Raw genomic sequence first — 53,930 nt, forward strand, 5'->3', positions numbered from 1 at the left:
GGCCCCGTTCGGGCCGACCAGGCCCACCACCCGCCCGGCCGGCACCTCGACCGTGCAGTCCTTCAGGGCGACGGTCCGCCCATATCGTTTCGTCAGGCCCACCGCCGTGACCGCATTCGTTGACATGGCTTCGAGCCTGCGGTTCCGGTCACCCGCCGGCATCTGCCGGACGGCCCGGCCGACCTACCTTTTGACCGGTACTTCCGGCCGCCCCGATCGCCTACCGTCGGCGCATGGCCTCGCGACGCGCACTGAACGACGCCCTGCTCGGCATGGTTCTCGCCGCGACGCTGCTCGGCACCGCGGTGGCGCTGGCCGGCAGCTGGGGCGGAATGTCGTGGCTTCTCGACCTGGCCACCGGCAGCGCGGCCGGGCTGCTCGCACTGCGCAGGCACCATCACCCGGCGACCGGTGCGGTCGCCGCTTCCGGGGTCGCCGCCGCAGCGGCCGTCGGGGCGCGGCTGGCCCACCTGCCGCACGAGCCCGGGCCGGCGACCGTTCTCGCGCTGGCCGTGCTCGTCGCGTCGGCGATCCGGCGGGACGGGCCGCGGCGGTCGGCGGTCCCGGCCGGTGCCGGCCTCGTCGTGGTCGTCGTGGCGGGACTGTGCTCACGCCCGTACGGCTCGGGCCTCCACGCGATCACCGTGCTCGCCGCACTCGGCTGGCTCGCCGCGGTGGCCGCGGGTCTCGGGCTGCGGCTGGGCGATGCCCAGCGGCGGGCCGCGCTGGACGAGGTACGCCGCGACGAGCGCCTCGACCTGGCCCGCGAGCTGCACGATCTCGCCGCCCACCACCTGACCGGCCTGGTCCTGCAGGCGCAGGCGGCCCGCATCGTCGCCCGCAAGGACGCCTCGCGGATCGACCACGAGCTGGCCGGCATCGAGACCGCCGGCGCGGACGCCCTCACCGCCGTGCGCGGCGTCGTCGGCCTGCTCCGCGACGTCGCGCCGGCCGGTCCGCCCGCCCTGACGGAGCTGATCCACAACTTCGCGTCCCGCCCGGGCGCCCCGGCCGTGCACAGCGACGTCGTGGAGAGCGACCTGTCTCCGGCGGTCCGCGGCACGGTCTACCGGATCGTCCAGGAGGGGCTGACCAACGTGGCGCTGCACGCCCCGCGCGCCCGGATCGTCGACGTGTCGATCCGGCGAAGCGGGGACGAACTGACCGTCACGATCGCCGACGACGGCCCGGACCAGGGTTATGAAGGTGGTTACGGGCTGGTCGGGATGGCCGAGCGGGTACACGCCCTCGGCGGCGAGGTCGAGGCCGGACCCCGGCCCGGCGGCGGCTGGCAGACCAGAGCGCACATGAGGGTGGCACCAGCCGGGCCGCCCTGGCCAGGGCGAAGCTGTCCGGCACGAGGGCGCGGGTGAGCAGCACCATGACGATCCGCGTGCTGGTCGCCGACGACCAGGCCCTGATCCGCCACAGCATCCGGCTCATCCTCGACGACCAGGACGACATCGAGGTCGTCGCCGAGGCCGAGGACGGCGTGGCCGCCATCGAGGCGGCCCGGCGGCTGCGCCCCGACGTCAGCCTCGTCGACGTCCGGATGCCCCGCCTGAACGGCCTCGACGTGACCCGCGCGCTGGCCGGCCCGGGAGTCGCCGATCCGCTCAAGGTCGTCGTCGTGACCACTTTCGACCAGGACGACTACGTCTACGGCGCCCTGCACGGCGGAGCGGCCGGCTTCCTCCTCAAAGACGCCGGCGCCGCCCTGCTCGTCGAGGCGGTCCGGGCCGCCCACGCCGGCGACGCACTGATCTCACCGGCGCTGACCGCACGCCTGTTCCACGACATGCCCTTCCGTCGAGTGCACATCCGGCTCTCCGACCGTGAACGCGACGTGATCAGAAGCCTCGCCCGTGGCCGCTCCAATCAGGAGATCGCGGCCGACCTCTTCATCTCGTTGAGTACGGTCAAGGGCCATCTAGCCAACGTCCAATCGAAGCTCGGCGTCCGCAACCGCGTCGAGATCGCCGCCTGGGCCTGGGCCACCGGAGAAGCCCAATGAGACGTGCCGCCTCCGAGGCACCCACTGGACCCTTCCCGGCGGGCGGGTCGAACACGCCGAAACCACCGAATCCGTCTGGATGCCTCTCGCCGACTTCACGACGGAACCGCGGGCCGGCCTGGTCGACGTCGGCCTAACGCTCGCCCGCAGCCGTCCCGCGACCGGCCACGTCCCCGCCGTTTCGCCCGGCGGCCTGCTCAAGCACCGACTCGATCGCCGCGACGAGGCTGGAAACCGCCGTTGCCGACCCGAAATGCGATCGATGGTGCAGCGCATCGGCCCCGGCGTGATAGACGATGCAGCGCACACCGCATTCCTCCGCGGCCGCGACGTCGTCGACGCTGTCCCCGATCAGCACGGTTCGAGCCGGGTCGATGCCCTGCACTTGGAGATGGCGGGCCAGAAACGGTGCTTTCCGCGCCACGTCACGCCCGGCCGAACCGTCCACCCGGGTAAAGAAGGAACCGATGCCGAAACTCCGGACCAGCGGCATCAGCAGATCGTGCGGATACATCGACAGCAGCGACTGACGCCCGCCTGCGGCGGCCCATTTTCTCAGCGCGGGAAGAGCATCGGCGGTCAGGGTCACGGCGGTGCGCCTTTTCTCGTACGCGTTCTGGAAGCCGGCCGCCACACGTCTCTGCTCGGCGTCGGTCAGAACCCGGCCGGCCAGCCTCGAATAGAACAGCGGAATCGGCTGCACATGATGCCGCTGATAGGACTCCCGGGTGACCGCCGGCAGCCCACACGCCTGGAACGCCTCAATGGTCGACTCGATAAGCGCCGGCCCGTCCCCGAGCAGTGTCCCGTTCCAGTCCCACACCACGTGCTCAACCGTCATCCCGCCACCCGCCCCGCCGTTTTCCCGGCCCGTCATTTCCGGGCCGCCGCGGTCATCAGCAGGACGGCGAGCAGGCCGGCCAGCGGGGCGACGCCGAAACCGAGCCGCAGCCCGTCGTCGACCAGCGGGCCGGTCAGCGCCGACCCGGCCGCGCTCCCGATCGCGAAGGCCGTCGCGATCCACGCGAACGCCTCCACCACCGTCCCGGCGGGTGCCAGCCCGTCGGCGGTCAGGAACACCACGGTCAGCAGCGGCGGCAGCGCCACCCCGCACAGTGCGGTCAGCGGCGCCATCGCCACCGCGCCCGGCATCAGCAGCAACGGCAGGTAGCCGGCCGCGAAGACGACCGTGACCAGCGGCAACCGGCGCCGGCCACCGGGTCGCGCCCGCGTGTAGAGCAGGCCGCCGATCAGCGCCCCGACCGCCTGGCAGGCCAGCAGCCACCCGGAGAGCGACCGGTTGGACGCGGCCTCGGCATAGCCGGTCAGCGCCACCGGGAGGCTGCCGACCGCCGCGCCGACGCAGGCGATGCCGCCGATGAGCAGCACGAACTGCGGCACCCGCAACGGGCCCGACCAGTGCCGCGGCGCCGCCTCCCCGCGCCATCCGCGGACCGCGGGCGTGCGGGCGTAGACCGCCGACCCGGCCAGCTGCAGCACCGCCGCGGCGATCAGGCCGGCCGCCGGATCGCCGAGTGCGACCGCGGCCAGCGTCACCAGCGGGCCGACGACGAAAATCACTTCCTGGACGGCGATGTCCAGGGCGTAGGCCGCGCTCACCGCCTCCGGCGGGACCATCGCCGGCCACAGGGCGCGCAGGCACGCTTCCAGCGGCGGTGTGCCGAGGCCGGCGACGACGGCGCCGGCCAGGAGTACGCCCGTACCCCCGGCACCCGTGGCGACCAGCAGGAAGCCGGCCGCCGACAGCAGCGACGCGAACAGCACGACCGGCGGCTGGCTGCGCCGGTCGACGGCGCGCGCGAGCAGCGGGGTGCCGGCTGCCATCCCGGCCGTGTAGCCGGCGACCAGCAGGCCGGCCGTGGCGAGGCTGAGGGTCTGGCGGCCGAACAGCAGCAGGGCCAGGGGCGCCGAGGCCTGCGGGATGCGTCCGAGTTGAGTGGCTAACAGGACCGTTCGCACGTGCGGTGCGCGCAGCACCGCCCGCGCACCGACCGGCGCAGCGGAAATGGACATGAGAGAAGGGCTCCCAGGCGAGAGAAGGGGCGGAAAGGGAAACCGGCCCTACTCAGGGAGCGAAGTCAGCCCGCTCGTGGTCGTTGCCGTAGAGGGGGAGCGCAGGGGTGATCCACGCGGCGAAGGCGGCGGCCGGGATCACGCGGTCAGCCTAACCGACCCGGCTCACCGGCGGGGGACGCTGGACGGCCCCCGGACCTCGGCTCCGACCGCAAGCACACGTTGACGAAGACCACGATCGGCGGTGACGACGATCGTGCGTCTGGTGGCGGCGACCCCGCGTACGAGATCGAAGATGGCGTCGTCGCCGGAGCCGGCGGCGCGTTCGATGCGCACCCCGTTCCCGGCTTGCGGAACGTCTTTGGCCCTGCCCTCGAGGACCAGCGTGACCTCGACCGGTCCGGGCAGGTCGGGCAGCCCTTCGGTGAGGACGGCGGCCAGTGCGTCGCGGAGCCGGGCGGCCGCCGCGGGCCGGTCCCGCCACCATCCGTCGGGCACCGAGCCCACGACGTTGGCCCCGTCGACGATCACCAGAGGTACGGTCATGGAGTTGAGCCTACCCGTGTCAAGTCTCGGTGAAATCGGGGAATCAATCGATCCGGGGTGTTGCTGTTAGGGGAGCACCAGTCACGTACCAGGAGAGAGACGACTTATGAGCATCGGACCGATCGGGCCGGGTGGCCCCGGCCAGTGGGACGACTTCTTCTCGCGCTTCTTCGGTGCGGCCGAGCCGCGCCGGTCGGCGCGCATCGATATCACGAAGTACATGAGCGGCGACGCCCGTGAGGTGCTTTCCGCGGCCGCCCGGCGGGCCGCCGAACTGGCCGACCCGGACCGTGCGGTGGCCGACCTCGACACCGACCACCTGCTGTGGGGTGCACTCCAGCAGGACCAGCTCAAGCAGACCGTGCGCCGCGCCGGCGCCGACCCCGACCAGCTGCTGGCCGCCCTCGGCCGCCCGGCCGGAGTGCGCGAGGAGATGCCCGAGCAGGTCGCCCTCACCCCGGCCGCCAAGCGCGCGCTGCTCGACAGCCTGCAGATCTCCCGGGCCCTCGGCGCCTCGTACGTCGGGCCGGAACACATCCTGATGGCGCTGGGTCTCAACCCCGACTCGGCGGCCGGACGGCTGCTCGCCGGCAAGCTCGACCCGCAGGCGTTGCAGGCCTCGGAGCCGCAGGCGACTCCCCAGCGCGGCGGTGGGAACACCCCCACCCTCGAGCAGTACGGCGTGGACCTGACCGAGCTGGCCCGCCGCGGCGAGATCGACCCGGTCATCGGCCGTGCGGACGAGATCGAGCAGGCGGTGGAGATCCTTTCCCGCCGCACCAAGAACAACCCGGTCCTGATCGGTGAGGCCGGCGTCGGCAAGACCGCGATCGTCGAGGGCCTGGCCCAGCGCATCGTGGACGGCGACGTCCCGCTGACCCTGGAGGGCAAGCGGGTCATCCAGCTCGACCTGGCCGGCCTGGTGGCGGGCACCCGCTACCGCGGCGACTTCGAGGAGCGCCTGCGCAAGGTCATCGACGAGATCCAGCAGTCCGGTGACGGCCTGATCGTCTTCCTCGACGAGATCCACACGCTGGTCGGTGCCGGCGGTGGCGGCGGCGAGGGTGGCGGCATGGACGCGTCCAACATGCTGAAGCCCGCCCTGGCCCGCGGCCAGCTCCGGGTGGTCGGCGCGACCACGCTGGACGAATACCGCAAGCACATCGAGAAGGACGCGGCTCTGGCCCGGCGCTTCCAGCCGGTCCTGGTCGGCGAGCCGAGCGTCGAGGACACGGTGGCGATCCTGCGCGGTCTGCGGGACAACTACGAGGCGCACCACCAGGTGCGGATCACCGACGAGGCGCTGGACGCCGCGGCGGAGCTGTCCGACCGTTACGTCACCGACCGCTTCCTGCCGGACAAGGCGATCGACCTGATCGACCAGGCCGGTGCGCGGGTGCGGCTGCGGGTGAAGACCCCGTCGGCCGACACACGGGAGGACGAGCGGCGTCTCGAGCAGCTCAACCGGGACCGCGACCAGGCGGTGGCGGCCGAGTACTACGAGAAGGCGTCCCAGCTGCGCGACGAGATCAACGCGATCAAGGCGAAGCTCTCCGCGGCCACCGAGACCCCGGACGGCGTACCGCAGGTGACCGGGGCCGACATCGCCGAGGTCGTGTCGCGGGCCACCGGCATCCCGGTCGCTCAGCTGACCGAGGAGGAGCGGGAGCGCCTGCTGCGCCTCGAGGGGCACCTGCACGACCACGTGGTCGGTCAGGACGACGCCGTCGAGGCGGTTGCCGAGGCGGTACGCCGTTCCCGCGCCGGCCTGGGCGACCCGGACCGTCCGGTGGGCAGCTTCCTGTTCCTCGGGCCGACCGGCGTCGGCAAGACCGAGCTGGCGCGTTCGCTGGCCGAGGCGCTGTTCGGCGACTCGGACCGGATGATCCGGCTCGACATGAGCGAGTACCAGGAGCGGCACACCGTGTCGCGGCTGGTCGGGGCGCCTCCCGGCTACGTCGGCTACGACGAGGCCGGGCAGCTGACCGAGGCGGTGCGCCGCCGGCCGTACAGCGTGGTGCTGCTCGACGAGATCGAGAAGGCCCACCCGGACGTCTTCAACATCCTGCTGCAGGTGCTGGACGACGGGCGGCTGACCGACGCGCAGGGTCGCACGGTGAGCTTCAAGAACACCGTGCTGATCATGACCAGCAACATCGGCTCGGACATCATCCAGGGCACCCGGCGCAGCGTCGGGTTCGGTGCGGCGGACAACGGCCGCAGCGCCGACGAGGAGCTGAAGGACAAGCTCGACCGCCAGCTGCGGGAGCAGCTGCGGCCCGAGTTCATCAACCGGATCGACGAGATCATCGTCTTCCGGCAGCTCGAGACCGACCAGCTGCGGAAGATCACCGAGCTGATGCTGCAGGAGACGCACCGGCGCCTGAAGGCGCAGGACGTCACCATGGAGATCAGCACGGCGGCGATCGACTGGCTCGCCGACAAGGGCTTCCAGCCCGAGTTCGGTGCCCGGCCGCTGCGCCGCACGATCCAGCGCGAGCTGGACAACCGGTTGTCGAAGCTGCTGCTCGCGGCCGACCTGGCCCCCGGCCAGACCGTGCATGTGGACGTGGCCGACGGCCGGCTGGCCTTCAAGGTCGCCGCGCTGGTCTGACCGGGATCTGAACTACTGGGCGGCTGCCATCTGGTGGCCGCCCAGTTGCGTGTGGTCGGCCATCCATTCGACGTACGACGTGTTGCGGGCGACGACCTCCTGGTAGGCCTCCTCGGCCATCCGCATCAGCTTGGACGCGCTGCGGGCGGCGGGGGAGTCGGGATGCCACCCGAGCACCAGGCGCCAGCGCAGCGGGGCGCCACGCAACGGCCGGTGGGTCAGGCCGGGCGGGGGCCGGAAGGTCGGCTGGCACAGGCCCACCGCCTGGCCCGACTCGACCATGTCGACGGCGCTGCGGAGGTCGGTCTCGAGCACCCGCCGGGGCGTGAAACCGGCCCGGGCGCAGGCGGCGGCGAAGCAGTCGCCCAGGCATCCGTCGCCGGTGCTGCCCACCCACTGCTCCTCGGCGAGCTCGGCCAGGTCGACGTCGACGTCCTTGGTGCACGGGTGGTCGTCGGGCATCAGCACGCAGACCGCGTCGACCGCGATCGTCTGCCAGACCAGCCCGTGGTCTCCCGACGGCATGGCGTCGCCGCACACCCCCACCTGGGCGTAGTCGAGCTTGCCCGAAGCGACCATGGTGGCCAGCTCCTCCACCCAGTACGACGCGTGGGTCGTGATCTGCGCGTCGGGCTGGGCCGTCGAGAGCCGCCCGACCATGCCGCCCATGATCGGACCGCCGATCGCGCCGATGCGGTAACGCGACAGCGTGTCGTCGGTCGCCGCCCCGGCCAGGCGTGCCGCCTCGTCCTGCAGGCCCTTCATGGCCGGCAGGAGCACCCGGGCCCGGGAGAGCACCAGCTCACCGAGGGCGGTCGGCCGCGCACCACGACGGTCGCGGTCGAACAGGGGGCCGCCGAGGGTGCGCTCGATGCGCTGCAGCTGAGCGGTCAGGGCCGGCTGGGCCAGCCCGAGTTGAGAGGCGGCTTTGGTGACGCTGCCGGTCTCCGCGATGGCGCAGACCACCTTGAGATGCCGGAGCTCCAGGTTCATAGCGTGACGTTAGGACTATTACGGCATGAGGGCTAGTCCTGGGGGGAAGTGAAAGATCCTCCACTGCGGAAGGATCGTTACAAATCGGTTGGGTAGGTCGTACGGTTGGTGACCACGTCGCGCACCTTGTCGACCACCGCGACGACCGGATCCACCACCTTGTTCCAGGGCGGATTCGACGGCGTGCCCGGGTGCGGACGGGTCGGGGCGGCCTCCTCGGCGACCTCGATGCGGTTGCCGACCCGGATCAGGTCCTCGATCGGCACCATCTGAGTCAGCACCGGGAGCAGCTCCTCGGAGTCGGCCGCGACGTGCCGCCGGACCGCGGCCGCGAGCTCGGCGAAGTCCTGATCCTTCTGCACCCGCTGCAGCAGGATGAGCAGAGCCTTGTCCTCGGCCAGCTCGCGGGCGGCCAGGTCCTCGCCGCCGGGAACGACCTTGCGGATCGCGGGATAGAGGTACTGCTCCTCGGCCGACAGGTGCCGGGACAGCGTGGCCACGACGACGTCGCGCAGCTTGCGGCTCGGCTCGGTGGTCAGGCGGTCGCACAGCTCGACCAGTTGACGGTGCTGCTCGCCCAGCACGTCGATCGCACTGCGGCCGGTGATTTCGCCGCCGGTCGGCGGAAGCGGGGGAAGATCCAGCGCGGACATGGCCCGGCCAATACCCAGGGCGCCTCTCCCGGCAAACCCTCGCAACGCGGTGCTGGTAAGAAGGTCAAATGGAGACCACCGCCGTCACCGAGGTCGTCGGCATCTGCCGCGACCTGCTGCGCATCGACACCACCAACACCGGCGACCAGCGCACCACGGTCGGCGAACGGGTCGCCGCCGAATACGTCGCCGAGAAGCTCGGCGAGGTCGGCGTCTCGACCGAGATCTACGAGTCGGCCCCCACGCGGGCCAACCTGGTCGCGCGCATCCCCGGCGCCGACCGCTCGCGGGGTGCGCTGCTCATGCACGGCCACCTCGACGTCGTACCGGCCGACGCGAGCGAGTGGTCGGTGCCGCCGTTCGCGGGCGAGATCAAGGACGGCTACCTCTGGGGCCGCGGCGCGATCGACATGAAAGACATGGACGCGATGATGCTCGCCGTCGTCCGGGACTGGAAGCGCACCGGCTACGTCCCGCCCCGCGACGTCGTGCTGTGCTACACCGCCGACGAAGAGGCCGGCATGGAGTACGGCTCGCAGTGGCTGGTGCACAACCACCCCGAGGAGTTCGAGGGCTGCACCGAGGCGATCGGCGAGGTCGGCGGCTACTCCTACACGGTCTCCGACGATCTCCGGCTCTACCTGGTGCAGACCGCCGAGAAGGGCCTCGACTGGCTCCAGCTGCACGCCACCGGGCGGCCCGGACACGGCTCGTTCATGCACGACGACAACGCGGTCACCGCGCTCGCCGAGGCGGTCGCCGCGGTCGGCCGGCACCGGTTCCCGATCGTGGTCACGCCGACCGTGCGGCGCTTCCTCGAAGAGGTCGGCGCCGCGCTGGGCATCGAGATCGACCCCGACGACCCGGAGATCGCGGTGGCCAAACTGGGCCCGATCGCCAACCTGATCGGCGCGACGATCCGCAACACGGCCAACCCGACCCGCCTCGAGGCCGGCTACAAGGACAACGTGATCCCCGGCAAGGCGTCGGCCACGATCGACTGCCGGCTGCTGCCCGGCCAGGAGGACAACTTCCTCGCCGAGCTGCGCGGGCTGATCGGGCCCGACATCGAGATCGACCACAACCACCGGCAGCCGCCGGTCGAGACCGCTTTCGAGGGATCCCTGGTCGACGCCATGGCGGCGGCGTTGCGGGCCGAGGACCCGGCGGCGCGCACCATTCCGTACATGATGTCCGGTGGCACCGACGCGAAGGCGTTCGCCACGCTCGGCATCCGCTGTTTCGGCTTCGCGCCGCTGCGGCTACCGCCCGACCTCAACTTCAGCTCGCTGTTCCACGGCATCGACGAGCGCGTTCCGGTGGAGGGACTAGAGTTCGGCGTGCGTGTGCTCGACCGTCTGCTTCGCACCAGCTGAACCCGGAAGGACCCTTTTCAATGACCGACCAGAACGCCGAGCTCGACGCCGCTCTCGAGCGGGTCGTGGAGGCTGCCCGGGCACACCTCGCGGCGGTCAAGACGGCTGCCGGCCGCATTGACGACGACGACGTCTGGCAGGCGTACGTCGATCTGAACAACGCCTCGTTCGCGTACGACGAGAAGCTGCTCGACGCGTTCGGCGAGGTCACGCCGTGGGACGTCGAGTCGATCGACCCCGACGAGGCCGACCAGCGCTTCGGTCTGGGCGGCGGCGACTTCGGCCCGGACGGCGCGACCGACCCCTACCCCCAGGTGATCTCGGTGCGCCAGCGGCGCGACTACCGCGTGCCCAGCGTCGGCGCCCTGCTGCGGGTGGCCGAGGCGGCCCGGCGCAGCTCGGTGCCCGAGGACGAGGACCCGGGACCGGTCGAGTCGGTCGGCGAGGCCGTGCTCGAACTGCTGCAGGCCGGCGACGGCTCGCTGTCGTCCCTCGACGTGCCCGAGCTGGAGCCGCTCGACGGCCTGCTCACGGTCACCGAGGTGCCCGAGCCGCTCGACCTGGAAGCTTTCGAGGACTCGGACGGCAGCGGCCCGTTCGCGCCCCGCGAGGGCGAACTCCTGGTCGGCCGGCTCGACGAGCACCCGTTCCTGCCGGACGAGGAAGAAGACCACGCCGGGCATAATCATGCCTGATGGCTGTGTCTGACGGCTGTGTCTAATGGCCTCGCTCCGCTCGGCGCGGATTTCGCCCCTTGAGGTCGGTGACTTGAGCACCAGAACGACGCCGGCTTCGCCTTGTCGTTTCGGCACTCAAGTCATCGACGGGCGAAATCCGGTGGCCCCAGGGCGCTTCGGGCTCACTTCGCGGCTCTATATGACGAAGGTCCGCCCGCTTCAGCGGACGGACCTCGTTTTTATATGCTCAACCCGGGCTGGGGGGTGGGCTGGACGCGGCGGCGCAACATCACCTTGCGCGTCCCGTCCCGGAAGAGCTGGACTCGTGCCAGCTCCCATCCCGAGAACTCCGCCTGGATCGCCAGCTGCGCCGCAGCGGTCAGCCGATCGACATTCGAAGGCAACCGGAGCGGCGCGTATTCGTAGTCCATGGCCACTAGACTGCACCTTTTCGTGGGGGCTCGACAAGCGCTGACCAGCGCGTATTCGCTCGGCGTGGCCGTCGCGGTGAAGCGCTCACCTGCGTACTGCCGGATCTGGCCTGGTCAAGCCAGCGGGCACGCCGCCGAGGCGAAGGCGGCGGCAGTGATCATACGAACACTCCGGGGCGACGGGCGTGGGCGTTGGGCGACGTGCGCCGGCTACCAAAATCAACGCTGACCGTCGGCGGCATGCTGAGGGAATGCCTCGGTTTCTCGCCGCCGGCTTTCGATCTCCTTGATAACCACGCCGAGTGCGCCGCTGTCTGTGGCGGCCCGCGGTGATCCACTCGTGACCGCCTCGGGCCTCACCATCGTGGTGGCAATCCTCGGCATCCTCGGAACCCTCGGACAACCCTCAGCCGTCGGCGTCGGGGTAGCCCACGCCTTCGCGTTCCGGGTAGCCGACGTCGATCGCCGACACGTCGTCCAGAGCGTTCGCAATTTCGGTCGGCAGCGTCAGGTCTTCGCTGGCCAGCGCGCCCTGCAACTGGCCCGCCGTGCGGGCGCCCAGGATCGGCGCGGCCACTCCGGGCCGGTCGCGGATCCAGGCCAGCGCGACCTCGAGCGGCGACACGCCCAGGCCGCCCGCCGCGGTCACCACCGCCTCGACGATGCTCGAGCTGCGCGGCTCCAGATAGGTCTGCACGAACGGCGCCAGGTGCTCCGAGGCGGCGCGTGAGTCGAGCGGCCGGCCGTTGCGGTATTTGCCGGTCAGCACGCCCCGGCCCAGCGGCGACCAGGCCAGCAGCCCGAAACCCAGAGCCGCGGCCGCCGGCAGCAGCTCCCGCTCGATGCCCCGCTCGAGCAGCGAATATTCCATCTGGGTGGCCACGATCGGGGCCCGGCCGGGGTACGCCGCCTGCCAGGTCGCGGCCCGCACGGTCTGCCAGGCCGCGAAGTTGGAGACGCCGACGTAGCGGACCCGGCCGCTGCTCACCGCGTGGTCGAGCGCGCCCAGAGTCTCCTCCAGCGGGGTGTGCGGGTCGTAGCCGTGCACCTGCCACAGGTCGACGTAGTCGGTGCCGAGCCGGCGCAGCGAGCTGTCGAGTGACCGCAGCAGGTTGCCACGCGAGCCGTCCCGCCGCCGCCAGCCGCGCGGGGTGAGCCCGGCCTTGGTCGCGATCACCACCTCGTCGCGGGGCACCAGATGATCGAGCAGCGAGCCGATCACCGATTCGGCGTCGCCGTCGCCGTAGACGTCGGCGGTGTCGAGCAGGGTGCCGCCGGCGTCGAGGAAGAGCTTGAGCTGCGAAGCCGCGTCGTCGGGGTCGGTGTCGCGTCCCCAGGTCATGGTGCCGAGCGCGAGCCGCGAGACCGCCAGCCCGCTTCGGCCGAGCGGTCGCTGTTGCATGAGATGAACCTTATTCAGACCATGCTCGCGGCGAAATGCTCAGCCGCTGGTCAAACCCGTCGGTTACCGGACCGAGATCGGAAGAGGAAAGTCAGTAGGCTTCCTGGTGATCCGTTTCGGTGGTTCAGGTGTTTCGGTGGTTCAGCGGGAGGACAACGTGCGGCTCGGACTCAATCTCGGCTATCAGACGGCGTGGAGCACGCCGGCCGATCATCTGGCGATGGCGCAGGAGGCGGACCGGCTCGGCTACGCGGTGGTCTGGGCCGCCGAGGCGTACGGGTCCGACACCGTCTCGACCCTGGCCTGGCTGGCCGGCCAGACCCAGCAGATCGACCTCGGCGCCGCGGTGCTGCAGATCCCGGCCCGCACCCCCGCGATGACCGCGATGACCGCCGCCACCATCGACGCGCTCTCGGGCGGCCGGTTCCGGCTCGGCCTGGGCGTCTCCGGCCCGCAGGTCTCCGAGGGCTGGCACGGCGTGCGGTTCGCGAAGCCGCTGGCCCGCACCCGGGAATACGTCGAGATCGTCAAGATGGCGATCGCGCGGCAGCCGGTGTCCTATCAGGGCGAGCACTATCAGCTTCCGCTGCCCGGCGGCGCGGGCAAGGCCCTCAAGCTCGGCTTCCACCCGCCGCGCGAGGCCGTCCCGATCTACCTGGCCGCGGTCGGCCCGAAAAACCTCGAGCTGGCCGGCGAGATCGCCGACGGCTGGCTGGGGGTCTTCTTCGCACCCGACGCGGCCGGCGAGGCCTTGCAGCACATCGCGCGCGGGCGGGCGCGGCGCTCATCCAAGGACGGGGGCGGCCTCGGCCTGACCGGCTTCGACGTGGCACCGACGGTGCCGGTGTCGGTCGGCGACAACCTGGCCTGGTGCGCCGACGTGATCCGGCCCTACGCGGCGCTCTACGTCGGCGGCATGGGCAGCCGCGAGACCAACTTCTACAACCAGATCGCGGTCCGCATGGGTTACGCCGACGAAGCGGCCAGGATTCAGGACCTCTATCTTGCGGGCCAGAAGGCGGAAGCGGCCGAGGCCGTACCGCAGGACTTCATCGAGCGCACCTCGCTGATCGGCAACAAGATCCAGATCAAGGAACGCATCAAGCAGTACGCCGCGGCCGGCGTCGGCACGCTCTCGGTCAGCCCGTACGTGGGGGACCTGAAGAGCGGCATCGACACCCTCCGGCTCGTGGCCGAGGCCTACGAGGAAGCGGGCGTGGCATAGCGGTGGCAACAGTTCTCCTGCTCCGGCACGGGCGTACGACGTCCAACGCCACCGGCGAACTGGCCGGCCGGCGCCCGGCCGAGCTCGACGAGACCGGCCGGGCCCAGGCGGCCCGGGCCGGCGAACGCCTGCGTGCGCTGCCGCTGGCCGGGGTCGTCACCAGCCCGCTCGTCCGGTGCCGGCAGACGGTCGAGCTGGCGTTGCCGGGCGTCGAGCCGACGGTCGACGACGGGCTTATCGAGTGCGGCTACGGCGACTGGGAAGGCCGGCCGCTGAACGAACTGGCCAAGGAGCCGCTCTGGAAGGTGGTGCAGCAGCACCCGAGCGCGGCGATCTTCCCCAACGGCGAGGCGATGGCCGAGATGTCGGCCCGCGCGGTCGCCACGATCCGCCGCTGGGACGCGAAGGTGACCGCCGAGCACGGCCCGGAAGCGGTCTGGCTGGCCTGCAGCCACGGCGATGTGATCAAGGCCATCGTGGCCGACGCGCTGGGCCTGCACCTGGACGAGTTCCAGCGCATCGTCGCCGACCCGGCCTCGGTCAGCGCCATCACCTACACCCCGACACGGCCGTTCGTGGTGCGGGTCAACGACACCGGCGACCTGTCCCACCTCGTACCGGAAAAGCCGAAGGCCGGCGCGGAGGTCTCCTCCGATGCGGCGGTCGGCGGCGGAGCCGGCGCCTGAACAACCCAGGGTGACCCTGGTGTTACCGCAGCCGGTGTCCCGGTTGCGCCCTCGGCGAACCCGGCCGCCTGCGGTGAGCGATCCCGCGCGGGGATCGCTAGGGTTGCTCTCATGACCCACCAGGTGCATGCTTTCGAGCCGCCGGAGCGGTTCGTCGCCGGGACGGTGGGAGAGCCCGGTGATCGGACGTTCTTCCTGCAGGCGCGCGGCGAAGGCCGGGTGGTCAGCGTCGCCCTGGAGAAGGTCCAGGTGTCGCTGCTGGCCGAGAAGCTGGAAGAGCTGCTCATCGAGGCCAACAAGCGGTTCGGCGTCAACCTGCCCGAGGCGCCGCTCGTCGCGGTCCACGACAACGAGCCGCTCGACACGCCGGTCGACGAGGAGTTCCGGGTCGGCACGCTGGGGCTCGCCTTCGATGTCGACACCGCGACCGTCGTGATCGAGGCGATCGAGGCCGGCGAGGCCGAGGTCGAGATCGCGCTCGGCGAGGACGACCCCGAAACCGACGACGACCTCGCCGATGACGACGACGACGATGACGACGAGCCCGACGACGACCTCGACCGGCTGCGCGTACGGCTGAGCCCCGAGGCCACCCGGGCGTTCATCGACCGGGCCCGCCGCGTCGTCGCCGCCGGCCGCCCACCCTGCCCGCTCTGCGGCCAGCCGCTCGACCCGGCCGGCCACCTCTGCCCCCGGCACAACGGCTACCACCGGTGACCGTGCTCGCCGAGAAGGACGCCCTCGAGCTGCTCGGCCGCGGCACGATCGAGATCGAGGGCCGCATGGTCGACGCCTCCAACACCACGCTGCGGGGCGAGATCACCCTCGACGGGCTCACCCGCCGCTGCGTCTACAAGCCGGTCCAGGGCGAGCGGCCGCTGTGGGACTTCCCGGACGGCACGCTGGCCGGCCGTGAGGTGTCGGCCTTCCTGGTCTCCCAGGCGACCGGATGGGACGTGGTGCCGCCGACCATCCTGCGCGACGGCCCGCTCGGCCCGGGCGCGCTGCAGCTGTGGATCGACGAGCCGGCCGAGGCGTCCGCCCTGATCGGCTTCGTACCGGCCTACGACATCCCGGCCGGCTGGCTGGCCGTCGCCAACGCCCGCGACGAGGACGGCGACGCGTACGCCCTGGCCCACGCCGACGACCCGCGCCTGGCCCGCCTGGCCGTCTTCGACTCAATCATCAACAACGCCGACCGCAAGGGCGGCCACGTGCTCTACCCGGCCACCGGCTCGATACACGGCGTCGACCACGGCGTGAGCTTCCACGTGGAAAACAAACTGCGCACGGTCCTCTGGGGCTGGACCGGCAAGCCGCTGATCCCGGACGCGGTCGACGTGCTCGAACAGCTCACCGAGCGCCTCGACGGCGAGTTGGGCGAAGCCCTCGAGGAACACCTGACCATCACCGAGGTCCACCAGGTGCGCCTGCGGGTCCGCCGTTTGCTGCGGTCCCGGCGCTTCCCCAAGCCGCCCCCCGACTGGCCGGCAATCCCCTGGCCGCCGGTGTAGTAAGGCCTGGTAGCGAGATCAAGACCTTTCGCCGGCTACGAGCCCAGCAGCTCACCGCATGTTGCGTCGGTGACGGCGGCTGGGCGTCGGGTCGAGGGCGATCCTGATGCGGTTGTCGCGCTGGTCGCCCGCGTACGGTTGCCGGAAAGCGACCCGGCACCCAGCTGAGGTTTACCTCACGCGCCCGAGTTTCTGTCTGGGGGTCTGGATAGGCTCCTGACCATGGACGCTTGGACCGGGCACGACGTGCCGACCCTGCCGGATGGAGCTGATTTCTGGGGCCGGACGCCCCCGCGGCTGTTCGATACGGCGCGGCGTTCGGCCCAGCCGAGTGAGCCCGGTGCGACCGCGACCATGTACGTCTGCGGCATCACGCCCTACGACGCCACCCACCTCGGGCACGCGGCCACGATGATCTCGTTCGACCTGATCAACCGCATCTGGCGCGACATGGGTCGCACCGTGACCTACGTGCAGAACGTGACCGACATCGACGATCCGCTGCTCGAGCGGGCGCACCGCGACGGGGAAGACTGGGTGGTGCTCGCGATGCGCGAGACCGCGCTCTTCCGGGAAGACATGGAGGCGCTGCGCATTCTTCCGCCGGCGCACTACGTGGGTGCGGTCGAGTCGATCCCGGCGATCGCGGCGCACGTGCGCACGCTCGTTTCGCAGGATGCCGCCTACCAGCTGACCGACGGCACCGGCGACTTCTACTTCCCGATCGCCGCCGCGCCCCGCTTCGGCTACGAGTCGGGGCTGGGCCGCGACGAGATGATCACGCTCTCGGCCGAGCGTGGCGGTGACCCCGAGCGGGCGGGCAAGCGGGACCCGCTCGACCCGCTGCTCTGGCGCGGCGCCCGCGATGGCGAGCCGGCGTGGGACGGCGGCGACCTCGGGCCCGGGCGTCCCGGCTGGCACATCGAGTGCGCGACGATCGCGACCAGCCTGCTCGGCAACACGATCGACGTGCAGGGCGGCGGCAGCGACCTGATCTACCCGCATCACGAGTGTTCGGCGGCGCACGCCGAGGTGCTCACCGGTGAGCAGCCGTTCGCCGGGCATTACGTGCACGCCGGCATGATCGGGCTGGCGGGCGAGAAGATGTCGAAGTCCAAGGGCAACCTGGTCTTCGTCTCGCGCCTGCGTGGCGACGGGGTCGACCCGATGGCGGTGCGGCTCGGTTTGATGGCCGGCCACTACCGCGGCGACCGGGAGTGGACCGACGACGTGCTCAAGGTGGGACAGGACCGGCTGGCCAACTGGCGGGCGGCGGCGTCCGCGCCGTCCGGTCCGTCGGGGGCCGGTCTGCTGGCCGCGGTCCGCGAAAGCCTGGCCGACGATCTGGACACGCCGCGCGCGCTTGCCGTGATCGACGCCTGGGCGGACGCGGCGCGATCCGGTGCGGGCGACGACGAGTCGGCGCCGGCTTTGATGGCGCGGACGGTCGACGCGCTGCTCGGCATTCGTCTCTAGCCTGCTCGTCCGGAGCGGCCGTCCTGTTCGGACGGCCGCTTTTTCGCGCGAAGCCTAGACCGATCACGTCCGTTTCGGACGGTTTCGAGAAACTTAGAGCTTTTCGGCGGTCTTTCTGCAGAAAGGGCCACATTTACCGGCCGAAACGGACAGACTTTCTGAGATCTGATTTTCGTCCGAAGGGAACAAATCATGCGTCGTCCGGTTCTGTACCTCGCTGGCCTGCTCCTGGCCACCGGCGCGAGCCTCGCTCTCGCGGGACCCGCCTCGGCTGCCCCCAGCCACCACCATCACCACGGGCACCACCACAACCAGTGGTACTCCGACCCGTGCGACAACGACGACAGCACCTGGTACGAGCTCCACTCGAACTCCCAGAACAACGGCAGCAGCTACAACGGCATCGTTCTCCTGAGCGGCAACAGCGGCAACGGCGACGGTGGCCTCCTCGGCGGCGGCCTGCTGGGCTGACCCAGTCCTACTACCGGGTCGGCTGCATCCCCGGCCGGCCCAACATCAACATCAGGCCCGGAGCGCGATTGCGCTTCGGGCCTCCTGTCGTCACGATCGGACCGTGGACGAGAGGACCCGAGGGCAACTGCGGCTCATCCGCACGGTCACGGCGGTCCTGCGGGACGCCGGCATCCCGGCCTGGCTGTTCGGCGGCGGGGGCTCGACGCGCGCATCGGCCGGATCACGCGCGAGCACGGCGACGTCGAGTTCTGGGTCGAGCGCATCCACGCCGAGCCGTCGAAGGCGCTGCTCGTAGCGGCCGGTGCCACCGCCCTGACGACGCAGCCGCCGACCGAGTCCTGCGAGTTCACGTTGGACGACATCCCGTTCAGCACGGCCTACTTCGACCGGTCGCCGGACGGGTCCTTCAGCCAGCCTCTGGGCCGCTGGTCCGACTGGCTGGCCGCGGAACTGATCCGAGGCTCCACCAGCGGCGCGAAATCACGGCGGCCAGGCCGGCTCCGGCGGCGTTGAGGAGCACGTCGTCCACCGAGGACACTCGGTGCAGGTGCAGGGTGTACTGCAAGGTTTCGACGAGGATCGAGCAGGCCGCCGCCACTGCCACGATGCGGGGTGCCGAGGCCAAGGCCGCGAACCGCAGCGGGGCGAAGAAGCCGAGCGCCGCGAAGACCAGCAGGTTGCCGACGATCTGGACCGTCGCCGTCCGGGGGCCGCTGCCCAGCACCTCGAGCAGGTCGCGCAGCGGGATCAGGTTCACCTGGGCGTGGCCGTCGCCGGAGTCATGGCGGGGCAGCAGGATCATCCAGACCCACGGCACGGTTCCGTAGACGATGCCGACCTCGGCCACCGACCGGCGCCACCCGCTCCGGTGGCGGGCCAGGGCCCAGACCGCCAGCACGGCCAACGGCAGCGCGGCCACCGTGACGGCGACTACGCCGCTGATCGTGCCGGTCAACCCGTTACCCTCTCGCCGCAGCAGGACGGAGCCGGCGTGCAGCAGGCGTCGCCCTTCCAGGCGTTGCGGCCCTCGCGCAGCGCGGCGCCCGCCACCACCAGCCCGGCCGCCGGGTCGGCCCACGACCAGCCGAACGATGCGTTCAAGGCCAGCCCGGCCAGCAGAACCCCGGACAGCGCCGTGCACAACAGCGTCTGCCGCGAGTCGGCCACCGCGGTGACCGAACCCAGGGCCCGGCCGGCCCTGCGCTGTGCGAACGACAGCACCGGCATGACCACGAGGGACACCGCGGCCAGCGCGATGCCCACCGGGGACGGCGACGCGGACGAGCCGGCCAGCAGCGCGTGCGCCGACGCGACCGCCACGTAGGCTGCCAGGGCGAAGAACGACCAGGCGATCGCGCGCAGCGTCCGGCGTTCGCGGGTCTCCGGCGACGGGCCGCTGAACTGCCACGCCACGGCCGCCGCCGAGGACACCTCGATGACCGAGTCGAGGCCGAAGCCGACCAGCGCCGTCTCGCCCGCCACCAGGCCCGACGACACGGCCACGACGGCTTCGATCACGTTGTAGGTGATGGTGGCGGCGACCAGGAATCGGATGCGGCGGACCAGGACCGCGCTCATCACCAGCACTCCGGGTCGACGGCCAGGACCAGGCCGAGCAGGCTGTCGAGGGCGTCGCGCAGGCGGGCGTCGGCCAGTTCGTAGCGGGTTCGCCGGCCCTCCGGCACCGCGACGACGAGGCCGCAGCCGCGCAGGCAGGCCAGGTGGTTGGAAAGGTTCTGCCGGGTCACGCCGAGCAGCACGGCCAGGTCGGCCGGATAGCCGGGGGCGTCGCGCAGCGCCAGCAGCAGCCGCGAGCGGGTGGGGTCGGACAGGGCGTGGCCGAAGCGGGCCAGGACCTGTCCGTGGGTGGCGGTCTCCACGGAGCCGACAGTACAGCGAACGCTGTATTCAGGGAAGAATGTACGCTGACCCCCATGACGTGGGGGATGACACCGCGGCAGAGCATCGAGGCCGCTTGCCGGGCCCGCGGAGCCGACGCGGTGATCGCGGGCTGCATCACCCTCATCGAGGGCGGCGACACCGACCCCGGCCTGATCATCGCGCTGGCCGGGCCGGGGCAGGAGCGGTTTCTCGACAAGTCCGAGAAGGAGCGTTACTGGCTCCGGGTCTGGGGTGTGCGCGGCCTTCTCTGGGCGCTCAGCGAGGAGCGGACCGACGAACGCACGGAAACGGCAGTCATCAATGCGCTTGGTGACGCTCATTGGCGCGTACGGGAAATGGCCGCGAAGCTCGCGGCGCGGCACCGCCTCGATTCCGCCCAGCCCGCGCTCGCCGGATTGCTCACCGACGATAACGAGCGGGTGAGGGCGGCCGCCGCGCGGGCCGTGCGGGTTCTTCAGGCGAGCGAAAGCCCGGAATCCTCGTCGTAGGAAGCGGGCGCCGGCGCCGGAATCTTGTATTCCTCGGTCAGCGTCGTCATCGGCCCCGGCCACGTCGCCTGGGCCACCTCGATCGGTTTGCGGGTCTCGTCGAAGGCCACGTGCAGCAGGTGCAGCACCGGCGTGTCCGGGCGGATCTGCAGCACCTCGGCCTCGTCGCGGCTCGGCTGGCGGGCGCTGATGGTGTCGGTCGCGGTGGTGTAGCGCTTGCCGAGCACCTCCTCGGCCTCCTGGTAGAGCGGCCGCCCGAACGCCTCGAGGCGTTCCAGGTTGGTGCCGCTCGCCTCCTTGGCCCGGAACCAGGACGCACCCACCTCGACCGTCGCGTCGTCGGTGCGCACGATGTGCCGGCGGACGAGCAACTCGGTGCCGTCGCGCACGCCGAAAGCGTCCGCCACCTCGGGCGGCGCCGGTTCGCGGCCGACCGTGAGCAACTGCTGGCGGTAGCGGGCGGCGAGGTCGGCGTGGTAGCCGCGGTAGGCGCCGTAGCGACCGCGGGAGAGCCGGTTGAGGCGGCGCCGGGTGCCGCGGACGAACGTGCCCGAGCCCGGCTTGGTGATCAGCGTGCCTTCGAGCCGCAGCTGGTCGACCGCGCGCTGCACGGTCTGCTTGGCGACGCCGAAGAACTCGCCGAGCGCCGGGATCGACGGCAGCCGCTCGCCGGGCTGCCAGTCGCCGCGGCGGATGCGTTCGCGCAGCTGGGCGGCGATCTGACGGTGCGGCGACTCGGCCGCGCCCGGATTAATGGTCATAGGTTCCTAGGATGCACCCCGATCGTGAAGTTCCCGAGGCGACACCCCGGGAACCACCTACCAGGAACCGGCGGTCGGGCCGGCCGATCCGCCGCGCCGCCGCAGGTATTTCTCGAACTCCGACGCGATCTCGTCGCCGGTCAGCGGCTGGATGCCCTCGTCGCCGACCCGCTCCTCCAGCTCCCGGACGTATTCACCGAGCTCCGCGTCCTGCTCGGCGGCCGTGCGCACCCGCTTCTCCCACTCGTCGGCCTCCTCCGCCAGGTCGGTCATCGGCACCGGCAGATCAAGCACGTCTTCCAGGCGGCTGAGCAGCGCCAGCGTGGCCTTCGGGCAGGGCGGGTTGTTGGCGTAGTGGGGAACGTGCACCCAGAACGACAGAGCGTCGAGATCGGCCCGGCCGGCCGCCTCGTGCAGCACGCCGACAATGCCGGTCGGACCGTCGTAGCGGGTGGGGACGACCTTGTATTTCTCGGCCACGTCGCTGTCGGTCGCCGAACCGCTGATCGGCAGTGGACGCGTATAAGGCACGTCGGCGAGCAGCGCGCCGAGCAGCACGATCCGGTTGACCTCGAGGCTGTGGCACACCTCGAGCACCTGCTCGCAGAAGGTGCGCCAGCGCATGCTCGGCTCGATGCCCCGGATCAGCACGACGTCGCGGTCGCTGCCCTCCGGGCTGGCCACGGTGAAGCGGGTGGTCGGCCACTCGATCTTGCGGGTCTCGCTCTCGCCCATGACGACGGTCGGACGGCTGACCTGGAAGTCGTAGAAGTCCTCCGGGTCGATGGTGGAGATCTGCTTGGCCTGCCACACCTGTTCGAGGTGTTCCACGGCCGCGGTGGAAGCGTCCGCAGCATCGTTCCAGCCCTCGAAGGCGGCGATGGCCACCGGGGAGCGGAGCACCGGGAGGCCGTCGAACTCAGTCATGGCACACAGCCTACGCAGAGCCCGCGCAAGCCACCCGATGGCCGCGCCGGGTGCGGCGCCGCACGGCCGGTCGGGAGTCCGGCATTGCCGACGTACGCGACGTCTCCGCCGGACAACCGCAGCCGGGCCGCCCGCGGCACGACGCCCAGTTCGTTGCGTTCAGTCCGAAATCAGTCGCCGGAGCGGGAGATCAAAGGCGGAATGGATCCGCCGTTCAGCCGGAACCCCGGCGGTTTTCCCCGGGCCGATCGGATAGGCAGTGATTCCCGCCGCACTGGCCGTTCGAATTCGGCCGGGTCGCCGCCGACCGCCGCGCGGGCGAGAAACTCGGCCGCGACCTCGCCCATCGAGAACTCGCGGTCGTCGATGTCGCTGCGCGCGTCGAAGGAGGCTCGATCCGGGCCAGGAAGTCGTCGTAGGACAGCGCCGAGCCGTGCTCCCGGAGAAACGCGTGGCAACGCGGATAGCCCTGATCCACCCGGCTCGGCGAATACGACACCAGCGTGCCGAAGAAATCGAAAAGGATCGCGCTCATTTCACCGCGTACGTCCGCGGCGCAAGCGTCGCCGCGCAGCGCAGGTTCCGATATCGGCCCTGGTGATCGAGGCCGTATCCGACGATGTTGCCGGGGCCGACGTCGAACCCGAAATAGGTCGTCGTGCCCTCGAAGCGCGGTGTCTCGGGCTTGCGGAGCAGCGCGCAGACCGCGATCGACGCGGGGGAGCGCTGGGCCAGGTTGGCGATCAGCCAGTTCATGGTCAGCCCGGTATCGACGACGCCGTCCACGATGACCACGTCGCGCCCGGTGATGTCGACGTCGAGGTCCTTGAGCAGGCGCACGCTGCCGGACGCCGGGTTGTGGGTGCGGTAGGAGCGGATCGCCATCCAGGTGAGCTCGACCTGGTCGGCGTACGCCCGGGCCAGGTCGACCGTGAAGGTCGCGGCCCCGTTGAGCACCCCGACCAGCACCGGCGTGCGTCCCGCGTAGACCGTGCCGAGTTCGGCCGCCAGTTCGGCGACGCGGGTCTGGATCTGCTCCTCGGTCAGCAGGATCTCGTCGAGTTCGCCTCGAACGTGGCTCGCCTCCACGTCGTGATCGTTTCACGTCCGTCCGGTGCCTGACCACCACCCGACATGCCGTAAATATCGGCCCGGCATCCCCATTCTTGTCGGCGTCCGTTATTGTCCGCGCAGCCTGATGTTCACCTTGATCGGAGTGCCATGGCCCATCGACCCGCTCTGGCCGAGATCCGCGACCGCACCTACAAGAGGCGGGACGCGTGGTGGACCGTCTGGCTCGTCGACCCCCTGGCATCCCGCCTGGTCTGGGTCGTCGCGCCCTGGCGCGCGATCACGCCCAACGTGCTGACCACGCTCGCGTTCGTGATCGGCCTCGGTTCGGCCGCCGCCTTCTGGCGCGGTTCCTACGGCTGGCTGCTGCTCGGCGCGCTGCTGTTCCACCTGAGCTTCGTGCTCGACTGCATGGACGGCAAGATCGCCCGGCTCAACGGCACCGGCTCGGTCTTCGGGGCTTGGCTCGACTACGTCTTCGACCGGCTGCGGGTGCTCGCCTGCGCGGTCGGCCTGTTCGGCGGGCAATACGAGCGCACACACAACTTCGCCTTCGTGTGGCTCGCCGGGCTCGTCATCTTCCTCGACATGTTCCGCTATCTGAACGCGCTGCAGATGGGCAAGGTCAAGGCCGACATGAAGGCCAAGCTGGCCGAGCTGACCGGCACCGAGCAGCCGGTGGCCTTCGCCGAGGAGGCCGAGTTCGCGTCCGAGGACGGCCCCGCCCCGATCGTGGTCGACGTCTACGGCGACTTCCGCGACCGGTTCGCGCTGTTCGTGCGGATGCGCCGCCTGCTGCTGCGGGGCCGCATCCGGGCCCACGTGATCAGCGGCATCGAGTTCATGATGTTCGTCTTCATCGTCGGCCCGGTGGTGAACTGGATCATCGGGGTAACGCTGATCGCGGCCGGGCTGATGATCGCGTTCGAGCTGCTGCTGATCTACAAGCTCTACACGGCGACCAAGTCGTTCGCCCGCCGCATCTCGGTGCCGGCCCAGCCGGGCGCCTCAGAGGACCCGGTCCATCAGAGCGACGTCGGTCAGGGCGCGGAAGCCGCACTTGGCGTATAGCTGATTCGCCCGGTCGTTGGCGACATCGGTCTGCAACGCCAGGCGGTGCGCGCCGGCCGCCCGGGCCTCTTCGGCGACGTGGTCGAGCAGGCCCTGCGCGACGTGGTGACGGCGCATGTGCTCGGCCACGAACAGGTCACGGACCAGCCAGACCGTACGCAGCGTGAGAGCGGCCGGCACGACGACGACCGAGCAGATGCCGTAGGCGTGCGCCTCGGCGCCGGACAGATAGATGCGTTCGCGCTCGGCCACCACCTGGTCGCGGAGCCAGGCCGCGACCGCGTCGGGGGCCGGGTTGGCCCCGTAGTGCTGGCGGTAGTCGTCGAACAGGTCGACCGCGTCCGGGAACCAGGGATGAGCCACCGCGGTCAGTCTCACGGTCACGGCCATACGATCCATAATGTCCCAAATTTGGGGTTATAGTGCGGCTGTGGCGCACATCGACCAGGTCCTGGGGCCGACCGACGACACGGTCGTCTTCTTCCAGCCGCGCGCCATGGTCTACGTGACGATGCTCTGGGTGGTCGCCGCCGTCTGGGCGGTGTCTCTCGCCCTGTTCGTGCTGCTCCGGGTGATCCTGGGAGATCCGCCCGGGGCCGACGACATCGTCACCTACCTCGAACTCGCCCTGATCGTCCCGGTGGTCTTCTCGGCGCTGATCCTGCTCGTGGCCTGGCGCCGCTTCGGCTGGCTGCACAGCTCCGTCCACGGCCTCGACTTCGCCGCCACCGGCCGCAAGCCGGTGCACATCCCGTGGTCCGGGGTCGCGGCCGTCGGCCTGCGGCATCGGGGCCCGTTCACCGAGCTGGTCGTCACCCCGGTCGCGCCGGATTTTCCGGTGGTCGGTTCCGGCCCGGGTCGCCGGCCCCGCATGCGTCGTGGCGCCTACCTGGTCGATGTCGGCCTGATGTCACCGGGCCCGGACGTGCTGCTGGCCGAGCTCCACCGCCGGCTGCCGACCAAGGTTTGATTTTTCGGCTCCGGCACCCTAGGTTTAACGCATCCGTTAATTAACGGGAGCGTTAAATGATTACCGACCGGCTCAGCCAGATCTTCGCGGCGCTCGCCGACCCGACCCGCCGCGCCATCCTTGCGCGCCTCGCCGAGGGCGAGGCCACCGTCACCGAGCTGGCCGAGCCGTTCGACATCAGCCTGCCCGCGATCTCCCGCCACCTGAAGGTGCTGGAGAAGGCGGGCCTCATCTCGCGCAGCCGCTCCGCCCAGTGGCGTTCCAGCCGGCTCGAGGCCGAGCCGCTGCGCGAGGCCACCGCCTGGATGGAGCGCTACCGCCGCTTCTGGGACGTGAACTTCGCCCGCCTCGACGCGCACCTCAAACGCATGAAAGAGGAATCGTCATGACCGACCTCGTCATCACCCGCATCTTCGACGCGCCCCGCCCGATGGTCTACCGCGCCTTCGTCGACCCCGACCAGCTGGCCGCCTGGTTCGGCCCGGTCGGCTGGTCGGTACCCCTCGACAGCGTCTCGGTCGAGGCCAAACCGGGCGGCCACCAGCGCTTCACCATGGTCAACGACTCCGATCCGTCGCAGTCCTCCGCGGTCGACGCCACCTTCACCGAGGTCATCGAGAACGAACTGCTGGTCGGCGAGGAAGACGTCTCCGGAATCGACGCCTTCCCGGGCGACTCGATGCGCATGCGCATCGAGTTCTACGACGAGCCCGGCGACAAGACCCGCATCGTCCTGACCCAGGGGCCATACTCGCCGGAGTGGGAGTCGGGTGCCGCCGAAGGCTGGGGCAGCAGCTTCACCAAGCTGGACGCCCTGCTCGCCAAGGCTTGATGCGGCACCCGATCCGGAGGGCTTGATGCTGCACTCGATCCGGAGGGCTTGATGCGGCACCCGATCCGGAGGGCTTGATGCTGCACTCGATCCCGGCCGCCGCGCCGCCCGCCCCGTGCTTCACGCTCGGCCGGGCGGCCTGCGGCCCGTTCACGGTCGGCTATGCCGCGTTCGACGCAAGCCCGCTCCCGCACCGGCTGCTGCCGCTCAACTTCCCGGCGCTCATCCTCGATTTCGACACCGGTCGCACGCTGCTCACCGGCCCGCGCGCCCGGTCGTCCCTCGACGGCCCGACCACTTGGGGCAGCGGCATTTCCGTAGGCTTGACCCCGGCCGGCGCGGCCACCCTGGCCGGAATGCCAATATCCGAAATCTCCGGACAATCTGTCGCCCTGGATCTCCCGTGGGCGTCCCACCTGGCCGCGCTCCCGTCCTGGCCGGCCCGCTTCACCTGGCTGGACACCACCTTCACGCCCGCGCCCGCCGCGGCCCCCGATTCCCGTCCGGCCCTCGGTTCTTCGCCCGACCTCGGCCTCAACCTCGACCTCGATCCCCACCTCGCGCTTCCTGCGGTCTCGCGCTGGTCGCCGTCCCCGGCCGTCACCGCGGCCTGGTGGCGCCTACAGCAGACCCCGCGCGTCCGTGACGTGGCTGCCGCCCTGGGCCTGTCCCGCCGCCGCCTCGAGCGCGACTTCCGCCGCGAGATCGGCCTCTCACCCGGCGCCGTAGCCCGCACCGCCCGCCTGCAGCGATCCCTGTCCGCCCTGCTCCGCGGCGCACCCCCGGCCGCTGCAGCACTCACCGGCGGCTTCGCCGACCAGTCGCATCTGACCCGCACCATGCGCGAAGCCGTCGGCCTCACCCCGGCCGCCTTCCGCGCATTCGTTCAAGACGTGGCCCCACCGGTTCCCTAGCTTCGACGGCATGACGCTCACCGGCAAGATCGCCCTGGTCACCGGCGGCACCCGCGGCATCGGCCGCGCCATAGTCGAACGCCTGACCGCCGACGGCGCCCAGGTCTACTTCACTTATCGCGCCGCCACCGAAGCCGCCCTGGACCTGTCCGACCGCACCGGCGCTACCCCGATCCAGGCCGACCAGTCGACGCTCGCCGCCGTCGACGCCATGTTCGCCCCCATCCCCGGCCGCCTCGACATCCTGGTCAACAACGCCGCCACCAGCACCCACATCCCCCTGCCGGAGCTGACCCCGGAAAACTTCGACCACGTAATGACCGTCAACACCAAGGTTCCCCTACTGGCGATCCAGCGCGCAGCTCCCTTGATGCCCCGAGGCGGCCGCATCATCAACCTCTCCACCCTGAACACCGCCCTACCCGCCCCCGGCCTGACCCTGTACTGCGCCACCAAGGCCGCCCTCGAACAGGTCACCGCCGTCCTCTCCCGTGAACTCGGCCCCCAGGGCATCACCGTGAACACCGTCTCCCCGGGCGCCACCGACACCGACCTGCTGCGCTCCACCAACCCACCGGGTTCGCTCCCGCAGACCGCCGCCCTCACGGCCCTCGGCCGCCTGGGCCGCCCCGCCGACATCGCAGCGGTGGTCGCTTTCCTCTGCACGGAAGACGCAGCCTGGCTCACCGGCCAAAACCTCCGGGCGACCGGCGGCCTGCTCATCTGACGGCTCCGTTTCCCGTACGGGATCAGACCCCAACCCACCCGCAACCGTCCCCGTCCCGCCCGCAGCGACCCGGCAGGTGCCCCCTCACGGCCGTCGCGGGCCGCCGGCCCGGACTCCCCGACGCAGGGAGAACTCCAGCTTCGTGGCCGCCCGTCATGCCCAATACGGAACCCACCATTGCCAGTCGGCCGGCGCAGCGGGCCAGTCCGGGTCGGGCCGCCACCCAGCGGGCGGGCTCCACCCGTCCGGCGGCTGCGGCCACCCCGGCGGCACAGCAAACCGAATCCCAGCCGGCCGAGCCGGTATCTCGCCGTGCTGCGGCGGTGCCTGGACGTGCTGCATCGGCGTCTGGATCTGCTGCGGCGGTGTCTCGACGTGCTGCTGCGAGATGTGGACGTGCCGGGGCGGCGTCTGGACGTGCTGCGGCGGCGCAGGCTCAGCCAGCACGACCGTGACCGCAGGCGAGGGCTCCCCGCTCCAGGCTCCTCCCGGGATTACCACCGGCTTCGCTACCCCAGCCGATCGCTCGACGGTGACCGCACCCGGCCCACCGGCCGGCACGGCCCGTTCTCCGACCCCACCGGCCACCGGCCGTTCTCCGACCCCGCCGGCGGCCGCCCGTTCTCCGACCCCGCGGGCGGCCGCCCGATCCCCGGCCCCGCTGGCGGCCGCCACGATCGTGGCGTCGGGCGGCGCCGGCCTAGCCAGCCAGGATTCGGGCAGTTCGTGGGCCCGGGCCGCGTAAACGACCACCTCGACCTTGATCCGGTTGCCTCGCACGAGGGCCCGGGCGGCCGTGAGGTGCCCCGCCTGGCTCAGGTGCCGCAGCGCGGGCAGCAGCTCGGCGCTCATCTTCGGGCTGAGGCGTCCGATCGGGGCGCCGTCCAGCCGGACCTCGACCAGCTCGCGCGTGCTCCGCGGCAGCTGCTCGTGCATCTCGTGCAGGGTGACGTGTACCCAGCATTCGCCCTCCGGCCGCAGCCACGGGAGCAACGCATCGAGGTGCTTCTCTTCCCCGGTCACCTGGATGGCGTGGCCGCCCGGCAGCACCCGGTGGGCCGTGCCCGGCGGCCGGTTGGCCGGGACGATCAGGTGCGGTTCGGCCAGGTCGATGCGGACCGACCCGGTGATTCCCGGCCGGTCGCCGTAGCGGGCCGCGGCCCACACCCGGGCCGCCACCTGCGGCGCTCGCCCTTCGGCGACCAGTCCGGACAGCACCGGCGCGTACCGGGCGGCCTCGTCGCGTCCCAGGTAGCCGACCTGGCGACCGGCCACCCAGACCCCGACTGCGTTCGGGTCGTGCCGGTTCCACGGTTCCGGTACGAGCTGCGCACTGGTGACCAGCTCGCTGCCGTCCTCGCGGAACTCCGGCCCGAACACCTCCCGGATCGCGTCCGTGTAATGCGACTCCCCGACGATGTCCACGCCGGCCCACCCGCGCTGCCCCCACAGCTCAAACGGAACGTCCATGCCGCACGGTAGCCCGGCACCCCACCACCGCCCGTTCCCCCGAGCCGGTGCTCTGAGCCGCCGACCCGGGGACCGCCCATCGTCCGTCCGATCGAGATGGGGCGATGGTCAGCCGCGGCCGATCGGCGTGCGCGGCGTCTCGGAGAGCGCCCGGATCCATCGGGGAGTGCGCACCACCGCCAGGTAGATGCCGAACGCCACGACCGCCGTGACGCGCGAGGCCACCATGTACGAGACGCCGCCCGCGGTCATTGCCCCGGCGACGATGTTGAAGGCGCTGATGGCCAGCAATGTGGTCGCCGCCCCGGTCATCAGCAGGAGATATCGCGCGGCGAACGACGACTGACGCACTCCCGCGACGACCGTGCTCATCCCGAGTCCGAGCAGGAGGACGCCCATCAGTCCGGGGCCCGCGCACAGGATCTCCGGTGTCAGCGGGCGCGGGCTCAGCGCGGTCAGCATGCAGGTCACGGAGCAGATGACGACGGCAGCGCCGCGTACGAACGCCGGCACCGGCCGCAGCAGGCGGATGAAACGCAGCACGAAGTACGGCTGCCACAGCAGGAGCGTGGTGCCGGCGATGCTGCACCAGGCCGGCAGGCTGCCGCCCTCGAGCCGCCGCACGATGTCCACGACGAACAGCACCACGTGCGGCGCGACGACGAGCGTGGCCGGCCCGGATCGGGGGACCGCCGGCAGGGCGATCCGGAGCGCCACGACCACGGTCACGCCCTCGCAGATCAGCAGGGATATGGCGTTACCGGTCAGGGCGAGCTCGATCAGGCCGGCCGCGGCCGCCACGCCGGCGACCACCACGATCGGGGCGGCCGACCGGCGGCGGGACGCGGTCGCCGGAAGCCGCATGGACGGCACGGCGGCGAACAGGCCGGCGGCGAACCGTACGCCGATGACCAGTCGGGTGATCGGCAACCGGGTCGCCCCGCGCCGGGCCAGGATGGCGTCGATCTCGGCGCACCACTCCTCGACCCGCTCCGCACGGGACGCCGGCGGCAGCCGGCGCGCGGCCACCCGTACGAGATGCCGTGGCACCTGGTCGAGCCGGCGCCGGATCTCTTCGCTGACCAGGTCGCCGACGACGGTGCCGAAGACCGCCGCGAGCGCGCCGAACACGAGGAGACCGAGTTTGGTCATCGGTGCCCCCAGCCGGGCCGCAGAACGCCGAGGCGTAGCCCGGCGGCCGAGGGACGACGGGCGAGCTCCATCCGCGCCGAGCGCTGTCCGGCGGCCGTGAGGCGATAGCCGACCCGCGCGCCGCTCCGGCGTTCCCGTTCCAGCCAGCCGGCCCGTTCCAGCTGGTCGAGGATCGGGTAGAGCCGCGCCGACCCGAGCCCGCATGCGCGCATGAGGTCGTACCCGTAGCGGGGTGTCGAGGGTTCGTCGAGGAACGCCCGCAGCACGACAACCGTCAGCCTGGTGATCCGCATCGGCCTCAGTGTGACATAACGGCTAAGTCGGACAGCCCCTATCGCCGAAGCGCGTCGGGTGCCCCGAATGTGACCGGTACGCCGGGGGAGTAGAGCACGCTGTCCGGCGGGCGTCCGAAGGCCGGCAACCCGGCCGCCGTGACCAGGCCGTCGTCGAGGCTGAGCAGCTCGGCCCGGTGCAGCGGCCACTGTGGATGGTCGTTGGGCATGTGCAGCGTGCGGCCCCAGGCGTGGGTGTGCAACGCCCACCGCGCGGTCAGGAAGTGCTCGAGCGGCGACGGCGAGCCGACGGGCGCGCCGACCCGTACGGAAAGGTCCGACCGGGCCGGGGAGAACTGCCGCCGGCTGGTGTAGCGCAGGACGTCACCCGACCGGGAGATCCGCATGCGCGACCACATGTAGGGCAGCGACAGCCCGGCCCGCGCGACCAGGACCGGCACCAGCCGCGCCGCGTCCAGCGACAGGAACACGACGCCGCGCCGGCCGGCCGGGTCGACGCTGTAGACGCGCACGTTGGTCTCGGCGAACGTGCCGAAGTAGGGCACCCCCGGCCCGCGGAGGAATCCCACCCCGGCCATCCGGAAGGCGATGAGCCCGACATAGGTCACCCCGTCCAGCGTGTCGGGCACGGTGCCGGCGGGCAGGAACGGCGCGACCACGGCCGGCGGCACCGCCCAGTGCAGGAACGCCAGGTCTTCCCAACGCTGCACCAGCAGTGAGCGGCGGACCGGCCGCGGTGTGGTCGCGGTGACCGATTCGATCACCGCTTACCGGCCGATGCCTGACATGTCGGGGTAACGATCGCCGGCGGGCGGCCGGATCGCCGTGAGCCGGGCCAGCTGGTCGGCGGACAGCGTCAGCGCGTCGGCCCCCACGTTCTCCTCGAGCCGCGAGACCCGCTTGGTCCCCGGGATCGGAGCCAGGTCGGAACCCTGGGCCAGCACCCACGCCAGCGCCACCTGGGCCGGCGTGGCCCCGAGCGCGGATGCCACCGCCGACACCTCGTCGACGATCTGCAGGTTCTGCTGCAGGTTGTCCTCGGAGAATCGCGGGTTGGCCTTGCGGAAGTCGTCCGCGTCGAGGGCGGACGTCGAGCGGATGGATCCGGTGAGGAAACCCCGGCCGAGCGGCGAGTACGGCACGAATCCGATGCCCAGTTCGCGCAGCGTGGGCAGAACCGACGCCTCCGGGTCGCGGGTCCACAGCGAGTATTCCGACTGCACCGCCGTGATCGGGTGCACCGCGTGTGCCCGTCGGATGGTGGACGCCGACGCCTCCGACAGCCCGATGTGCCGGATCTTGCCTTGCTGTACGAAGTCGCCGAGAAGGCCGACGACCTCCTCGATCGGCACCGCCGGGTCGACCCGGTGCTGGTAGTAGAGGTCGATGTGGTCGACGCCGAGCCGCCGCAGCGAACCTTCGAGAGCGGTCCGGATGTTGTCCGGGTGGCTGTCGATCCGGCGGCCGGGAACGTCGAGGCGATGCGAGTAGAGCCCGAACTTCGAGGCGATCACCACCTGGTCCCACCGGCCGGCGAGGGCACGCGACAGCAGCTCCTCGTTGGTGAACGGGCCGTAGATCTCGGCGGTGTCGAAGAATGTGACGCCCAGCTCGATCGCCCGGTGGATGGTGCGGATCGACTCCGCGTCGTCGGTGCTCTTGCCGGTGTAGAACGCCGACATGCCCATGCAGCCGAGGCCGAGGCGGGAGACCTCGAGGCCGGCCAGCGATACCTGTTCCATGCCGCCGAAGTTACGCCGGCCAGGGACGGAACGGCGTGATGGACGTAACGACCAGGAGCGGCGAAGGGCGATGACCGGCGAAGATGAAGGGGTGAACACGATCCGACCCGCCGCGGTGCTCTTCGACATGGACGGCACGCTGGTCGACAGCGAGAAGGTCTGGGACGTCGCGCTCAACGAGCTCGCCGTCCGCGAGGCCGGTCGCCGTCTCTCCGCGGGGGCCCGGCGCGCGATGATCGGCAGCAGCATGCCGGTCAGCATGCGGATCATGCGGGACGACCTTGGGCTCGACCGCGAGCCCGACGCCGACTGGCTGATCGAGCGGGTCTTCGAACTGTTCGCCCAGGGCCTGGTCTGGCGCCCGGGCGCCCTGGAGCTGCTGCGCGCGGTCCGGCAGCAGGGCCTGCCCACGGCGCTGGTCACCTCGACCGGCCGCAAGCTGGTCGAGGTCGCCCTCGAGACGCTGGGCCGGGAAAACTTCGACGTGATCGTCTGCGGCGACGAGGTGGCGGTGCCCAAGCCCGACCCGACGCCCTACCGGCTGGCCGCCGAGCTGCTCGAGGTGCCGGTCGAGCGGTGCGTCGCGATCGAGGACTCGCCGACCGGGGTGGCCAGCGCGGTCGCGTCGGGTGCGGCGGTGCTCGCGGTCCCGTCCGAGCTCGAGCTTCCGCCGACCGACGGCGTCCACCTGCGCGAGTCGCTGGTCGGCGTGGACCCGGCCTTCCTCGGCCAACTGGTCACGCGCGGACTGTCGTCGCAGGAACGCTGACCCGCGCCACCTGACTCGACCGTTCACCGGCGCCGGCCAAGCCGAGCGCCGCGATCAGCATGCCCGGTGCCGGCAGCACCCGAACCATCGGGCCGCCACTTGAGAAACGTCCTCAAGACGGCATCCTGATGTCATCGTGACGCTTGACTGACACCACTGATGACGTCATAGTGGGGTCATGGATTTGACGCCGTACCTCGAAGCCCTCCGCGCCGACCTTCACGCGGCGGCCGCTCCCGGCGGTCCCGAGACCACCCGGGCGGCCGAGCTGCTCGGCGGCGCGCTCGAGGCATCGGCCCGGCTGGTGCTCCTCGAGGCGCTCTCCGACGCCGCCGCGGAGATCACCACCCGGCTCAGCGACGCCTCGGTCGACGTGCGGCTGCGCGGCCGCGAGGCCGACCTGGTCGTCAACCAGACGATCGCCGACGACCTCCCGCCGGAGTCGCCGGCCACGCCGGGCGCCGAGGTCCTCGACGGCGGCGACCTCATCCGGATCACCCTGCGCATGCCCGAGGCGCTGAAGTCGCACGTCGAGCAGCTTGCCGGCGAGCTCAACGTCTCGGTCAACTCCTGGCTGGTGCGCGCGGTGATGGCCGCCGTCAGCCAGCCCTCCCGCCCGGCGCCGCAGGGCGGCCGGGGCCGCCCGGGCAAGCGCCTCACCGGGTTCTTCGAAGCCTGACCAGCGTTTTCCTTCGGAAAGGACACCCCTGATGTACGAGTTCGACCGCGCCACCCCCGTCACCGTCGCGCTGCGCGCCCACGGCGGCCACGTCGAGATCACCGCCGAGGAGCGCTCGACGGTCGAGGTCCAGGTGACCCCGCTCAACACCAGCGACAACAGCCGCGAGGCGGCCGAGAAGACGATAGTCGTCCTGGAGGACGACACGCTGCTGGTGCAGGTCCCCGGCGCCGAATACTGGAGCTGGCGACGATCACCGAAGCTGGCCATCACGATCCGGGTGCCCGCGGGCAGCGCCCTGGCCGGCAAGAGCTCGTCGGCCGACGTCCGCGCCCAGGGCATCTACTCCGTGGTCCAGCTCAACGTCGCCTCGGCCGACGTACAGGTCGACGAGGTCACCGGCGACGCCCTCCTCGACGCGGCCAGCGGCGACCTGTCGATCGCCCGGGTCGGCGGCGGCCTCCGCATCAAGAGCTCGTCCGGCACCCTGCGCGTCGGTGACGTCATCGGTGACGTCAGCGCGGAGACCGCGAGCGGCGACATCCACCTGCACAGCGGTGATGCGTCCGTGAAGGCGAAGACCGCGAGCGGCGACATCGAGGTCGGCCTGCTCCGGCAGGGCCGGGCCCAGCTCGGTACGGCGTCCGGTGACGTCAGCGTGGGCATCGCCGCCGGCACCGGCATCTGGCTCGACCTGGACACCGCCTCGGGCAAGTCCACCAGCGACCTCACCAACCTTGGCGACGTCCCGCCCACCGACAAGCCCACCAGCCTGGAACTGCGGGTCCGCACCGCCAGCGGCGACATCCACGTCCACCGTGCCCACAACAACCTGAAGGTGGCCTGACCATGATGCCCGGCAACCCCTACGCCGTAGAGCAGGCGGCAGCCGAACTCCGCCGCCGCGCCCGCGCCGCCCGCATCCGCAGACGCCGGGCCGCCGGCTTCGCCCCGCCCGAGTGGCCCCCGAGCCGCGGGCCCACGCCCAACCCCCGCCACCACTGACCTGAGCCCGGCGTGCCACGGCCCGCCGGGCTCCGGTCGTGCGGAGGCTCAGATCGCGACCGGCGAACCGGGCCGGCGGGGAGCCCTCGGGATCGTCAGACCCCCGGCTTGATCAACCCGGTCTCGTAGGCCAGAACCACCGCCTGGGTGCGATCCCGCAACCGCAACTTGGTCAGCACATGTCCCACATGCGTCTTGATGGTCGTCTCACTGACCTGCAGGGCCCCGGCGATCTCGGCGTTGGAATGTCCCCGCGCCACGTACACCAGCACCTCGCGCTCCCGCTCGGTCAGCAGATCAAGAGCCGACTCCGCGGTGGTCTCCGGCGCCGGCAGCGCCTCGGCGACCCGCGCCAGGATGCGAGCCAGGATGACCGGTGCGATCACCGCGCCGCCGGCGGCGAGTGTCCGCACCGTCCGCACCAGCTCATCGGCCGGCACGTCCTTGCGCAGGAACCCGACTGCCCCAGCCGCGATGGCCCCCAGCGCGTGCTCGTCACCGTCGTGCTCGGCCAGCACGAGGATCCGCACCGGCAGACCGGCCGCAACCACCGACCGCGCCACGGCCAGCCCGTCGGCGCGCGGCAGGCCCAGATCCGTCACGAGCACGTCGGGCAGCAACCGCCGGGCCAGCGAGACGGCCTCGATCCCGTCGCCGGCCTCCCCGGCGATGACGATCTCGGCGGCGTCCGCCCCGACGGCCTCGCATCCGGCGCCCGTGAGCGCCATCCGCAGCCCCGACCGTTGCATCGGCGCGGCGTCGGCCAGCAGCACCCGCAGCGGCCGCCGGCGGGTGCTGGTATCCATGCCGGTCACCCTAGGCGATCGTCGTCCACCGGCGCGGTCTCGAGAACCGGCTCGGCGGCCTCGGTCGGGTAGGGCGGCGGGGTCCCGCCGAACTCGGGGCAGAACTGCTGGTGGCTGCACCACCCGCAGAGCCGGCTCGGCTTGGGCCGGAAGTCGCGGTCGCGCTTGGCCCGCTCGACCGCCTGGGACAGTGCGACAAGCGTGCGCTCGAACCTCTCCAGCTCCTCCGCGTCGGGGCTGTAGTCGCAGATCTCGGCGTCTTTGAGGTAGAGCAGCCGGAGCACCTTGGGCACCACCCCGCGGGTGCGCCACAGCACCAGCGCATAGAACTTGAGCTGGAACAGCGCCCGTCCCTCGAACGCCTCACGCGGCGCCCCGCCGGTCTTGTAGTCGACCACCCGCAGGTCGCCGGCGGGGGAGACGTCGAGCCGGTCGATGTAGCCGCGGATCAGCAGTTCCTCGTCGACCAGCGTCGACACCAGGCTCTCGCGCTCGGCCGGCTCGAGGCGGGTCGGGTCCTCGACGGTGAAGTAGCCGTCGAGCAGGGCCCGGGCGCTGCCCAGGAAGCCGGCGACGCCGCCGGGCAGGGCGTCGGCCTCGGCGATCAGAGCGGCCGGGTCGGGGACCTCGGCGACCGTGGCGGCCCCGGCCGGCGCCACGAAGATCGAGGCCAGCGCCGGCTCCTGGGCGATGAGCGATTCCCAGGCCGGGCCGACCAGGCCGGCGGCGGCGGACGGCGTCCGGCCGGCCGCCGGCAGGTCGAACAACTTTTCCAGTACGGCGTGCACGAGCGTCCCGCGGGCCTGGTCGGCCGACGGCTGCTCGGGCAGCTTGTCGATGGTGCGGAAGCGGAAGAGCAGCGGACAGGTCTTGAAGTCGGCGGCCCGCGAGGGCGAGAGCGAGGGGCCCGGGTGGCGATCGCGTACCTGCGGGGAGACTGTCTGCGCCGTCATGGGAGGAAGGCTAGGGCAGGGGTACGACGAAAACGCGCTCCGGTCCCGCGGCGCGGCTTCCGTAGCATTCATGAGATGGAGGACGGCCGGGTGGACCACAGCGCCCCACAGCCGCGCCGGGTCCGGCGCGCAACCCACGCGGTGGGCCGGGTGCTCGGCATCCCGGTCTTCCTGAACGCATCGATGCTGCTGCTCGCGCTGCTGGTCACGCTGGTTTACGGCAACTACGTCAGCGACGAGCTCGGCCTGTCCGGCCCGGTCAGCTACCTGATCGGGTTCGGCTTCGTGGTCTGCCTGCTCGGCTCGGTCCTGCTGCACGAGCTGGGGCACGCGCTGACCGCCCGCCACTACGGCATCGGCGTCCGGGGCATCACCTTGGAGCTGCTCGGCGGCTGGACCGAGATGGACCGCGACGCCCCCAACCCGCGGGTGGACGCCCTGGTCAGCCTGGCCGGTCCGGCGGTCTCGCTGGTTCTCGGCGGGCTGGCCACCGGGGCGACGCTGGTTCTCGGCGACCGTACGGCGGCCGGGCAGATCGCCTTCCAGCTCGCGGCCAGCAACGTGATCGTCGCGATCTTCAACGTGCTGCCGGGGCTGCCGCTCGACGGCGGCCGCGCGCTGCGGGCCGGCATCTGGGCCCTGCTCAAGGACCGCAACCGGGCCACCGTGGCGGCGGGCTGGGCCGGGCGCGGGCTGGCCGGCGTGACCGCTCTGGTGGCCTTCTGGTGCTACCACGTCGGGCTGGTCACGGTCTTCGGGCTGGCGTTCGTGCTGCTCGTGGTCTTCACGCTCTGGCAGGGCGCCGGCCAGTCGATCCGGCTGGCCCGGATGACCGGCCGGTTCCCGCTGGTCGACCTGCCCCGGCTGGCCCGCCCGCTGCTCACCGTCACCGCCGGCACCTCGCTCGGCGAGGCCCAGCGGCGCCGCGCGGAGGACCCGCGTCCCCACGTGGTGCTCGCGGTCAGCGACTCGGCGGGTAATCTCACCGCACTGGTCGACCCGGTCGCCGCCGAGCGGGTTCCGGTCGACCGGCGCCCGTGGGTGGCGGTCGACAGCGTGTCCCGTTCGCGCGACGCGGTGCCGGCCCTGCCGGTCGGGCTGACCGGCGAGCAGGTGGTCCGCGCGCTGCAGGCCCACCCCGCGCCGCAATACCTGGTGACCTCGGACGACGGGGTCGTCGGCGTGCTGCGGGTGGGCGACGTGGCCGCGGTGCTGGAGCCGCACCGCGTGCGCCCGACCAAGTGATCCACAACGAGAGGCAACAGTGACCATTACCCCCGCGCCGGTCGACGAGCCGGTGCCCGCGCCCGTGCCAACGTATTGGGGTCCGTTCCGGGCCGGCGACCGCGTCCAGCTCACCGACCCCAAGGGGAAGATGCACACGATCGTGCTGGAGGCGGGCAAGGCCTTCCACACCCACAAGGGCGCGATCGAGCACGACGCGTTGATCGGCCTGCCCGACGGCAGCGTGGTCACCTCCTCCGGCAACACGCAGTACCTCGCGCTGCGGCCGCTGCTGAGCGACTATGTGCTGTCGATGCCGCGCGGTGCCCAGGTGATCTATCCGAAGGACGCGGCCCAGATCGTGGCGATGGGTGATGTCTTCCCGGGCGCCAAGGTGCTCGAGGCGGGCGCCGGCTCGGGCGCGCTGACCTGTTCGCTGCTGCGGGCGGTCGGCAGCTCGGGCGAGGTGCACTCGTTCGAGTTGCGGGAAGATTTCGCGGCGATCGCCCGCAAGAACGTCGAGGCGTTCTTCGGCGGCCCGCACCCGGCCTGGCACCTGCACGACGGCGACGTCGCGACCAACGAGATGACCGGTTTCGACCGGATCGTGCTCGACATGCTGACCCCGTGGGAGGCGCTCGACATGGTCGAGCGCGCGCTGATCCCGGGCGGCGTCTTCATCGGCTACGTGGCGACCACCCCGCAGCTGTCGGAGCTGGTCGAGGCGCTGCGCGAGCGCGGTGGCTGGACCGAGCCCCGGGCCTGGGAGTCACTCGTACGGGACTGGCACGCCGAGGGCCTTGCGGTGCGTCCCGACCACCGGATGGTGGCACACACGGCGTTCCTGGTCTCGTCCCGCAAGCTCGCGCCCGGGGTCACGGCGCCGCCGCGCCGCCGCAAACCGAGCAAGGGCGCCGAGGCGTACGCGCTGCGCCGGGCCGCCCAGGCGGCCCTGCACGCCGAAGCGACCCAGCCGGATGACTCAGCGGGATGACCCAGCGGATGACTCAGCGGAATGACAGCGGCTAATAGTCTCGGGTAACTTCCTTCGAGGCGTCGCAGGACGGGAGGATCGGGTGGGCACGATGAGTTCTCCGCCGTTCGGCGGCAGCAACGAGATGCCGGCGGTGTTCCCGGACTGGTCGCCTTACCAGGACCTGGACTCGGCCGCCCGGGCCTATCTGCGTGACCCCGAGGTGGCGCTCGACGCGCTCTTCGGCGTGCTGCGCGGCGCCTCGGTGCTGTGCTTCACCCTGGAGCGCTTCGTCAACGAGGTCAACGGCGTCTGGCAGGAGGTCGTCATCTGCGACGGCAGCCGCCTGGTGCTGTGGCACGGCGAGGACGTCGCGCCCGGCGACGGCCCGGTCGGCTCGATGACCTCGTCGCTGCGGGTGGTGCCGCTGTCGACGGTCACCGAGGTGGGCTGCCGCCGCCGGCTGACCCGCACCGCCAACGGCCAGGCCCGGGTCGACAGCATCGACGTCTACCTGCTGCTCAGCTCGGTCGACGACGCGGTGCCGCCGCCCGGCATGGACGACGCCGAGTCCCGCGCGACCGTGCGGCACGACGCGTTGCGCTTCGGCAAGACGCTCGACGACGGCGGCCCGGGGCAGATCGCCCGCCTGGAGGAGTTCTCGAGGGTGGTCGCCTCGCTCGTCGGGCGTCCCACGTTGTGATTTTTTCTGCGCTCAGCTGAAGGCACGTAAGGGCTTCCGGGAGGATCGGAAGTCCCGAAATGCCATATGTCACAGTGCGTCCAGGCGTTCACGCTTCCGGTCCCCGCCAGGGCCGCATCCCGGTGACGCGCCGGCCGGGCGTTCGACGGCCGTCGTGCCCGGCCGCTTCCGAGAATCGCCGCAGCTCACGGCGGTAGGCAAGGGTGTCGATGCGGTGCCGGTCGTGCCGCGTGGTGCGCCTCTGGCCGCTGTGCCGGCAGGGACCGGCCCCTAGCCGCAACGCCTCCGGTGGCGCATCAGCCGCACCGGAATTTGGGCCTGCCGACCGTACCGGAAGCCTCCGACAAGGATCTGGCGGCCGTAGGCCGAATGGATCAAGAGTCGGTGACGAGGGTGTTGCATGGGTCGAAATCCGGGCCGCAGCGGCTAATGTTGTCGCAAGACGTTCGAGCCCCCGGGGAGGTGGGACGTGGCACGTAGCGACGATGCGGATTCACGCGCCGTACGGTGGGAAAAAGAGGCCAACGATCTCTCCAGCCAGGTCGCGTTCCTGCAGGAGGAACTCGCCCTTGTTCGGCGGAAGTTGACCGAGAGCCCACGACACGTCCGGCAGCTCGAGGAACGGCTCGCGGCAACGCAGGCGCAGCTGGCCCGACTGACCGAGAACAACGAGCGCCTTGTGGCAACCCTCAAGGAAGCCCGCTCGCAGATCGTCACTCTGAAGGAAGAGATCGATCGCCTGGCCCAGCCGCCCAGCGGCTACGGCGTGTTCCTGGCGGCCCACGAGGACGGCACGGTCGACGTGTTCACCGGTGGGCGCAAACTCCGCGTGGCGGTCTCGCCCTCACTCGAGGTCGAGGAGCTCAAGCGCGGCCAGGAGGTGCTGCTCAACGACGCGCTCAACGTGGTCGACGCGTTCGGCTACGAGCGGTCGGGTGAGGTGGTCACCCTCAAGGAGGTGCTGGCCGGGCCGGCCGGTGAGCTCGGCGACCGCGCGTTGGTCGTCTCGCACGCCGACGAGGAACGCATCGTGTTCCTCGCCGACTCGCTCGAGATCTCCAAGCTCCGCGCGGGTGACTCGCTCATGATCGAGCCCCGCTCGGCGTACGCCTACGAGCGGATCCCGAAGAGCGAGGTCGAGGAACTCGTCCTGGAGGAGGTCCCCGACGTCGACTACACCGACATCGGTGGCCTGCACTCGCAGATCGAGCAGATCCGCGACGCCGTCGAGCTGCCGTTCCTGCACGCCGACCTGTTCCGGGAGCACCAGCTGCGCCCGCCGAAGGGCATCCTGCTCTACGGCCCGCCCGGCTGCGGCAAGACCCTGATCGCCAAGGCGGTGGCCAACTCGCTGGCCAAGAAGATCGCCGAGCGGCGCGGTGAGGAGAAGCACACCAGCTACTTCCTCAACATCAAGGGCCCGGAGCTGCTCAACAAGTACGTCGGTGAGACCGAGCGGCACATCCGCCTGGTCTTCCAGCGGGCCCGGGAGAAGGCCGGCGAGGGCACGCCGGTCATCGTGTTCTTCGACGAGATGGACTCGATCTTCCGCACCCGTGGTTCCGGTGTCTCCAGTGACGTGGAGAACACGATCGTGCCCCAGCTCCTCAGCGAGATCGACGGCGTCGAGGGCCTGGAGAACGTGATCGTGATCGGCGCGTCCAACCGCGAAGACATGATCGACCCGGCGATCCTGCGCCCGGGCCGGCTCGACGTGAAGATCAAGATCGAGCGTCCGGACGCCGAGGCGGCCAAGGACATCTTCGCGAAGTACATCCTGGCCGGCCTGCCGCTGTCCGACGACGACCTCAACGAGCACAGCGGTAACCGCGACATGACGGTGGCCGCGATGATCGAAGCGGTCGTCCTGCGGATGTACACCGAGAGCGAGGAAAACCGGTTCCTCGAGGTCACCTACGCCAACGGTGACAAGGAAGTCCTCTACTTCAAGGACTTCAACTCCGGCGCGATGATCCAGAACATCGTCGACCGGGGCAAGAAGATGGCGATCAAGGAGTTCCTCACCTCCGGCAAGAAGGGGCTGCGCCTGCAGCACCTGCTCGACAGCTGCGTCGACGAGTTCCGCGAGAACGAGGACCTTCCCAACACCACCAACCCCGACGACTGGGCCCGCATCTCCGGCAAGAAGGGCGAGCGGATCGTCTACATCCGTACGCTCGTCTCCGGCGGCAAGGGCGCCGAGGCCGGCCGTTCCATCGAGACGGCGAACAACACCGGCCAATACCTGTAACAGCCACAAGAGACGCGGGCGGAGGGTTTCCCTCCGCCCGCGTTCTCGTTGCACCGTGCGTGACGGCACCCGCTCCGATACGTCTGGCCTGGCTCGACGGCTTGCGCGGCTTCGCCGCCCTGGCGGTCGTCTGGTTCCACCTCAGCCCGCTCATGCTCGGCAACGAGCGGCACCTCGCGATCATGCGGCACATCGACCTCGGCAAGTACGGCGTCCTGCTGTTCTTCCTGGTCAGCGGCTACGTCATCCCGATGTCGCTGGAGCGCCACGGCTCGCTGCGCCGGTTCTGGATCGGCCGGCTCTGCCGCATCTACCCGGCCTACCTCGGCGCGATCGCGCTGGTCGGGGCGCTCGCGCTGGCCGGCTGGGGGAGCTGGCAGGAGTCGTTCACCCACCAGACGGTGAGCGCCGTGCTCGGCCACGCCACGATGATGACCGAGCTGCTCGGCCTGCACGGCGCGGTCCGCGTCTTCTGGACCCTCTCCTACGAGATGACCTTCTACCTGGTGGTCTCCGGGCTGTTCGCGTGGCGCCTGCACCGGCACAGCGCCTGGTGGGCGGCCGGCCTCGCGCTGGCCGGCCTGCTGCTCGGTCCCGCCCTGCCGGACGGGCTGTTCGCCGGCACCTTCGCCGGCCGCCGGATCACCGCGGTCGTGCTCGCCGTGCTCCTGGGCCTCAGCCTCCTCGCGTACGTCAGGAAGCGCCTGACCCTCGCGGCCGGCGCCGTCGGCATCGGTTTTCTGCTCCTGCCCGCCCTCGACGGGCACCCGGCCTCCGACAGCACCACCGTCGCCTCCTGGCAGGGCCTGCAGCTGCTGGCGGTCATGTTCGCCGGGACCGTGGCCTACCGGGCGCACAGCGGGCAGCTGGGCCGCTTCGCGGCTGTCCTCTCGCTGTCGGTGGTCGCGCTCAGCATCGTCGGAGCGCACTGGGCGTACCTCGGCCCGGCGGGCCATCGGGTCTGGCCGGCGAACGTCGCGGCCGTCGCGGTCACGTTCCTGCTGGCGTACGCGCTGCGCAACCGCACCGTCCCCACGCCGCTGACCTGGCTGGGGCAGATCAGCTACTCGCTGTACCTGCTCCACGCGATCGTGCTCGGGCTGATCCCGCGGCTCATCACCGACCTGCCCTCGCACAGCCCGCTGCTGCGGGCCGTGGTCGGACTGGTCTACCTGGCCGTGGTGCTCACCCTTGCGTGGCTGTCGTACCGGATGGTGGAAATCCCCGGACAGGCCCTCGGCCGGCGGCTGACCGTGCGCCCCGCACCGATTTTCGCCACCCAGCGTGCCGCATCGGGCACGGGGCGGGGCGAGATCGAGCGCGAGAGCGTCTAGGCTCGATACATGAGCAGCAGGGGCAGCAGCGTGGCGGCCCGGGTCGCGAGGGGCAGGGTGGTCGCATGAGCGTTCGACGGATCATGGGAACCGAGGTCGAGTACGGCATCTCGGTCCCCGGTCAGCCCGGCGCCAACCCGATGGTCACCTCGTCGCAGGTGGTCAACGCCTACGGCGCGCGGCCGGAGCTCAACCGCAACGGGCGGGCCCGGTGGGACTACGAGGAAGAGTCGCCGCTGCGCGACGCCCGCGGCTTCACCTACTCCGGGGCGGCCTACGACCCCGCCGACGCCCTGGCCGACGAGGACCTCGGGCTCGCCAACGTGATACTGACGAACGGCGCCCGGCTCTACGTCGACCACGCGCACCCCGAATACAGCACCCCCGAATGCACTAATCCGCTTGATATCGTCAAGTGGGACAAAGCAGGCGAACGGGTCATGGCCGAGGCGTCCCGGCGCGCCGCCACCATCCCCGGCACCCACCGCATCCAGCTCTACAAGAACAACACCGACAACAAGGGCGCATCGTACGGATCGCACGAAAACTATCTGATGCGGCGCCAGACCCCGTTCGCCGACATCGTCGCCCACCTGACCCCGTTCTTCGTCACCCGGCAGATCTTCACCGGCGTCGGCCGGGTCGGCATCGGCCAGGACGGCTCGGGCAGCGGCTTCCAGATCAGCTCCCGGGCCGACTTCTTCGAGGTCGAGGTCGGCCTCGAGACGACCCTCAAACGGCCGATCATCAACACCCGCGACGAGCCGCACTCCGACGCCGACAAATACCGCCGCCTCCACGTGATCATCGGGGACGCCAACCTCAGCGAGATCGCCACCTACCTCAAGATGGGCACCACCTCGCTCGTGCTCAACATGATCGAGGACAAGGTGTTCACCGGCGAACTCGGCATCGCCGACCCGGTCAGCGAGCTCAAGGCGGTCAGCCACGACCCGACCCTCAAGCACCTGATCCGGCTGCGCGACGGCCGCCGCCTCACCGCGCTCGACCTGCAGTGGGCCTACTACGAGCGGGCCCGCCAGTTCGTCGACGAGCGGGCCGGCGACGACGCCGACGACCAGACCGCCGACGTGCTCGACCGCTGGGAGGACGCGCTCGACAAGCTCGGCCGCGACCCGATGCTGCTCTCCGACACCCTCGACTGGGTGGCCAAGCTGCGGCTGCTCGAGGGCTACCGAGAACGCGAAAGCCTCGGCTGGTCGTCGCCCAAGCTGCAGCTGGTCGACCTGCAGTACGCCGACGTACGCCCCGAGAAGGGCCTCTACCACCGCCTGGTCGCCCGCGGGTCGATGAAGACCCTGCTCGACCCGGACGCCACGCAGCGCGCGATGTACGAGCCGCCGGAGGACACCCGGGCCTACTTCCGCGGCACCTGCCTCGCGAAGTACGCATCCGAAGTGGTCGCGGCGAGCTGGGACTCGGTCATCTTCGACGTCGGGCGCGAGTCGCTCGTGCGGGTGCCGATGATGGAACCGGAGCGCGGCACCCGGAAGCACGTGGGCGCGCTGTTCGACAAGTGCGAGAGCGCGAAGGACCTGCTCGAGGTCATCACCAGTCGCTGAGAAAACACCCGCTTGCGCGGGGGGAATTGTCGTATCAGCGAGGTAGGTTTTTCCCAACCCGATGTTGTGCGACTTCGGGTGGCTGAGAAGGGGGACACGATGGCAACCAGAGACACCGGCGGCCAGTCGCAGTCCGGCAAGAGCCGGCAGGACGAGGAAGTCGATGACGTCACCGTTGAGGCCAACCCGGAGGTAGCCGAGCGCCACGCCGAGATCACCGAGGACGTCGACGACCTGCTCGACGAAATCGACTCGGTTCTGGAAGAGAATGCCGAGGAATTTGTCCGCGGCTACGTCCAGAAAGGCGGCCAATGAGTGGAAATGTCCGATTCGCCGAGCGAGCCGGACGGCGTTCGGGCATGCCGCGATTGCGGCCTGATCAAACCCCTCACTGACTTCCACGTAAGCCTTAAGCGGAAAGGCGGCCGCGGCAGTTACTGCAAGGACTGCTTCAACGACCGCTCGAAAAGGAGCTACGCCAAGCGCGTAGCCGAGAAGTATGGCCGTCAGGTGCGCGAGGCTCTCGTGATACCTGACGGCCACCGTCACTGTCCCGACTGTGACGAGATCAAGCCGCTCGACGAGTTCCCGAGGAGTAAGAGCGGTCGTGGTGGCTTCGGTGGCTACTGCAAGCCGTGCCACAACGCCCGTGGCAAGGAGTCGAAGCAGCGCCTCCACGGGGCTCGCGGGAATACCACCTGCGGCGTCGTTACGGGATCGGGCAGGAGACTGTCGACGAGCTCCTCGCCGAGCAGGGTGGTGTCTGCGCGATCTGCCGCGCACCCGACCCTCAACACGTCGACCACGATCATCGCACCGGATGGGTGCGCGGGATATTGTGCTTCAACTGCAACGGCGGTCTCGGGCAGTTCCGTGACAATCCTGAGTACCTTGCCAGCGCGATCACGTATCTGAAAGGAACCACGTGGCTAAGGACTTTGATCCATCCGGGCGTCTACCGGATTTCTTCACCAACGCGGGGACGTCCTCCTTCACGCAGTTCCTGACCGAGACCCGTCCCGAGTTGCTGCCGGGTCGCCGGCCGCTGCCGCCGGGGATGTCGGCCGACATAGCGCCGCACGCCACCACGATCGTGGCGATCGCCACGAGCGAGGGTGTGGTGATGGCGGGTGACCGGCGCGCGACCATGGGCAACCTCATCGCCAGCCGTGACATCGAGAAGGTGCACACCGCTGACGCGTACTCGTTGATCGGCATCGCCGGCACGGCGGGCATCGGCATCGAGCTGATGCGGCTGTTCCAGGTCGAGCTGGAGCACTACGAGAAGATCGAGGGCACGATGCTCTCGCTCGACGGTAAGGCGAACCGCCTGGCCGGCATGGTCCGCGGCAATCTGGGCGCGGCGATGCAGGGTCTGGCCGTGGTGCCGCTGTTCGCGGGCTTCGACTTCGCACCGGTCGACCCGGGCCGCGTGGGCCGCATCTTCAGCTTCGACGTGGCCGGCGGGCTCTACGAGGAGACCGGTTACGACGCGATCGGCTCGGGTTCGCTGTTCGCCAAGTCGGCGCTGAAGAAGAAGTACCGCGCGGGTGTCGGCACCGACGAGGCGGTCCGGCTGGCCGTCGAGGCGCTCTACGATGCGGCCGACGACGACACCGCGACCGGCGGTCCCGACCTGACCCGCAAGATCTACCCGGTGGTGATGAGCGCGACGGCGAACGGCACGCACCGCCTGAGCGAGACCGAGATCAACGCGGTGGCCGAGGCCGTGGTCGCGGGCCGCATGGAGAACCCGGGCGGCTGATCGCTGCGCTTTCATGATCGACGAGCGTTGAGAGCAGCACGAGGGACGAGAGGGAGAAGCCACCCGTGGCCATGCAGTTCTACGCATCACCCGAGCAGGTCCAGCGCGACCGCTCGGAGTACGCCCGCAAGGGCATCGCCCGCGGCCGCTCCGCGGTGGTTCTGACCTATGAGGGCGGCATTCTGCTGGTCGCCGAGAACATCACCACCCTGCGCAAGATCAGCGAGATCTACGACCGCATCGGTTTCGCCGCGGTCGGCCGCTACAACGAGTTCGAGAACCTGCGCCGCCTGGGCGTCCGGATGGCCGACCTGAACGGCTACTCGTACGACCGGCGCGACGTGACCGGCCGCGCGCTGGCCAACGCGTTCACCCAGACCCTGGGCGCGATCTTCACCGAGACCCAGAAGCCGTACGAGGTGGAGATCTGTATTGCGCAGGTCGGGGCGTCGCCGGAGAGTGACGAGCTGTACCGCATCACGTACGACGGCTCGGTGATGGACGAGCCCGGTTTCATGGCGATGGGCGGCCAGACCGAGGCCATCTCGAACGTGCTGCGCGAGCGCCACGACACCAGCGCCGACCTGGTGACCGCGCTGGCCCTGGCGTCCGAGGCCCTGGGCAGCGTGGGCGGCGAGAACGGCGCGAAACGCAAGCTGGACGCCAAGCAGCTCGAGGTGGCGGTGCTGGACCGCCGCCGCAAGGGCCGCACCTTCCGCCGCATCACCGGCCCGTCGCTGATCCAGCTCCTGGGGGGCGACAAGAACGTGGCCGAAAAGGACCTGGGCGGCGTGGACGCGGCCCCGCCGAACCCGGCCGAGGACAAGCCCACGGTCTCGGCCGCCCCCGTGGTAGAGGACAAGACCACCGACGCAAAGGCAAAGCCGAAGCCGAAGGCAAAGGTCGAAAACGAGCCCCCCGCCACCGACGGCGACGCCACCGGCGAGGGCGAAAACGGCGACAACTCCTAACCAGGGCCAAAAACGAGGCCGCCAGGCCGACCCCCGGCCCCAGATCCGGGTGATCTCCTCGCGTCGGCGTGACCGATTCATCATGGGTGGCAGGGAGGCGCAAGCGCTTTTTGCATGCGCCTCCCTGCCACCCACGATTCGCTCCACCCCGGCGCAAGGCGCTCACCCAGGCCCAACCACGACTCACCAGGCGCAGAGATCCCCGAGCCGAGGCCGGGGGTCCGGGGCAGGGGGCAGAGCCCTCAGGGTCTCACCCCTCCAACAAGGGACCCCAAGCCGAGGGATGATCCCGATACCACCTCACAGTCCCCGCAACCCCGCTATCGAACTCAACCCCCGGATACCACCCAAACTCCGACCGCAACTTCTCATCCGACAACGCCCGCCGCTGATCATGCCCAGGCAGAACGGCAGAGGCCTCGATCCGAGCCTCCGGCACGCCCAGCTCCGCCACGATCACCCCGGCCACGTCCCGCTCGCCGAGTTCGATGCTGCCGCCCACGTGGTACACCTCCCCGGCCCGGCCTCCGGCGACCACCCGCCCCACCGCCTGCGAGCAGTCGGCGACGTGCAGCCAGTCCCGGACCGACCCGTTGACGACCACCGGCCTCCCGGTGAGCACCGATGTCACGACCCGGGGGAAGAACTTCTCCGGATGCTGTCCGGGCCCGAAGACCGAGCACACCCGCACCACCACCGCCCCGAGGCCGTGGGTGCGGTGGGCGGCCAGCGCCAGCAGGTCCGCGGTGGCTTTGGTGGCCGCGTACGGCGACGTGGGCGCGAGTGGCGCATCTTCCGCGTGGGCCCCGGTTTCCAGCGGCCCGTACACCGCGTCCGACGAGATCTGCACGAAGCGGTCGACGCCGTGGCGCCGGGCCGCGTCGAGCAGGACCTGGGTGCCGAGAACGTTCGATTCCATGAACGTGTCGGGGGAGATCAGGGACCGGTCGACCGAGGTCTCGGCGGCGAAGTTGACCACCGCGTCGTGCCCGCGCATCACCACGTCGGCCAGGGCCGCGTCGGCCACGTCGCCGGGGACGAAGTCGAGCCTCTTGTCGTGGGCTACGGCGCCCAGGTTGGCGAAGCTCGCGGCGTACGAAAGCTTGTCGATGACCGTGACCTGCGCGCCTTGAAGGCCCGGCAGTCGATCGGCGAGCAAGGATCGCACGAAGTGCGAGCCGAGGAAGCCGGCGCCGCCGGTGACCAAGAGGTTCATCAGAACCCGAGTGTATGGCCGGTTCGGCACCTTGTGTGCCGACTAATGCGCGAGTGGTGACTGCCAATGCCTGGCCGATGAGGCTAGTGTTTCGTCATGGAACGGCGAATTTTCGGCCTCGAGACCGAGTACGGAGTCACGTGCACTTATCGGGGGCAGCGGCGGCTGTCGCCGGACGAGGTGGCTCGCTACCTGTTCCGCCGAGTGGTCTCCTGGGGACGCAGCAGCAACGTGTTCCTCCGCAACGGCGCACGGCTCTACCTCGATGTCGGTTCCCACCCTGAATACGCGACCCCCGAGTGCGACTCCGTGACCGATCTCGTCGCCCATGACCGGGCCGGCGAGCGGATCCTCGAAGGCCTTCTGGTTGATGCCGAGAAGCGCCTGCATGACGAGGGCATCGCGGGCGAGATCTACCTGTTCAAGAACAACACCGACTCGGCCGGCAACTCGTACGGCTGCCACGAAAACTACCTGGTCAGCCGGCACGGTGAGTTCGGGCGGCTGGCCGACGTGCTGATCCCGTTCCTGGTCACCCGTCAGCTGATCTGTGGTGCCGGCAAGGTGCTGCAGACGCCGCGGGGTGCCGTGTTCTGCCTGTCCCAGCGCGCCGAGCACATCTGGGAGGGTGTCTCCAGCGCGACCACCCGGTCCCGGCCGATCATCAACACCCGCGACGAGCCGCACGCCGACGCCGAGCGTTACCGCCGGCTGCACGTGATCGTCGGCGACTCGAACATGAACGAGGTGACGACGCTTCTCAAGGTGGGCAGCGCCGACATCGTGCTGCGCATGATCGAGGCGGGCGTGGTGATGCGTGACCTGTCGCTGGAGAACCCGATCCGGGCGATCCGCGAGGTCAGTCACGACGTCACCGGCCGCCGCAAGATCCGCCTGGCCAACAACAAAGAGGTAAGCGCCCTCGAGATCCAGCAGGAATACCTGGCCAAGGCGACCGAGTTCGTGGAGCGCCGGGGCGGCGACCAGACCGCCAAGCGGGTCGTCGAGCTGTGGGGCCGGGTGCTCAACGCGATCGAGAGCGAAAACCTGGACCCGGTCTCCCGTGAGATCGACTGGGTCTCGAAGTACAAGCTGATCGAGCGTTATCAGGCCAAGCACGAGATCCCGATGTCGCATCCGCGCATCGCCCAGCTCGACCTGGCCTACCACGACGTGCGCCGGGGCCGCGGCCTCTACGCGCTGATGGAGAAGCGCAAGCAGGTCGACCGCATCGCCAACGACCTCGAGATCTTCGAGGCGAAGGAGACGCCGCCGCAGACCACCCGGGCGCGGCTGCGGGGCGAGTTCATCCGGCACGCGCAGGAGAAGCGGCGCGACTTCACCGTCGACTGGGTGCACCTCAAGCTCAACGACCAGGCCCAGCGCACGGTCCTCTGCAAGGACCCGTTCCGGGCGTACGACGAGCGCGTGGAGCGCCTGATCGCGAGCATGTGAGTTGGAGGAGCCGGAGAAGACGAGCCGCCTGGATCGCCGTCGTGAGCGGATCCGTGCGGAGATCCGGCGAAACCGGGAGGGCGGCCACAAGATCCCCACGTGGGTGTTGGCCGCCGTCCTGGGCCTCGTCCTGGCGGGGTGGCTGTGGCTGATCCTCGTGCGGTAGAACGTCGGGATGCTTCCTGCCGAGATCAGCGAATACCTGTTGGCTCACTGCACGCCCGCCGACGACGTCCTGCGTGACCTGGCCGCCGAGACCCGGTCGGCCTTCCCGGACCAGGCCGGCATGCAGGTCTCCCACGACGAGGGCGAACTGCTCACCCTGCTCGTCAAGTTGTCGGGCGCCCGAAACGCCGTCGAGGTGGGCGTCTTCACCGGTTACTCCGGTCTGTGCATCGCGCGCGGCCTGCCCGCCGACGGACACCTGCTCGCCTGCGACGTGTCGGAGGAGTTCACCGGCGTGGCCCGCCGCTACTGGGAGCGCGCCGGCCTCACCGGCCGCATCGAGCTGAGGATCGCCCCGGCTCTCGACACGCTGAAGGCGCTGCCGGGCGAGGAGGCGTTCGACTTCGCCTTCATCGACGCCGACAAGCTGGGCTACCGCGGCTACTACGAGGAGCTGGTGCCGCGCATGCGCCCGGGTGGCCTGCTCGTGCTCGACAACGTGCTGCGCGGCGGCAACGTCATCGCCGGCACCCGGCCGGCCGACATCGCGATCCGCGAGATCAATGACGCGATCGTCGCCGACCCACGGATCGAATCGGTCATGCTGCCGGTTCGTGACGGCGTGACGCTAGTCCGGAAACGCTAGTCTCGCCGCATGCCGCCCGGCCGCCGCGGCGGCCAGGAAATAGGCGCGGTCCTCGTTCAGCCCCCGGCCCATCGTCGACAGCCGGACCGGGCTGCGGCCCAGCGCCTCGAGGAGGCCGTCGACCCCGACGCGGACCAGGCGGTGCCTCGCGCTCAGCGGCGCGAGCGCCGCCTCGACCGTTTCGGCGAGCGCGAGGTCGAGGCCGTCCGGCACCGGCAGGTCGGCGGGGAGCAGGGCCACTTTGCCGTACGCGGTGAGGCTGTGATGAGACACACCTTGATGCCGCGGCCTGCCGTCTCCATCGGAGATGCGTAACGAGCCGACCGGACGCCCGCCCAGCGTGCCGATCGCGTTGATCGCCTCGCCCAGCGCAACCCCGGAGAAGCCCCAGGTCGTGCCCGTGCCGAGGTTGCCCGGGCCCTGCGCGACCACGGCGACGTCGGCGTCGAGCACGTGCCGCGCGGCGAGCAGCCCGCTGTGCACGGTGCTCGCCTCGAGGTCGCCTCCGAACGCCTGCCCGGTCGTGACCGTGCCGGCGAGGTGGTCGCGCAGCCCGTCGAGCGCGCGCGAGAACCAGGCCGGCAGCGCGCCGCCGTCGGTCATCACGTACGCCACGCGGGCGCCCGGCCGGTCGGCGTGTATGCCGGCCAGGACCGCCGGCAGGGCCGAGTGCAGGTCGGCGGTGACCACCGGCATGCCGTCCAGCGACTCGGCGGCCGCCATCACGTCGCGGTGCGGGGAGGCTTCCTCGTCGACGCCGAGCAGGATCGGCTGCAACGGCGTGTAGCGGGCCTTGACCAGGTGGCCCGAGTCGCGGGTGGTGCCGTCGGCCGGCGGGTCGGCGGGCAGCCGGTCGGGCAGCGCGACCACCATCGCGTACCCGCCGGTGCCGAGCCCCATCATCAGCGCGCCGACGTTGAGCAGCACCCGGTCGCCGGCCACCGGCTCGCCGACCAGGCCGGTGTAGGCCAGCGCGTAGATCAGCCCGTCGGGGGTGCCGACCTCGAGCTCGACCACCCCTCGCCACCGGCGCCGCACCTGCGAGACCATGCCCGAACGCCACCGCACCATGGCGGGAGAGGTTACTCGACGCCGCCGTCGATGTGGCTGCGACCGGTGTTGCCGCGCGTCGGGTCGAGGAAGACGTAGCGGATCGCCGGGTAGCGGCCCCGCAGCCGCCGCTCGGCGTCGTCCGACGCCGCCTCGATCTCGGCTCCGGTGACCTCGTCGTCGAAGTCGACCTTGGCCGCGACCAGGATGTCGCCCGGGCCGAGCTGCATGGTCAACAGGGTCGGGACGGCGACCACGATCGGGATCTCGTTGAGGTCCTGGGCGATCTGGTTGTGCATCCGCCGGGGCACCGCCCGGCCTACCAGCAGCGACACGTTGCTGCGGGCCAGGATGCCGGCGACGACGAAGAGCAGCAGGCCGATCACCACCGAGGCCAGGCCGTCCCAGACGTCGCTGCCGGTCAGCTCGGACAGCAGCAGGCCCAGGCCGGCCGCGACCAGGCCGACCAGGGCGGCCGAGTCCTCGAAGTAGACCGCCTTGACCGTGGTGTCCGGTGTCAGCCGCAGGAACCGCAGCGGGGTGATGCCCCACCGCCGCGATTCCCCGGCGACCTGGCGTTTCGCACGCAGGAACGACGTGCCCTCGGCGACGAACGAGACCGCCAGCACGATGTACGACCAGAGGAAGCTGCCGATCTCCTCGCCGTGCACGATGGTCGTGACCCCGTGGTAGATCGAGAAGCCGGCGCCGCCGACGAAGGTGAACAGCGAGGCGATGAACGCCCAGACGAAACTCTCCTTGCCGTACCCGAACGGGTGAGCCTCGTCGGCCGGCTTGTGGCCCCGGCGCAGCGCCACGAACAGGAAGACCTCGGTGACCGTGTCGGCCAGCGAGTGCGCGGCCTCGGACAGCATCGCGGCCGATCCGGAGAACAGGCCGGCTGCCATCTTGGCCACCGCGATGAGCAGATTGGCGCCGCCGGCCAGGATTACCGTGCCGACGCTGTCGCTTTCGCCCTCTTCGCCGGGTGCGTCCGGGATGTCCAGGGGCTCGGCGGCGGCTAGGCCGATGGGGGTCTCTTCGTCCTCTTGCGTGCTCACCGCCCATCCATTCCCCGGCCGGTTATGAATAACCGTCTCGGCGTCCAGGCTGCTAGCGTTGCGTCTCGTGTCGCGGACCCGCACCGAGCGCCTGGTGAACCTGGTGATCTGCCTGCTGTCCACACGACGGTTCCTCACCGCCGCGCAGATCGCCGCGACCGTCCCCGGTTACGAGCACGACCCCGAGGACCCGAAGGACCACGAGGCCTTCCAGCGCAAGTTCGAGCGCGACAAGGCCGAGCTGCGTGAGCTGGGCGTTCCCCTGGAGACCGGCACCGACAGCGTCTTCGACCAGGAGCCGGGCTACCGCATCGCCCCCCGCGAATACGCGCTGCCCGACATCATCCTGGAGCCCGACGAAGCCGCCGCGGTCGGCATCGCGGCCCGTCTCTGGCAGCACGCCGGCCTCGCCGCGGCCGCCTCGTCCGGCCTGGCCAAACTCCGCGCGGCCGGGGTCGAGGTCGACCCCCAGGCCACGCTCGGCGTCGAACCGGTCGTCGCGGTCGACCCGGCGTTCGCCCCGCTGACCAACGCGGCCCGCGACCGCCGGGCGGTCACCTTCGCCTACCGGGCGCCCGAGGTCGACGACGCCTCGACCCGGCGCCTCGAGCCGTGGGGCGTCGTCTGCTGGCGCGGCCGGTGGTACGTGGTCGGTCACGACCGCGACCGCGGCGCCACCCGCTGCTTCCGGCTCTCGCGCATCGTCGGCGACGTGCGCCCGGCCGGCCGGCCCGGCGCGTTCACCCCGCCGGAGAACGCCGACCTGATCAGCCACGTCGCGCGGTGGTCGGGCCCGCCGGCGCAGCGTACGGGAAGAGCGACCGTGACCGTCCGTCCCGGCCGGGCGGCCGGGTTGCGCCGATGGGCGACGTCGGCCGACGGCGAC

Annotated in this window: 61 protein-coding genes and 1 pseudogene (2 of these 62 running past the window's edge); 36 read left to right on the forward strand and 26 right to left on the reverse strand. The window is 70.7% G+C overall.

Annotated elements, in window-relative coordinates:
- Positions 1–126: the beginning of an ABC transporter ATP-binding protein gene (locus tag ACIA5C_RS13255; RefSeq protein WP_396054015.1), read on the reverse strand. The gene continues 636 nt to the left of window position 1, outside the view; the window shows 126 of its 762 coding nt (coding positions 1–126); its start codon is at positions 124–126; its stop codon lies off the left edge, out of view.
- A 107-nt stretch (positions 127–233) separates the two neighbouring features.
- Between ACIA5C_RS13255 and ACIA5C_RS13260 the strand changes: the two genes are divergently transcribed.
- Both ACIA5C_RS13260 and ACIA5C_RS13265 read left to right on the forward strand, forming a co-directional pair.
- Positions 234–1,373, forward strand: a complete 1,140-nt coding sequence (locus ACIA5C_RS13260) for a sensor histidine kinase (protein ID WP_396054017.1) — start codon at positions 234–236, stop codon at positions 1,371–1,373.
- A gap of 8 nt (positions 1,374–1,381) precedes the next feature.
- Positions 1,382–2,014, forward strand: coding sequence for a response regulator (locus ACIA5C_RS13265; RefSeq protein ID WP_396054332.1), 633 nt, complete (start codon positions 1,382–1,384; stop codon positions 2,012–2,014).
- Between the two features lie 133 nt (positions 2,015–2,147).
- On the opposite strand, the gene ACIA5C_RS13270 is transcribed toward ACIA5C_RS13265, so the two are convergent.
- From ACIA5C_RS13270 to ACIA5C_RS13280, 3 genes are all read right to left on the reverse strand, one after another.
- On the reverse strand, positions 2,148–2,891 hold the full coding sequence (locus ACIA5C_RS13270) for an HAD family hydrolase (RefSeq protein ID WP_396054019.1): 744 nt from the start codon (positions 2,889–2,891) through the stop codon (positions 2,148–2,150).
- Positions 2,888–4,048 (reverse strand): MFS transporter, encoded by a 1,161-nt coding sequence (locus ACIA5C_RS13275; RefSeq protein WP_396054021.1) that lies wholly within the window; start codon positions 4,046–4,048, stop codon positions 2,888–2,890. The genes ACIA5C_RS13270 and ACIA5C_RS13275 overlap by 4 nt, the downstream gene beginning before the upstream one ends.
- Positions 4,049–4,213: 165 nt before the next feature.
- Complete coding sequence (locus tag ACIA5C_RS13280) at positions 4,214–4,594, reverse strand: hypothetical protein (protein ID WP_396054023.1); 381 nt, start codon at positions 4,592–4,594, stop codon at positions 4,214–4,216.
- Positions 4,595–4,700: 106 nt separating this feature from the next.
- On the opposite strand from ACIA5C_RS13280, the gene ACIA5C_RS13285 reads away from it, so the two are divergent.
- Positions 4,701–7,208, forward strand: coding sequence for an ATP-dependent Clp protease ATP-binding subunit (locus ACIA5C_RS13285; protein WP_396054025.1), 2,508 nt, complete (start codon positions 4,701–4,703; stop codon positions 7,206–7,208).
- Positions 7,209–7,220: 12 nt separating this feature from the next.
- Here ACIA5C_RS13285 and ACIA5C_RS13290 read toward each other — a convergent pair whose 3' ends face one another.
- On the reverse strand, positions 7,221–8,201 hold the full coding sequence (locus tag ACIA5C_RS13290) for a LysR family transcriptional regulator (RefSeq protein WP_396054027.1): 981 nt from the start codon (positions 8,199–8,201) through the stop codon (positions 7,221–7,223).
- Positions 8,202–8,278: 77 nt separating this feature from the next.
- Positions 8,279–8,854 carry a hemerythrin domain-containing protein gene (locus tag ACIA5C_RS13295; protein WP_396054029.1) on the reverse strand — a complete coding sequence of 192 codons (576 nt, stop codon included), beginning with the start codon at positions 8,852–8,854 and terminating at the stop codon, positions 8,279–8,281.
- A 68-nt stretch (positions 8,855–8,922) separates the two neighbouring features.
- Here ACIA5C_RS13295 and ACIA5C_RS13300 point away from each other — a divergent pair, with 68 nt between their 5' ends.
- A complete protein-coding gene (locus tag ACIA5C_RS13300; RefSeq protein ID WP_396054031.1) occupies positions 8,923–10,230 on the forward strand; it encodes a M20/M25/M40 family metallo-hydrolase in 1,308 nt (435 codons plus the stop codon).
- 20 nt (positions 10,231–10,250) lie between these two features.
- Positions 10,251–10,925 (forward strand): hypothetical protein, encoded by a 675-nt coding sequence (locus ACIA5C_RS13305; RefSeq protein WP_396054033.1) that lies wholly within the window; start codon positions 10,251–10,253, stop codon positions 10,923–10,925.
- 221 nt (positions 10,926–11,146) lie between these two features.
- Here the strand turns inward: ACIA5C_RS13305 and ACIA5C_RS13310 are convergent, their stop codons facing one another.
- Together ACIA5C_RS13310 and ACIA5C_RS13315 are read right to left on the reverse strand one after the other, a co-directional pair.
- On the reverse strand, positions 11,147–11,338 hold the full coding sequence (locus tag ACIA5C_RS13310) for a DUF5703 family protein (RefSeq protein WP_396054035.1): 192 nt from the start codon (positions 11,336–11,338) through the stop codon (positions 11,147–11,149).
- 406 nt (positions 11,339–11,744) lie between these two features.
- Positions 11,745–12,740 carry an aldo/keto reductase gene (locus ACIA5C_RS13315; RefSeq protein WP_396054037.1) on the reverse strand — a complete coding sequence of 332 codons (996 nt, stop codon included), beginning with the start codon at positions 12,738–12,740 and terminating at the stop codon, positions 11,745–11,747.
- A 157-nt stretch (positions 12,741–12,897) separates the two neighbouring features.
- Between ACIA5C_RS13315 and ACIA5C_RS13320 the strand changes: the two genes are divergently transcribed.
- From ACIA5C_RS13320 to ACIA5C_RS13345, 6 genes are all read left to right on the forward strand, one after another.
- Positions 12,898–13,965 carry an LLM class F420-dependent oxidoreductase gene (locus tag ACIA5C_RS13320; RefSeq protein WP_396054334.1) on the forward strand — a complete coding sequence of 356 codons (1,068 nt, stop codon included), beginning with the start codon at positions 12,898–12,900 and terminating at the stop codon, positions 13,963–13,965.
- A 2-nt stretch (positions 13,966–13,967) separates the two neighbouring features.
- Positions 13,968–14,651: a histidine phosphatase family protein gene (locus tag ACIA5C_RS13325; RefSeq protein ID WP_396054039.1), complete on the forward strand. Its 684-nt coding sequence runs from the start codon at positions 13,968–13,970 to the stop codon at positions 14,649–14,651.
- A 111-nt stretch (positions 14,652–14,762) separates the two neighbouring features.
- Entirely contained in the window at positions 14,763–15,368 is a 606-nt protein-coding gene (locus tag ACIA5C_RS13330; RefSeq protein ID WP_396054041.1) for a DUF3090 domain-containing protein, read from the forward strand.
- Positions 15,365–16,165, forward strand: a complete 801-nt coding sequence (locus ACIA5C_RS13335) for an SCO1664 family protein (protein ID WP_396054043.1) — start codon at positions 15,365–15,367, stop codon at positions 16,163–16,165. The genes ACIA5C_RS13330 and ACIA5C_RS13335 overlap by 4 nt, the downstream gene beginning before the upstream one ends.
- Before the next feature lie 222 nt (positions 16,166–16,387).
- Positions 16,388–17,641: a cysteine--1-D-myo-inosityl 2-amino-2-deoxy-alpha-D-glucopyranoside ligase gene (gene mshC / locus ACIA5C_RS13340; RefSeq protein WP_396054045.1), complete on the forward strand. Its 1,254-nt coding sequence runs from the start codon at positions 16,388–16,390 to the stop codon at positions 17,639–17,641.
- 192 nt (positions 17,642–17,833) lie between these two features.
- Positions 17,834–18,112, forward strand: a complete 279-nt coding sequence (locus tag ACIA5C_RS13345) for a hypothetical protein (RefSeq protein WP_396054047.1) — start codon at positions 17,834–17,836, stop codon at positions 18,110–18,112.
- A 409-nt stretch (positions 18,113–18,521) separates the two neighbouring features.
- Here the strand turns inward: ACIA5C_RS13345 and ACIA5C_RS13350 are convergent, their stop codons facing one another.
- Genes ACIA5C_RS13350 through ACIA5C_RS13360 form a run of 3 tightly spaced genes read right to left on the reverse strand, consistent with a single transcriptional unit; the run spans position 18,522 to position 19,995 of the window.
- The gene (locus ACIA5C_RS13350) at positions 18,522–19,070 is read right to left on the reverse strand and encodes a VanZ family protein (RefSeq protein WP_396054049.1); all 549 of its coding nucleotides are present in this window, start codon (positions 19,068–19,070) and stop codon (positions 18,522–18,524) included.
- Positions 19,067–19,693: a cation transporter gene (locus tag ACIA5C_RS13355; RefSeq protein ID WP_396054051.1), complete on the reverse strand. Its 627-nt coding sequence runs from the start codon at positions 19,691–19,693 to the stop codon at positions 19,067–19,069. Before ACIA5C_RS13355 ends, ACIA5C_RS13350 begins: the two co-directional genes overlap by 4 nt.
- The gene (locus ACIA5C_RS13360; protein WP_396054053.1) at positions 19,693–19,995 is read right to left on the reverse strand and encodes an ArsR/SmtB family transcription factor; all 303 of its coding nucleotides are present in this window, start codon (positions 19,993–19,995) and stop codon (positions 19,693–19,695) included. The genes ACIA5C_RS13355 and ACIA5C_RS13360 overlap by 1 nt, the downstream gene beginning before the upstream one ends.
- 54 nt (positions 19,996–20,049) lie before the next feature.
- Here ACIA5C_RS13360 and ACIA5C_RS13365 point away from each other — a divergent pair, with 54 nt between their 5' ends.
- On the forward strand, positions 20,050–20,505 hold the full coding sequence (locus tag ACIA5C_RS13365) for a HEAT repeat domain-containing protein (RefSeq protein ID WP_396054055.1): 456 nt from the start codon (positions 20,050–20,052) through the stop codon (positions 20,503–20,505).
- Here ACIA5C_RS13365 and ACIA5C_RS13370 read toward each other — a convergent pair.
- The 4 genes from ACIA5C_RS13370 to hpt form a co-directional block, all read right to left on the reverse strand.
- Positions 20,472–21,266, reverse strand: coding sequence for a GntR family transcriptional regulator (locus tag ACIA5C_RS13370; protein WP_396054057.1), 795 nt, complete (start codon positions 21,264–21,266; stop codon positions 20,472–20,474). The two genes, ACIA5C_RS13365 and ACIA5C_RS13370, sit on opposite strands and share 34 nt — an antisense overlap.
- A gap of 57 nt (positions 21,267–21,323) precedes the next feature.
- A complete protein-coding gene (locus ACIA5C_RS13375; RefSeq protein ID WP_396054059.1) occupies positions 21,324–22,193 on the reverse strand; it encodes a PAC2 family protein in 870 nt (289 codons plus the stop codon).
- 214 nt (positions 22,194–22,407) lie between these two features.
- Positions 22,408–22,728, reverse strand: a complete 321-nt coding sequence (locus ACIA5C_RS13380) for a hypothetical protein (RefSeq protein ID WP_396054061.1) — start codon at positions 22,726–22,728, stop codon at positions 22,408–22,410.
- Positions 22,725–23,282: a hypoxanthine phosphoribosyltransferase gene (hpt, locus tag ACIA5C_RS13385; RefSeq protein WP_396054063.1), complete on the reverse strand. Its 558-nt coding sequence runs from the start codon at positions 23,280–23,282 to the stop codon at positions 22,725–22,727. The genes ACIA5C_RS13380 and hpt overlap by 4 nt, the downstream gene beginning before the upstream one ends.
- 132 nt (positions 23,283–23,414) lie before the next feature.
- Here hpt and ACIA5C_RS13390 point away from each other — a divergent pair, with 132 nt between their 5' ends.
- Complete coding sequence (locus ACIA5C_RS13390) at positions 23,415–24,335, forward strand: CDP-alcohol phosphatidyltransferase family protein (protein ID WP_396054065.1); 921 nt, start codon at positions 23,415–23,417, stop codon at positions 24,333–24,335.
- Here the strand turns inward: ACIA5C_RS13390 and ACIA5C_RS13395 are convergent.
- Positions 24,273–24,719 (reverse strand): GNAT family N-acetyltransferase, encoded by a 447-nt coding sequence (locus ACIA5C_RS13395; protein WP_396054067.1) that lies wholly within the window; start codon positions 24,717–24,719, stop codon positions 24,273–24,275. The two genes, ACIA5C_RS13390 and ACIA5C_RS13395, sit on opposite strands and share 63 nt — an antisense overlap.
- 46 nt (positions 24,720–24,765) lie before the next feature.
- Between ACIA5C_RS13395 and ACIA5C_RS13400 the strand changes: the two genes are divergently transcribed.
- The 5 genes from ACIA5C_RS13400 to ACIA5C_RS13420 all read left to right on the forward strand — a co-directional run bounded on the left by ACIA5C_RS13400 (position 24,766) and on the right by ACIA5C_RS13420 (position 27,778).
- The gene (locus ACIA5C_RS13400; RefSeq protein WP_396054069.1) at positions 24,766–25,305 is read left to right on the forward strand and encodes a hypothetical protein; all 540 of its coding nucleotides are present in this window, start codon (positions 24,766–24,768) and stop codon (positions 25,303–25,305) included.
- A 56-nt stretch (positions 25,306–25,361) separates the two neighbouring features.
- Positions 25,362–25,694 (forward strand): ArsR/SmtB family transcription factor, encoded by a 333-nt coding sequence (locus ACIA5C_RS13405; protein ID WP_396054071.1) that lies wholly within the window; start codon positions 25,362–25,364, stop codon positions 25,692–25,694.
- Positions 25,691–26,137 (forward strand): SRPBCC domain-containing protein, encoded by a 447-nt coding sequence (locus ACIA5C_RS13410; protein ID WP_396054072.1) that lies wholly within the window; start codon positions 25,691–25,693, stop codon positions 26,135–26,137. The genes ACIA5C_RS13405 and ACIA5C_RS13410 overlap by 4 nt, the downstream gene beginning before the upstream one ends.
- Before the next feature lie 77 nt (positions 26,138–26,214).
- The gene (locus ACIA5C_RS13415) at positions 26,215–27,051 is read left to right on the forward strand and encodes a helix-turn-helix domain-containing protein (RefSeq protein WP_396054074.1); all 837 of its coding nucleotides are present in this window, start codon (positions 26,215–26,217) and stop codon (positions 27,049–27,051) included.
- 10 nt (positions 27,052–27,061) lie between these two features.
- On the forward strand, positions 27,062–27,778 hold the full coding sequence (locus ACIA5C_RS13420) for an SDR family oxidoreductase (RefSeq protein ID WP_396054076.1): 717 nt from the start codon (positions 27,062–27,064) through the stop codon (positions 27,776–27,778).
- 153 nt (positions 27,779–27,931) lie between these two features.
- Here the strand turns inward: ACIA5C_RS13420 and ACIA5C_RS13425 are convergent, their stop codons facing one another.
- From ACIA5C_RS13425 to ACIA5C_RS13445, 5 genes are all read right to left on the reverse strand, one after another.
- On the reverse strand, positions 27,932–29,248 hold the full coding sequence (locus ACIA5C_RS13425) for an HIRAN domain-containing protein (RefSeq protein WP_396054078.1): 1,317 nt from the start codon (positions 29,246–29,248) through the stop codon (positions 27,932–27,934).
- Positions 29,249–29,356: 108 nt separating this feature from the next.
- The gene (locus ACIA5C_RS13430; RefSeq protein WP_396054080.1) at positions 29,357–30,400 is read right to left on the reverse strand and encodes a hypothetical protein; all 1,044 of its coding nucleotides are present in this window, start codon (positions 30,398–30,400) and stop codon (positions 29,357–29,359) included.
- Positions 30,397–30,693, reverse strand: a complete 297-nt coding sequence (locus ACIA5C_RS13435; protein ID WP_396054082.1) for a PadR family transcriptional regulator — start codon at positions 30,691–30,693, stop codon at positions 30,397–30,399. Before ACIA5C_RS13435 ends, ACIA5C_RS13430 begins: the two co-directional genes overlap by 4 nt.
- Before the next feature lie 38 nt (positions 30,694–30,731).
- Complete coding sequence (locus tag ACIA5C_RS13440; RefSeq protein ID WP_396054084.1) at positions 30,732–31,457, reverse strand: YqjF family protein; 726 nt, start codon at positions 31,455–31,457, stop codon at positions 30,732–30,734.
- Between the two features lie 3 nt (positions 31,458–31,460).
- Complete coding sequence (locus tag ACIA5C_RS13445) at positions 31,461–32,435, reverse strand: aldo/keto reductase (RefSeq protein ID WP_396054086.1); 975 nt, start codon at positions 32,433–32,435, stop codon at positions 31,461–31,463.
- A 115-nt stretch (positions 32,436–32,550) separates the two neighbouring features.
- Between ACIA5C_RS13445 and ACIA5C_RS13450 the strand changes: the two genes are divergently transcribed.
- The 4 genes from ACIA5C_RS13450 (at position 32,551) to ACIA5C_RS13465 (ending at position 34,888) form a co-directional block, all read left to right on the forward strand.
- Positions 32,551–33,204 (forward strand): HAD family hydrolase, encoded by a 654-nt coding sequence (locus ACIA5C_RS13450; protein WP_396054336.1) that lies wholly within the window; start codon positions 32,551–32,553, stop codon positions 33,202–33,204.
- 178 nt (positions 33,205–33,382) lie between these two features.
- Positions 33,383–33,883, forward strand: coding sequence for a hypothetical protein (locus ACIA5C_RS13455; RefSeq protein WP_396054088.1), 501 nt, complete (start codon positions 33,383–33,385; stop codon positions 33,881–33,883).
- Between the two features lie 31 nt (positions 33,884–33,914).
- Positions 33,915–34,730, forward strand: a complete 816-nt coding sequence (locus tag ACIA5C_RS13460) for a DUF4097 family beta strand repeat-containing protein (RefSeq protein ID WP_396054090.1) — start codon at positions 33,915–33,917, stop codon at positions 34,728–34,730.
- A gap of 2 nt (positions 34,731–34,732) precedes the next feature.
- Positions 34,733–34,888, forward strand: coding sequence for a hypothetical protein (locus tag ACIA5C_RS13465; RefSeq protein WP_396054092.1), 156 nt, complete (start codon positions 34,733–34,735; stop codon positions 34,886–34,888).
- A 95-nt stretch (positions 34,889–34,983) separates the two neighbouring features.
- On the opposite strand, the gene ACIA5C_RS13470 is transcribed toward ACIA5C_RS13465, so the two are convergent.
- Both ACIA5C_RS13470 and ACIA5C_RS13475 read right to left on the reverse strand, forming a co-directional pair.
- Positions 34,984–35,694, reverse strand: coding sequence for a LuxR C-terminal-related transcriptional regulator (locus ACIA5C_RS13470; RefSeq protein ID WP_396054094.1), 711 nt, complete (start codon positions 35,692–35,694; stop codon positions 34,984–34,986).
- Between the two features lie 5 nt (positions 35,695–35,699).
- The gene (locus ACIA5C_RS13475) at positions 35,700–36,647 is read right to left on the reverse strand and encodes a RecB family exonuclease (RefSeq protein ID WP_396054096.1); all 948 of its coding nucleotides are present in this window, start codon (positions 36,645–36,647) and stop codon (positions 35,700–35,702) included.
- Positions 36,648–36,722: 75 nt separating this feature from the next.
- On the opposite strand from ACIA5C_RS13475, the gene ACIA5C_RS13480 reads away from it, so the two are divergent.
- The 10 genes from ACIA5C_RS13480 (at position 36,723) to prcA (ending at position 47,451) form a co-directional block, all read left to right on the forward strand.
- Positions 36,723–37,892, forward strand: a complete 1,170-nt coding sequence (locus ACIA5C_RS13480; RefSeq protein ID WP_396054098.1) for a site-2 protease family protein — start codon at positions 36,723–36,725, stop codon at positions 37,890–37,892.
- A 25-nt stretch (positions 37,893–37,917) separates the two neighbouring features.
- Positions 37,918–38,865, forward strand: coding sequence for a tRNA (adenine-N1)-methyltransferase (locus ACIA5C_RS13485; protein ID WP_396054338.1), 948 nt, complete (start codon positions 37,918–37,920; stop codon positions 38,863–38,865).
- 91 nt (positions 38,866–38,956) lie between these two features.
- Positions 38,957–39,547 (forward strand): hypothetical protein, encoded by a 591-nt coding sequence (locus ACIA5C_RS13490; protein ID WP_364114288.1) that lies wholly within the window; start codon positions 38,957–38,959, stop codon positions 39,545–39,547.
- A gap of 469 nt (positions 39,548–40,016) precedes the next feature.
- The gene (arc, locus tag ACIA5C_RS13495; RefSeq protein ID WP_396054100.1) at positions 40,017–41,798 is read left to right on the forward strand and encodes a proteasome ATPase; all 1,782 of its coding nucleotides are present in this window, start codon (positions 40,017–40,019) and stop codon (positions 41,796–41,798) included.
- Between the two features lie 59 nt (positions 41,799–41,857).
- Complete coding sequence (locus ACIA5C_RS13500) at positions 41,858–43,132, forward strand: acyltransferase family protein (protein WP_396054102.1); 1,275 nt, start codon at positions 41,858–41,860, stop codon at positions 43,130–43,132.
- A gap of 65 nt (positions 43,133–43,197) precedes the next feature.
- Positions 43,198–44,715 carry a depupylase/deamidase Dop gene (dop, locus tag ACIA5C_RS13505; protein ID WP_396054104.1) on the forward strand — a complete coding sequence of 506 codons (1,518 nt, stop codon included), beginning with the start codon at positions 43,198–43,200 and terminating at the stop codon, positions 44,713–44,715.
- A 99-nt stretch (positions 44,716–44,814) separates the two neighbouring features.
- A complete protein-coding gene (locus ACIA5C_RS13510; RefSeq protein ID WP_396054340.1) occupies positions 44,815–45,030 on the forward strand; it encodes a ubiquitin-like protein Pup in 216 nt (71 codons plus the stop codon).
- A gap of 320 nt (positions 45,031–45,350) precedes the next feature.
- Entirely contained in the window at positions 45,351–45,722 is a 372-nt protein-coding gene (locus ACIA5C_RS13515) for an endonuclease VII domain-containing protein (protein ID WP_396054106.1), read from the forward strand.
- On the forward strand, positions 45,641–46,480 hold the full coding sequence (prcB, locus tag ACIA5C_RS13520) for a proteasome subunit beta (protein WP_396054108.1): 840 nt from the start codon (positions 45,641–45,643) through the stop codon (positions 46,478–46,480). Before ACIA5C_RS13515 ends, prcB begins: the two co-directional genes overlap by 82 nt.
- A 71-nt stretch (positions 46,481–46,551) precedes the next feature.
- Positions 46,552–47,451: a proteasome subunit alpha gene (gene prcA, locus ACIA5C_RS13525; protein ID WP_396054342.1), complete on the forward strand. Its 900-nt coding sequence runs from the start codon at positions 46,552–46,554 to the stop codon at positions 47,449–47,451.
- Between the two features lie 250 nt (positions 47,452–47,701).
- Here prcA and ACIA5C_RS13530 read toward each other — a convergent pair whose 3' ends face one another.
- Complete coding sequence (locus ACIA5C_RS13530) at positions 47,702–48,667, reverse strand: dTDP-glucose 4,6-dehydratase (RefSeq protein WP_396054110.1); 966 nt, start codon at positions 48,665–48,667, stop codon at positions 47,702–47,704.
- A gap of 96 nt (positions 48,668–48,763) precedes the next feature.
- Here ACIA5C_RS13530 and pafA point away from each other — a divergent pair, with 96 nt between their 5' ends.
- The 3 genes from pafA to ACIA5C_RS13545 are packed head-to-tail and all read left to right on the forward strand — an operon-like array spanning position 48,764 to position 50,933.
- Positions 48,764–50,122: a Pup--protein ligase gene (gene pafA / locus ACIA5C_RS13535; RefSeq protein ID WP_396054112.1), complete on the forward strand. Its 1,359-nt coding sequence runs from the start codon at positions 48,764–48,766 to the stop codon at positions 50,120–50,122.
- 1 nt (position 50,123) lies between these two features.
- Entirely contained in the window at positions 50,124–50,288 is a 165-nt protein-coding gene (locus tag ACIA5C_RS13540) for a hypothetical protein (protein WP_396054114.1), read from the forward strand.
- A 9-nt stretch (positions 50,289–50,297) separates the two neighbouring features.
- Positions 50,298–50,933: an O-methyltransferase gene (locus ACIA5C_RS13545; protein ID WP_396054116.1), complete on the forward strand. Its 636-nt coding sequence runs from the start codon at positions 50,298–50,300 to the stop codon at positions 50,931–50,933.
- On the opposite strand, the gene ACIA5C_RS13550 is transcribed toward ACIA5C_RS13545, so the two are convergent.
- The gene (locus tag ACIA5C_RS13550; RefSeq protein WP_396054118.1) at positions 50,916–52,004 is read right to left on the reverse strand and encodes a DUF3866 family protein; all 1,089 of its coding nucleotides are present in this window, start codon (positions 52,002–52,004) and stop codon (positions 50,916–50,918) included. The genes ACIA5C_RS13545 and ACIA5C_RS13550 overlap by 18 nt on opposite strands.
- An 11-nt stretch (positions 52,005–52,015) precedes the next feature.
- Positions 52,016–52,984, reverse strand: coding sequence for a cation diffusion facilitator family transporter (locus ACIA5C_RS13555; RefSeq protein WP_396054345.1), 969 nt, complete (start codon positions 52,982–52,984; stop codon positions 52,016–52,018).
- A gap of 127 nt (positions 52,985–53,111) precedes the next feature.
- Here ACIA5C_RS13555 and ACIA5C_RS13560 point away from each other — a divergent pair.
- Positions 53,112–53,930 (forward strand): annotated as a pseudogene (locus ACIA5C_RS13560) (helix-turn-helix transcriptional regulator); its annotated part runs 135 nt beyond the window's last position; the annotation flags it as partial.

It is taken from the genome of Actinoplanes sp. NPDC051343 (assembly GCF_044455125.1).
Lineage (GTDB): Bacteria > Actinomycetota > Actinomycetes > Mycobacteriales > Micromonosporaceae > Actinoplanes.

Excerpts from the sequence above, each read along its gene's own strand:
- pafA (WP_396054112.1), top strand. The coding sequence starts at position 48,764 with ATGGAACGGCGAATTTTCGGCCTCGAGACCGAGTACGGAGTCACGTGC.
- ACIA5C_RS13460 (WP_396054090.1), top strand. The coding sequence starts at position 33,915 with ATGTACGAGTTCGACCGCGCCACCCCCGTCACCGTCGCGCTGCGCGCC.
- ACIA5C_RS13275 (WP_396054021.1), bottom strand. The coding sequence starts at position 4,048 with ATGTCCATTTCCGCTGCGCCGGTCGGTGCGCGGGCGGTGCTGCGCGCA.
- ACIA5C_RS13410 (WP_396054072.1), top strand. The coding sequence starts at position 25,691 with ATGACCGACCTCGTCATCACCCGCATCTTCGACGCGCCCCGCCCGATG.
- ACIA5C_RS13345 (WP_396054047.1), top strand. The coding sequence starts at position 17,834 with ATGCGTCGTCCGGTTCTGTACCTCGCTGGCCTGCTCCTGGCCACCGGC.
- ACIA5C_RS13455 (WP_396054088.1), top strand. The coding sequence starts at position 33,383 with ATGGATTTGACGCCGTACCTCGAAGCCCTCCGCGCCGACCTTCACGCG.
- ACIA5C_RS13390 (WP_396054065.1), top strand. The coding sequence starts at position 23,415 with ATGGCCCATCGACCCGCTCTGGCCGAGATCCGCGACCGCACCTACAAG.
- ACIA5C_RS13470 (WP_396054094.1), bottom strand. The coding sequence starts at position 35,694 with ATGGATACCAGCACCCGCCGGCGGCCGCTGCGGGTGCTGCTGGCCGAC.
- ACIA5C_RS13365 (WP_396054055.1), top strand. The coding sequence starts at position 20,050 with ATGACGTGGGGGATGACACCGCGGCAGAGCATCGAGGCCGCTTGCCGG.
- ACIA5C_RS13300 (WP_396054031.1), top strand. The coding sequence starts at position 8,923 with ATGGAGACCACCGCCGTCACCGAGGTCGTCGGCATCTGCCGCGACCTG.
- ACIA5C_RS13310 (WP_396054035.1), bottom strand. The coding sequence starts at position 11,338 with ATGGACTACGAATACGCGCCGCTCCGGTTGCCTTCGAATGTCGATCGG.
- mshC (WP_396054045.1), top strand. The coding sequence starts at position 16,388 with ATGGACGCTTGGACCGGGCACGACGTGCCGACCCTGCCGGATGGAGCT.
- ACIA5C_RS13295 (WP_396054029.1), bottom strand. The coding sequence starts at position 8,854 with ATGTCCGCGCTGGATCTTCCCCCGCTTCCGCCGACCGGCGGCGAAATC.
- ACIA5C_RS13475 (WP_396054096.1), bottom strand. The coding sequence starts at position 36,647 with ATGACGGCGCAGACAGTCTCCCCGCAGGTACGCGATCGCCACCCGGGC.
- ACIA5C_RS13415 (WP_396054074.1), top strand. The coding sequence starts at position 26,215 with ATGCTGCACTCGATCCCGGCCGCCGCGCCGCCCGCCCCGTGCTTCACG.
- ACIA5C_RS13480 (WP_396054098.1), top strand. The coding sequence starts at position 36,723 with ATGGAGGACGGCCGGGTGGACCACAGCGCCCCACAGCCGCGCCGGGTC.
- ACIA5C_RS13375 (WP_396054059.1), bottom strand. The coding sequence starts at position 22,193 with ATGACTGAGTTCGACGGCCTCCCGGTGCTCCGCTCCCCGGTGGCCATC.
- ACIA5C_RS13285 (WP_396054025.1), top strand. The coding sequence starts at position 4,701 with ATGAGCATCGGACCGATCGGGCCGGGTGGCCCCGGCCAGTGGGACGAC.
- ACIA5C_RS13435 (WP_396054082.1), bottom strand. The coding sequence starts at position 30,693 with ATGCGGATCACCAGGCTGACGGTTGTCGTGCTGCGGGCGTTCCTCGAC.
- ACIA5C_RS13370 (WP_396054057.1), bottom strand. The coding sequence starts at position 21,266 with ATGACCATTAATCCGGGCGCGGCCGAGTCGCCGCACCGTCAGATCGCC.
- prcA (WP_396054342.1), top strand. The coding sequence starts at position 46,552 with ATGCAGTTCTACGCATCACCCGAGCAGGTCCAGCGCGACCGCTCGGAG.
- ACIA5C_RS13305 (WP_396054033.1), top strand. The coding sequence starts at position 10,251 with ATGACCGACCAGAACGCCGAGCTCGACGCCGCTCTCGAGCGGGTCGTG.
- ACIA5C_RS13420 (WP_396054076.1), top strand. The coding sequence starts at position 27,062 with ATGACGCTCACCGGCAAGATCGCCCTGGTCACCGGCGGCACCCGCGGC.
- ACIA5C_RS13265 (WP_396054332.1), top strand. The coding sequence starts at position 1,382 with ATGACGATCCGCGTGCTGGTCGCCGACGACCAGGCCCTGATCCGCCAC.
- ACIA5C_RS13430 (WP_396054080.1), bottom strand. The coding sequence starts at position 30,400 with ATGACCAAACTCGGTCTCCTCGTGTTCGGCGCGCTCGCGGCGGTCTTC.
- ACIA5C_RS13315 (WP_396054037.1), bottom strand. The coding sequence starts at position 12,740 with ATGCAACAGCGACCGCTCGGCCGAAGCGGGCTGGCGGTCTCGCGGCTC.
- ACIA5C_RS13405 (WP_396054071.1), top strand. The coding sequence starts at position 25,362 with ATGATTACCGACCGGCTCAGCCAGATCTTCGCGGCGCTCGCCGACCCG.
- ACIA5C_RS13425 (WP_396054078.1), bottom strand. The coding sequence starts at position 29,248 with ATGGACGTTCCGTTTGAGCTGTGGGGGCAGCGCGGGTGGGCCGGCGTG.
- ACIA5C_RS13490 (WP_364114288.1), top strand. The coding sequence starts at position 38,957 with ATGAGTTCTCCGCCGTTCGGCGGCAGCAACGAGATGCCGGCGGTGTTC.
- ACIA5C_RS13465 (WP_396054092.1), top strand. The coding sequence starts at position 34,733 with ATGATGCCCGGCAACCCCTACGCCGTAGAGCAGGCGGCAGCCGAACTC.
- ACIA5C_RS13545 (WP_396054116.1), top strand. The coding sequence starts at position 50,298 with ATGCTTCCTGCCGAGATCAGCGAATACCTGTTGGCTCACTGCACGCCC.
- ACIA5C_RS13530 (WP_396054110.1), bottom strand. The coding sequence starts at position 48,667 with ATGAACCTCTTGGTCACCGGCGGCGCCGGCTTCCTCGGCTCGCACTTC.
- ACIA5C_RS13280 (WP_396054023.1), bottom strand. The coding sequence starts at position 4,594 with ATGACCGTACCTCTGGTGATCGTCGACGGGGCCAACGTCGTGGGCTCG.
- ACIA5C_RS13510 (WP_396054340.1), top strand. The coding sequence starts at position 44,815 with ATGGCAACCAGAGACACCGGCGGCCAGTCGCAGTCCGGCAAGAGCCGG.
- ACIA5C_RS13355 (WP_396054051.1), bottom strand. The coding sequence starts at position 19,693 with ATGAGCGCGGTCCTGGTCCGCCGCATCCGATTCCTGGTCGCCGCCACC.
- ACIA5C_RS13445 (WP_396054086.1), bottom strand. The coding sequence starts at position 32,435 with ATGGAACAGGTATCGCTGGCCGGCCTCGAGGTCTCCCGCCTCGGCCTC.
- ACIA5C_RS13380 (WP_396054061.1), bottom strand. The coding sequence starts at position 22,728 with ATGAGCGCGATCCTTTTCGATTTCTTCGGCACGCTGGTGTCGTATTCG.
- ACIA5C_RS13290 (WP_396054027.1), bottom strand. The coding sequence starts at position 8,201 with ATGAACCTGGAGCTCCGGCATCTCAAGGTGGTCTGCGCCATCGCGGAG.
- ACIA5C_RS13270 (WP_396054019.1), bottom strand. The coding sequence starts at position 2,891 with ATGACGGGCCGGGAAAACGGCGGGGCGGGTGGCGGGATGACGGTTGAG.
- ACIA5C_RS13330 (WP_396054041.1), top strand. The coding sequence starts at position 14,763 with ATGACCCACCAGGTGCATGCTTTCGAGCCGCCGGAGCGGTTCGTCGCC.
- dop (WP_396054104.1), top strand. The coding sequence starts at position 43,198 with ATGAGCGTTCGACGGATCATGGGAACCGAGGTCGAGTACGGCATCTCG.
- ACIA5C_RS13550 (WP_396054118.1), bottom strand. The coding sequence starts at position 52,004 with ATGGTGCGGTGGCGTTCGGGCATGGTCTCGCAGGTGCGGCGCCGGTGG.
- ACIA5C_RS13260 (WP_396054017.1), top strand. The coding sequence starts at position 234 with ATGGCCTCGCGACGCGCACTGAACGACGCCCTGCTCGGCATGGTTCTC.